Genomic DNA, 56027 nt, shown 5'->3' on the forward strand with positions numbered 1-56027 from the left:
GCGGCACCCCCCGCCCCACCCCCGGTGGGGGGGCCCAGTCCTTCCCGCATCCCCCCCCCGGTATTTTGGGCCGCGGGCCCCGGGCGGGCGCCCCGGACCTGCCGGGCCCGGCCGGACAGCCCCGGCCGGGCACGGCAGGCATTCCTGGTGGTGCGCCGTACGGTCAGACGGCCTGCAGATAGAACAGGTCCGGTCGGCTGTCCTGGACGATCTGGTAGCCCAGGCCGTCGCTGTGGTTCTGGGCGGCGACCCATTTGCCGGAGTTCAGGTTCTGGAGGGCGAAGCGGTTGCCGCCCGGAACCTTCGCCATCCAGAACGCCTGGTTCTCGGGGACGATGTCGCCGCAGCCGACCGTGATGATCCAGTTGCCGTCGTCCTTTCCCCAGCGGTCGACGACCATGCACCAGCCGCGCCAGCTGTCGCGGAAGTACACCAGCTCGCGGCCGTCGGAGGCGTGCTTGCGGCAGACCTGCCACTTCTGGTTCGACTCGTCACCCCAGAAGTACTGGATGACCGAGCCGTGGTTCCCGGGGGAGAGCGCGACGGTCAGCGGCCGGTCGGCCCCGGCGGTGTTGATGCGGTAGAGGCCGGGGTCGCAGGGGTAGTCGCTCTCCGGGTCCGCAGCGAGTGCGGTGGCCGACGCGGGGGCGGCCAGGGCGGCGGGGGAGGCGGTGAACAGCAGGGCGCCGACGGCGGCCGCCGTGCCGAGGACGTTCAGCGGGCGGCGGGCGCGGTAGCGCGGACGGTGCGGGTGGGGCATCGTGGACTCGCTTTCGCAGCAGGTGGGTCGGGCCGTTTCCGTGATCCTGGGCATCAGCAGACGAGTCGCGCCCGGGCGGCCGCGCGCAGGGTGCCGGCCGGCTCCGGGTAGGCACAGGAGACGGTCCCCTGCTCCGGGACGTCGAAGGTGGTGAAGGTGCCGGGGCCGTTCGGGCTGGTGTTGATCCAGTAGCCCGTGTTCCCGCTGCGGGCGCAGATGTAGCGGACCCACTCGCCGGTGACCTTCCGGGTGCCGCGGTAGAGGCCGTAGTAGCCGGGGCTGTTGAAGTTCACGGTGTCGGTGACGGTGGTGGTGCGGGTGGTCGCCTTGGTGCTGGCCACGGAGAATCCGACCTTGACGCTCACCTTGGCGAAGATCGCCTTGAATTCGGCGCTCACCTCGGTGCTGGTGTTGATCGTGGTGCTCACCGAGTCGACCTCGCTGAGGGTCTTGGTGTAACTGCCGGTGGTGCCGGGGGTGATGGCGACCGCGAGGAAGTCGGTGACGGTCGGTTCGACCCGGGCCGAGGCGATGTCCTCCCACAGGTAGTCGCGGGCGGGGTCGCAGGTGGCGGTCGGCGGTGTGGTGTCGGCGTGTGCGGGCGCGGCGCCGAGGCCGAGTCCGGTCACCGCGACCAGTGCGGCGACTCCTGAGGTGAAGGCGGTGCGCCTGGTGCGCGAGCTCATGAGGGTGCTCCTCCGCTGGACGATGAAGGCACTGCGATGCACGTCACGTCATGTGCATGACGTGAATCCCCCGTGGGGAAATCTTCACGTTCGCGGCGGGGCCCCGGCCATCCCAGATTCCTGGGGGCGTGCGGCGGGCGCGCGCCAGGGGCGCGGGGCCACGGGTCAGCAGCGCCCCCCGCCGAGCATGATCCGCGCGATCAGTTCCTGTCGGCTGCCCACCCCGGTCTTGGTGAACACCGACTTCAGGTGGTCCTGCACCGTGTACGGCGTCATCGCGAGCAGCCGGGCCACGTCCCGGGTGTCGCTGCCGCGCACCAGCAGCAGCGCCACCTCCTGTTCGCGGGCGGTCAGCCCGTACGCGGCCAGGTAGAGCGGCATCACCTCGGCCGGCGAGGCGGGCGTGGCCACCACCGTCACCTCGTCCGCCGCCGCGTCGCCGCGCAGCGCCGATCCGTGCAGCAGGTACCAGCGATCGTCCCGGGAGCGGACCCGTACCGGCGTCTGCGGCGCGGCCAGCCCGTGCGCCGCCCGGCGGGCGTGCTCGGCGGCCATCGCCACGGAGGTCGGGATGCTGAGCGAGGTGGGGGTGGGGTCGGCCAGCCGGTCGAGCAGGTCCTCGGCCGGGCCGGACATCGCCCGCAGCCGGTTGCGCCGGTCGAGCAGCAGGACCGCAGGCCCCGCGTCCTCCTGGTCCGGTGCGCCGGCCGGAACGTGGCACGCCCGCAGCGCGTTGCCCAGGTGGCGGGCGGCGGCGCCGGCGAGCTCGCGCTGGCGCCCCAGGTAGGGGCCGCGGTCCGGGGCCCGCATGAACGCCGCGCACCCCCACATCCCGCCCGTCGCGTCGAACACCGCCCGCAGTTCGTCCCCGAACCCGGCCGGTGCTATCTGCTCCCGGAACCGCACGCTCTCCTGCGGGCGCCCCTTGGTCGCCCGGCTCAGCGTCTCCGCCTGCGCCCCGCTGTGCCGGATCTTCGGGAAGGTCGCCAGGTCGTCCTCCCAGACCTCCAGCCTGACGGCGTGCTCGTACGCCGTCAGGCTGAGGTCCTCGCTCTGCACCGAGTTCACCAGCCCGGTCGCCGGATCCGCGGTGTGCCAGCACACCGCGTCGAACTCCAGGACCGGGCGCAGCAGTTCGTCCGCCCGCCGGAACACGTCCGGCGCCGTCAACCCCTCCCCGGCGAGCTCCCGCATCCCCTCGATCGCCGACCGCGCCGCCACCCCACGAGCCCCACGTAATCCCATGGCGGGAAGCTAACACGCTGTTCGTACCCCCACCCACGCGCCGATCGGCGGGGTCCGCCTCCTCCTCGCGGTGGGCCGACGGCCCCCGGCGTCATCCTGACGTCCCGTCATGCCGACCGGGGGCGGCGTGCGTCGGGGGCTCAGCCGGGCAGCGAGTCCATGAAGGAGCTGACCGAGAAGACGGCCTTGCCGGGGCCGGCCGGGCCGTAGCCGGGCGGGGAGGAGAGGCCGAACTCCTCGAGGGTGGCGCGGTAGGCCCGGAGCAGGCGGATGTGGTACTCCAGCGGGGCGCCCTGGGGGTTGGCCTTGCCGAGCGGAGTGGTGGGTTCGGGGCACCAGGTGGTGAAGCGGGGCACCACGCCGTGGGACATGAAGAAGCGCAGGCCCTCCCGGGTGGAGGCGATGGCCTCGTCGACGGTGGTGAAGCCGAAGGGCTGCGCCATCTCGACCCCGGCGACGAAGTTGGGGATCACGTTCTCCGGGCCGAACACCTCGGTGGAGTCGAGGATGCGCCGGTGCCACTCGTCGCGGCCGACGTAGCGCTCCTTGCCGGGGCAGTACAGCTCGAACAGGCGCTTGTCCCAGACCTCGAAGTTGGGGTGGTAGATCCGCACGCCGTAGTCGTGGAAGCGCTGGACGTCCTCGCGCGGCAGGGCCTGGGCGACGACCTTGCCGATCCAGCGCCCGGGGAAGCGCTCCTCGATGGCCTTGGCGTACTGGCCGTAGAAGTCGGCCTCGTCCCGGCCGCCGACCTGCGAGGTGATGGCGCCGCCGGTGAGGGTGTACGCCTGGGAGGCGCGGGCGGTGTCGTGGCGGTCGATGAGCTCCAGTGCCTCCAGCACCTCCTCGACCGGCTTGACCCCGGTGTAGGGGCGGCCGGCGGCCTTGTGCTGGCGCCAGTTGTGGTTGATGTCGCAGTACTGGCACTCCTCCTTGGCGCCGAAGTACTGGCAGACCCGGAAGACCGTCAGGTAGATCAGGTAGCCCCACTGGATGGTCGGGGCGACCTCCATCACCGACTTCCCGTTGGCCAGGGTGTGTCGGTAGTAGTCGGGCATCGGAGGCAGGCCCACGTCGGCGATCCGCGCGCCGTCGAGGTACAGGCCGAGCGTGCCGTCCTCCCCGGCGCCGACCCGGTACGGCGAGTCCGGGTTGACCCGCACCGACACCACGGTGCGGCGCAGCCCGTACGGGCCGCCGGTGAGCACGACCTCCTCCGGCGGGCGGTTGAGCGCGGCCGCGCCGAGTTCGGGCAGGGTGCGGTGGTCGAAGGAGAAGATGAAGTACGACTTCGGCTTGACCTCGCCGCTCCCGTCGGCGCCGGTGCTGCCGCTGAGGGCGGACTCGTCGAAGGCCATGCCGCCGCGCAGCAGGTCCTCCTTGATCACGGCCTCCCGGGGCACGTCGGGGAAACGCTCCATGAGGTCCTCGACCAGTGCGGTGCGGCTGCGGCCCTGGGTCTCCATGTGCTGGTACGTCCTTCCTGGCCCCGTTCCGTCACGGGGTCGTGGCCATTCTTCTCCCCCTTACGCCGGCGGGCGCGGCGGACCGATGCATGAGGAGGTGGCGTTTCAAACGCCATACGGGCCCACGTTCACCTGATCGGGTGTAGAAGATCGTTCGGAGCGTTTCCGAACCGGTCCCCGCGCCTACGGTTGTGAACCGAGCGAGACGGGGGGCGCGTTCGAAGACCGCCCGCGCCGTCGGCCAGGTGACGAAGCGTCATGTCTCGCGATCCTTCATCAGAGTCAGAGGAGGCTCCATGCCCCTGTGCACCAGAGCGGGGACACCCTTCGAGCGCACTGCCGCCGCGGCGGTGGGGTCGTGAGCTCCTCGGCGATGGAGCGGATCCTGCGCGGGCCGAGCGGCCTGGGCACCGCGGGCCTGAACCTGGCGCAGAGTCCCCCCGCCCCGAGCGCGCCCGCACCCAACACCTCCGTGCCCGGCGTCCCCACGTCCGACAGCCCCTCGCCGGGCGGTTCCAAGCCGGGTGGTTCCAAGCCGCAGCCCGGCGACGCCATCCCGGGCCTCTACCACCACCCGGTGGCCGAGCCCGACCCGGTGCGGGTGGAGGAGCTGAGCCTCAGGATCAAGGCCTGGGCGCTGGACGAGGTCGAGCTGTACCCGCCGGACTGGGAGAAGCAGTTCGACGGCTTCTCGACCGGCCGCTACATGGTGGCCTGCCACCCGGACGCGCCCGGCGTCGACCACCTGATGCTCGCCGCCCGCCTGATGGTCGCCGAGAACGCGGTCGACGACTACTACTGCGAGGAGCACGGCGGCTCGCCGGTCGGCCTCGGCGGGCGCCTGCTGCTGGCGCACACCGCGCTCGACCCGCTGCACACCACCCCGGAGTACCACCCGGAGTGGGAGGCCTCGCTGCACGAGGACGCGCCCCGCCGGGCGTACCGCTCCGCGATGGAGTACTTCACCCGGGCCTCCACGCCCTCCCAGGCGGACCGGTTCCGGCACGACATGGCCCGGCTGCACCTCGGGTACCTCGCCGAGGCGTCGTGGGCCGAGACCGAGCACGTCCCGCAGGTGTGGGAGTACCTGGCGATGCGCCAGTTCAACAACTTCCGCCCCTGCCCGACGATCACGGACACCGTCGGCGGCTACGAGCTGCCGGCCGAACTGCACGCGCTACCCGCCATGCAGCGCGTGATCGCTCTGGCCGGCAACGCGACCACCATCGTCAACGACCTGTACTCGTACACCAAGGAGCTGTCCATCCCCGGACTGCACCTGAACCTGCCCGTGGTGATCGCCGAACGCGAGGACTGCTCGCACCGGGACGGCTACCTCAAGGCGGTCGAGGTCCACAACGACCTGATGCACGCCTTCGAGGCCGAGGCGGCCGCGCTGGCCGCGGCCTGCCCCGTCCCGACCCTCGTACGGTTCCTGCGCGGTGTGTCCGCGTGGGTCGACGGCAACCACTTCTGGCACCAGACCAACTCCTTCCGCTACACCCTGCCCGACTTCTGGTAACCACCGTTTCCGGCAGCCGTCCCCCTTCCGTTGATCACCCGCTAGGAGCTGACGCATGTCCCTGACCGACGACATCACCACCCCCGCCGACAACGCCGCCATCCCCGGGCCGGCGACCCCCTACCAGGGCGACATCGCACGTTACTGGGACCACGAGGCACGGCCGGTCAACCTTCGCCTCGGCGACGTGGACGGCCTCTACCACCACCACTACGGCATCGGCGACGTCGACCAGGCCGCCATCGGCGACCCGGCCGACAGCGAGCGCGAGAAGAAGGTGATCACCGAGCTGCACCGCCTGGAGTCCGCGCAGGCCGAGCTGCTCCTCGACCACCTGGGCGCGGTTCCGGCCGACGCCACCCTGGTGGACGCCGGCTGCGGCCGCGGCGGCTCGATGGTGATGGCCCACCAGCGCTTCGGCTGCCGGGTCCAGGGCGTCACGCTCTCCGCCAAGCAGGCCGAGTTCGGCAACAACCGGGCCCACGAGCTGGGCATCGGCGACTTCGTCCGCTCGCAGGTCTGCAACATGCTCGACATGCCGTTCGAGACCGGCCAGGTGGCGGGCTCGTGGAACAACGAGTCCAGCATGTACGTCGACCTGCACGACCTGTTCGCCGAGCACTCCCGGATCCTCGCCGTCGGCGGCCGGTACGTGACCGTCACCGGCTGCTGGAACCCCGCCTACGGGCAGCCGTCCAAGTGGGTCTCGCAGATCAACGCGCACTTCGAGTGCAACATCCACTCCCGCCGGGAGTACCTGCGGGCCATGGTTGACAACCGGCTGGTGCCGCAGGCCGTCATCGACCTGACCCCCGCCACCCTGCCCTACTGGGAGCTGCGCGCCACCTCCTTGCTGGTCACCGGCATCGAGGAGGCGTTCATCAACTCCTACAAGGACGGCTCCTTCCAGTACGTCCTGATCGCGGCCGACCGGGTCTGACCGGGTCCGACAGGTCCGACGGTCCGAGTGTGACGGTGGCCTCCCCGCGGGTGCGGGGAGGCCACCGTCTTTTCGGCTACCGGCCGGTCACCGCCGGGTGAAGGTGAGGTGGGTGACGCCGCTCGGGCTGGTCACCGCCTCGGTGCGGAAGCGCTGTTCCAGGCCTTCGAGCCCGTCCCAGAGCCGCTCGCCGCGGCCGAGGACGATCGGCACCACCACCACGTGCAGGTGGTCGATCAGGTCCGCCTCCAGGAAGGCCCGGACGGTGCTCGGGCCGCCGCCGATCCGGACGTCCTTCCCGTCGGCCGCCGCCTTGGCTTGGCGCAGTGCCTCCTCGGGCGTGGCGTCGAGGAAGTGGAAGGTCGTCCCGCCCGCCATCTCCAGCGTGGGGCGCGGGTGGTGGGTGAGGACGAAGACCGGGGTGTGGAACACCGGGTCCGGCCCCCACCAGCCCTTCCACTCGTGGTCCTGCCACGGGCCGCGCTGCGGGCCGAACTTGTTGCGCCCCATGATCTCCGCACCGATGCCGTCGCTCCAGGTGCGGGCCATCGCGTCGTCGACGCCGGTGTCGCCGCCGGTGTCGCCCTCCCGGCCGTGCATCCGCCGGAAGGTCCGGGTCTGGAAGAACCAGCCGTGCAGCCGGTCGCCGGCGTGGCCGAACGGCGAGTCGAGGCTCTGCCCCTCGCCCGTTCCGTAGCCGTCGAGCGAGATCGAGAAGTTGTGGACGCGGACCAGGGACACGGGAGTTCCTCCGGTGCTCGGTGCTCAGGCGCGGACCGGGCCGCGCCTGCTGGACGGCCCACGCTAACCCGGGCGGGAGCGGTACAGCCGTCACGCTATTGTCGTGTCTTCTTCACCCGGAGCTCGCCCTGGTGGGCGATGCTTCGTCCGACCGTCCGGGAGGGGCGGCCGGAGGCACATCCGCACTTGGGGGGACAGTACCTGTGACCGTACGCCGCACCGCCGCCGCCATCCTGGCGGCCGGCCTGCTCGCCGCCGCCGCGGCCCTGATTCCGACGACCGCCGACGCGGCGCAGGACGCGGCCGCGAGCGGCCCGGCGGACCTGCCGTTCGGCTCGGCCACCACCGTCGGCCTGCACAACACCTACGACCCGGCCGCCTACCCGTACCTCGCCCAGGGGCTCGACACCGGCACCGGGATGATCGAGCTGGACATCTGGACGGACATCGTCACCAAGGAGTGGAAGGTCAGCCACTCCAACCCGCTCGGCAACTCCAACAACTGCACCGCCGCCAGCACCCCGGCGCAGCTCTACAGCGGCGGCGCCAACAAGAACCTGGAGAACTGCCTCGACGACGTCCGGGTCTGGCTCGGCGCCCACCCGGGCGCCGGCCCGCTGGTGGTCAAGCTGGAGCTCAAGGCGGGCTTCTCGGCCAACCTCGGCATGGGGCCGACGGAACTGGACGCGCTGATCGCCGCCCACCTGGGCCCGGCCGTGCTGCGCCCGGCCGACCTGCTCGCCAAGCCGGGCGGCGGCTCGTACGCCAGTGTCGACGAGGCGGTGCGGGCCGGCAACTGGCCGAGCCGCGCGGCGCTGGCCGGAAAGGTCCTGCTGTACGCGATCCCGGGGACGGTCGAGGAGAGCAACCCCTTCGACACCCTGCACACCGACGTCGAGTACGGCCGCCACCTGCGCGACCTCGCCGCCGCCGGCCGGATCGGCGACGCCCAGCTGTTCCCCGCCGTGCACGGCGCCAAGACCGGCGACCCGCGCGCCGCGTACACGGGCGCGGACGCCGGGATCCGGCCCTGGTTCGTGGTCTTCGACGGCGACGCCGCCAGCTACCTCAACGGCGTCGACACCGCGTGGTACGACCGCTCGCACTACCTGCTGGTCATGACGGACGCGCACAACGTGGCGCCCGCCATCAGCGCCACCGACCCGACGCCGGACCAGGCCCGCGCCCGCACCGAGCAGCTGGCCCGGGCGCACGCCAGCATCGTCTCCAGCGACTGGCGCAAGCTGCCGGCCGTCCAGTCCCTGGCCCTGCCCCGGGGCTGACGCCGAGACGCCGGACGCGCCACCGGGGCGGTGAACGCCCCGGTGGCGCAGGCGTGTCCGGCCTCGGCTCGGCTCGGCTTCGCGCAGGGCGGGCCCGGAGCGGCTGCTGTCCATGCCAAGTCCGCTGTGGGTACGTCGAGTTGACCCGAGATGAAGAGTTGGATCAGGGCTTTCGGCGGGCCGGGGCGGTCGCCATGCTGGTTGTCATGACCCGAACTCTACGCGCGTGGAAGTCCCGCGCCGCCGCCGTCACCGCCGTTGCCCTGATGACCCTCGCGCCCGTCGCGGTCGCCACCGAGGCACACGCCGCGGTGAGCGGCTCGGTGTGCCTGTCCGCCCTGCCGTCGCAGGCGCGCACCACGCTCAACCTGATCGCCTCCGGCGGGCCGTTCCCGTACAGCCAGGACGGCGTGGTGTTCCAGAACAAGGAGCGCGTGCTGCCGAGCCAGTCCTCCGGCTACTACCACGAGTACACCGTGGTGACGCCCGGCTCGCCGACCCGCGGCACCCGCCGGATCGTCACCGGCCAGCGCACCCGCGAGGACTACTACACCGGCGACCACTACGTGACCTTCCGCCTGATCAACTTCGGCTGCTGACCCGCTGTTCACGTTCTCGGGCTCCCGGGTCACCGCCGCAACCGGGGGCCCGGGAGTGCCGCGCCACCGCCGCGCCGCACCCCGGTGAGCGCCCTGCCCGAGGGCCGCGCGGCCGCGCGCGGTAGCGTCGCCGAACTGTCCGAGGAGCCCTGCGCGGGCTCCGTCTCCTGGGAGGTTTCCGTGCCGCAGATCCTGGTCGACCACTCCGCCGGCCTCGACCTCGACCAGGCGGGCTTCGCCGAGGAGGTCCACCGGCTGATCGCCGAGGTGATCGACACCACCGTGGCGGACTGCAAGACGCTGTTCCGCCCGGCCGGGCGCCATGTGGTCGGCGACGGGAGGGGCGGGCGCGCGGTGGTGCTGGTGGAGGTCAAGATCCTGGCCGGCCGCAGCACCGCGCAGCGTGCCGAGCTGACGGCCCGGGTGCTCGCCGCGCTGGAGGCCCGCCTCGACGTGCCCGCCGCGATCGGCGTGGAGGTCACCGAACTGGACCGCGAGACCTACCGCTTCGTCCGCCACCCCGGCCGGTAACACCACCCCGGCCGGTAGCGCCGGGCCGCCGGGGGCGGCGGACCTCGCCGCGTCCGATACCGCGCCACCTCGATCGGTGCCATGCTGAGGCCATGACAGATCGGACCGGAACCACCCCGCCGCGCGAGGAGCCGCAAGCCGGCCGGCGGCGACGGGAGTTGGCCGCCGCCACGGTGGGCTCGGTGGTCGAGTCCTTCGACTGGAACATCTACGCCGTCCTCGCCCCGTACTTCGCGGCGGACCTCTTCGGGCACGGCAAGGGCGGGGTCAGTGGCCTGCTCGGGGCGTACGCGACCTTCGCGGTCGGGTTCGTCGCCCGGCCGGTCGGCTCGTACCTGATCGGGCGGCTCAGCGACACCCGGGGGCGGCGCTTCGCCCTGACCCTCGGCATGTCCGTGATCGCCGCCGCCAGCCTCGGCATCGCCGTGCTGCCGGACCAGCGGACGATCGGCGCCTGGGCGGCGGTCCTGGCCGTCGCCGCGCGGGTGGTGCAGGGGCTGGCCTTCGGCGGGGAGGCGCCCAGCGTCGCCGCGTACGTGACCGAGACGGCCCCGCCCCGGCACCGCTTCGCGTTCAGCTCGGTCTCCTACGGCGGGATCATCGTCGGCTCGCTGCTCTCCTACGGGGTGCTCGCGCTGCTGCTGCACACCCTCGGCAAGTCCGGTGTGACCGATGGCGGTTGGCGCTGGGCCTTCGTGGTCGCGGCGCTGCTCGGGCTGGCCGCCGTCTGGGTGCGCCGGGCGGCCCCGGAGAGCGCGGAGTTCCGCCGAGCCCGGGCGGAGTCGACGGGCGCCCGCCCGCCGTTCCTGCGGGTGCTGCGCGAGCACCGCTGGGCCGTGCTCACCGTCTTCCTCAACACCCTGGGCGGGACGGTCGGTTACTACTTCGCCCTGGTCTACCTGCCGCAGTACGCCGCCGCCTACGGGGTGGTCGACCGGGAGGAGGCGACCTCCTTCATGACCGTGGTGCTCGCGGTGGTGCTGGCCACCATGCTGCTCAGCGGCGCCGCCGCCGACCGCTTCGGCCTGCTGCCGGTGGCTCGGGCCGGGTTCGCGCTGCCGGTGCTGCTGGTCCCGGTGCTGCTGATCGGGCTGCGGCAGGGCTGGCTGCCGTTCCAGGTCGTCGCCGTGCTGCTGGGGATGCTGGTGGCGACGGTGCTCGGGACGCTCAACGTCTTTACCGGCCTGCTGTTCCCGACGGAGGTCCGCGCCCTCGGCCTGGGCGTGGTCAACGCGGCCACCATCGCCGTGTTCGGCGGCTCCTTCCCGCTGCTCGCCGAGTGGCTGCACGACCACCACCGCCTCGGCCTGATCCCCGGCTACGTCACCCTCTGCACGCTGGGCCCGGCGCTCGGCCTCGTCACCGCCCTGCGGGTGCCGTCCTTCGCCGCCGCCGTGGGGGCTCCGGCCATCAAGGCGCGCGGCGGTCGGGTGCCGTCCCGAAGTGGCTGACGTTCGATCATGTCCTGTGGTTGAGTGGGACGGGAACGAACGTGCGGAAGGGCAAGACATGGAGAACAGCGGTCCGGACGGCTGGCTGACCGGGGTCCGGTTCGAGGAGGCGCCGCAGGTGGACCTGCGCACCGACCGCGCGCACCCGGCCCGGGTCTACGACTACCTGCTCGGCGGCAAGACCAACTTCCCGGTGGACCGCGAGGTCGGCGACCGCATCCTCGGGGAGTGGCCCGGCTCGCGCACCGCCACCGTCGCGGCCCGCGCGGTGATGCACCGGATGGTCCGTCGGCTGGTCGAGGTGCACGGCGTCCGCCAGTTCCTGGACGTCGGCACCGGCATCCCCACCACGCCCAACCTGCACGAGGTTGTCCAGGCCGTCGACCCGTCCTGCCGGGTGGTGTACGTCGACAACGACCCGATCGTGCTCGCCCACTCGCGCGCGCTGCTCACCAGCACCCCCGAGGGCCGCACCGCCTACGTCGAGGGCGACCTGCGCGAGCCGGGGAGGTTCCTGGCCGATCCCGCGGTGGCCGCCACCCTGGACCTCGACCGGCCGATCGCGCTGACGCTGATCAACATCGTGCACTTCCTCTCCGACGAGGCCGCGCACCCGCCGGTCCGCAAGCTGGTCGACGCCCTGCCCTCCGGCAGCTTCCTCGCGCTGACCGCCGGCACCGCCGACTCGATTCCCGACCTGGTCGCGATCGGCTCCCGCCGCTACTCGGAGGCCGGCATCGAGAACCACCTGCGCCCCCGCGCGGGCGTCGAGCGCTTCTTCACCGGGCTGGAACTGGACGACCCGGGCGTGGTGCTGATCAACCGCTGGCACCCGGAGCTGGGCGAGGGCCCGGTGCTCGGCGACCACGAGGTGGCGGCCTACGCGGGGCTGGGCCGCAGGCCGTAACGGTTTCTCCGCTCTACGGCGCCAGGGCGAGTTCCGCCGCGCCCGCGTCCCGGCTGAGCACCACCGAGCGGATGTGCTCCAGGGCGCGGGCGTAGTCGGCGCGGCCGGGGTCGCGGCGGACGGCCTCGCGCAGGTCGAGCACCCGGTAGGGCGGCCCGAGGTCGGTGATCTGCGGGACGAACTCGGCCCGGCCCACCGTCCAGCGCAGCCTCGGCCCGGCGGGCGGGGTGACGGTGAAGCGGGTGAGGGAGCTCCAGTTGCCGCGCGGGTCCTCGGCGCCGTCGTAGGTGACCATGTGCCCGGCGAGCTGGTCGCCGAGGCCGTAGACCGTCCAGGTGTCGCCGATCTTCTCGTAGGCCTGCGGGATGTGGGCGCGGGTGCCGAGGATCAGGTCGATGTCGGGCTGTCCGGGAGCCGGTTCGACGGCCGGCTCGCGGGCGAGGGTGAGCCGCTGCTCGTCGCCCGCAGGTCACCCGGGAGGCGCGTCACCCCCTGTACGCGGACACCCCGGGTGTGGTGACATAGCCATGTCAATTTCGGGGCCGCGCTCGAAGTGCCAAGGCGCTCGGAACGTCACCGCGCTCGAAGTGCCAAGGCGCTCGGAACGTCACCGCGCTCGGAACGTCACCGCGCTCGGAGCGCCAACGCGCCGGCCCCGGCTCCGTGGACGATCGAAGGGGAAGCCCATGCTGCTCCGTGTACTGGCCACGACCGGAATCGCCGCAACCCTGTTCGCCTCGCCGACCCTCGGTTCCGGCGTGCTCCCGACGCCGCCGGATCGGATCGTCATCGACGTCGCGACCGTCAACGGCTCCGGCTGCCCGGCGGGGACGGCCGCCGTGGCCGTCTCCCCGGACAACACCGCCTTCACCGTGACCTACAGCAGCTACCTCGCCCAGGTGGGGGTCGGCTCGAAGCCGACCGACTTCCGGAAGAACTGTCAGCTCAACCTGCGGGTGCACGTCCCCCAGGGCTTCACCTACGCGATCGCCTCCGCCGACTACCGCGGCTTCGCCCACCTGGAGAAGGGTGCGACCGGCACCCAGCAGGCCGGCTACTACTTCCAGGGCGACCCCGCGACCGTCCAGCTGAGCCACCACTTCAGCGGCCCCAAGGACGACAACTGGCAGGCGACCGACACCGTCGACGTCGCCGCCCTGGTCTTCGCCCCCTGCGGCGAGGAGCGCAACTTCAACATCAACACCGAACTGCGGGTCGGCGCCGGCAGCTCGGACCCGAACAGCACCACCAGCTTCATGACCATGGACTCGACGGACGGCAGCATCAACACCGTCTACCACCTCGCCTGGAAGCAGTGCCCCTGATCTCCGGCGCTTGACCCCCGGGCCCTGTGCCCGACTCCCTGTGCCCGACTCCCTGCGCCCGGCCCCGGCGGAGCCCCCGACCCCTGCCGGGGCCGACGCATGCCCTCCGTCGTACCGGTGGTGACCGTCCGTCATATCGATCGTTTCCGCATGCACATGTCTGTACAGTGCTCCGGGTCGACACCCCCACTCGGCAGGCGGAGCTCCATGACGATCGCACGCAGGTCCATCCTCAAGGGCACATCCGCGGCCGGCGCCGCGCTGGTCGCGGGCGGTGCGGCCGCCCAGCCGGCCGCGGCGGCGGACCCGGAGGCAAGCCCGGACGCGGGCCGGGAGGCGGGGCCCGCCGCGAGCCCGCTGCTGCGGTCCACCCCGCACCGGACCGGGGCGCCCAGCGTGAGCGGGCTGCACCTGCAGTTCGGCACGGACCCGTCCGCCGACATGACGGTCTCCTGGATCACCCCGCAGTCCGTGCGCCGCCCGCAGGTCCGGCTCGGCTCACCGGACGGCGGCCTCGGCCGTGTCGTCGAGGCGCAGACCCGCACCTACCGGGACGCCCTCGGCAAGGAGGAGGTGTACGTCCACCACGCCCGCCTCACCGGCCTGCGCCCCGCCACCACCTACCTCTACACCGCCGGCCACGACGGCGCGAGCCCCGAGCCGGGCTCCTTCACCACCGCCCCGCGCGGCCGCGCGCCCTTCACCTTCACCAGCTTCGGGGACCAGGCCACCCCCAACCTCCGCCGCCAGGTGGTCTTCCCCGACGGCATGCCGTCACCGCTCGGCAAGTACCCGGTGTTCACCAGCAGCCAGGTCGGCACCCCGCACTCCGCCGACATCGTCGCCGCCGTCGAACGCGTCGGCCCGCTGTTCAACCTGGTCAACGGCGACCTCTGCTACGCCTCCTACAGCGGCCGGCACGGCCAGAGCCGCACGCTGACCTGGGCCGACTGGTTCATCAACAACAGCCGCTCGGCCCGGCTGCGCCCCTGGATGCCCTGCGCCGGCAACGGCGAGAACGAGGCCGGCAACGGCCCGATCGGCGCCCTCGGCTACCAGACCTACTTCGAACTGCCCGACTCCGCGGCCGCCGACGACGCGGAGACCCGGGGCATGTGGTACGCCTTCACGGTCGGCTCGGTGCGCTTCATCAGCCTGGCCAACGACGACGTGGCCATCCAGGACAGCGGCGACCACTATCTGCGCGGCTACTCCGGCGGGGCCCAGCAGCGCTGGCTGGAGCGCGAGTTGCGGTCGGCGCGGAGCAGCCGGGCGATCGACTGGATCGTGGTCTGCATGCACCACCCGATGATCTCCAGCTCGCAGCACGGCGCCGGCAGCGACCTCGGTATCCGCGAGGCCTGGGGCCCGCTGTTCGACGCCTACGGGGTCGACCTGGTGGTCAGCGGCCACGAGCACTACTACGAGCGCTCCCACCCCGTCCGCGGGACCCTCCCCAACGACACCCGCACCCCGGTGCCGTCCGACACCGACCTCCACACGGTCGACACCGGCCGCGGCACCGTCCACATGGTCATCGGCGCTGGCGGCAACGCCGCCACCACCCAGGACGACCTGTTCGGGGAGCCCAAGGGCCGGGTGGTCGTCGCCCTGGAGGACGCGCCGCGCCCGCCGGCCCCGTACCGGCAGTCCGTGTGGCTGACCGAGGACGCCCCGTGGGCCGCCGTCCAGGACCGGCAGCACACCCACGGCTTCGCGGCCTTCGACGTCGACCCCGGCGACCGGCGCGGCGGTCTGACCAGGATGCGGGTGACGTACTACACCTTCGACGGCCCGCACGGGGACCTCACCCCGGTCGACACCTTCACCCTGCAGCGGCCCCGCAGCGACCGTCGTTAGGGACGGGCCGTCAGCGCCGGAACAGGCCGGTCAACGCCCGCCACCAGCCGCGCCGCTGCGCCGGGATCCGTACGGCGGCCGGTGCCTCCGCCTCCTCCACCGCCGGCGACTCCGCCGGCGCGGGTTCGGGTGCGGCGACGGCCGCCGGCTCCGGGGCGTCGACCGGCTTGGAGTCGGGGTGCGGCTCGATCTCGCGCGGGGTGAACTCCACCGGCAGCTCCACCAGGTGCCGGGAGATCCAGGCGGAGGTCCAGGTCAGCTCCTCCTCCGGCACGGCGAGCCGAAGGTCCGGCAGGAGGGTCAGCAGGATGTCGATCCCGGCCTCGGCGACGGAGCGCCCGATGTCCTGGCCGGGGCACTCGTGCGGGCCGGCGCCGAAGGAGAGGTGGGAGCGGTTGCCGTACAGCGGGGTGGCCAGGTCGGGCCGGACGACCGGGTCGACGTTGCCGGCCGCGAGTCCGAGCAGCAGCAGGTCACCGGCCCTGATCTGCTGCCCGCCCAGCTCGGTGTCGACGGTCGCCCAGCGGCCGGCCACCAGCGACATCGGCGGGGAGTCCCACAGCACCTGGTCCAGCGCCTCGCCCAGGGTCATCTGACCGCCGGACAGGTGGGCGCGGAACCGGGGGTCGGTGAGCACCATCTTCAGGGTGTCCGCGATCAGGTTGACGGTGGTCTCGTTCGCGGCGAGCAGCACCACCCGCAGGTGCTCCATCACCTCGTCGTCGGTCAGCCCGGCCGGGTGCTCCATCAGCCAGGTGACCAGGTCACCGCCCGGGTCCTCGCGCTTGGCGGCCATCGTCCGGCGCAGGCTCGCCACCACGTACTCGTTGCTGGCGATGGCCGTCTCGGTGCCCTTCATGAGGTCCCGGGCGGCGTTCACCAGCTGTGGTCCGTACTCGTCGGGCATGCCGAGCAGCTGGGTCATGACGAGCATCGGCAGGTGCTCGGCGAACTGGGTGACGAGCTCGGCCCGGCCGGTCTGCCCGACCACCTGGACCAGCTCGGTGGTGAACCGCCGGACGTGGCGGCGCACGCCGCGCCGGTCGAAGCGGTTCAGGCCGTCCAGCACGGCGCCCCGCAGCCGCCGGTGCTCCTCGCCGTCCGCGAACACGCACAGCGGCTGCCAGGCGATCACCGGCATCAGCGGCGAGTCCATCGGGACGTCGCCGTCGCGGAACGCCGACCAGAGGCGGGAGTCGCGGGAGAACAGGGACGGCGAGCGCATCGCGGTGATGTTCGCGCCGTGGCCGAGGATCAGCCAGGCCGGGAGGTCCCCGTGCAGCAGGACCGGGGCCACCTCGCCGTGTTCGGCGCGCAGCTTCTCGTACAGGCCCGCCGGGTCGGCCTCGGCCTCCGGCCCGTACAGGCGCCGGACGCCGCCGGGGCCGAACGGTTCGAGGGCGCGCCCGTGGGCCGGGCAGCCGGGCGGCGGGGTGGGGGCGGCGTCATCGGGGAACGGGGTGCTCACGGGCTCTCCGGGGTCGGGTGGGGTCGGTGGGGCGGACGGGGGGTTCGGCTGGCGGGGCACGCGGGCGGGCCCGGGCGGGCGGTCGTCAGCGGGTGGGCGGGGCCGCGAGCTCGTACAGGTACCGCATCAGGGTCATCAGGGTGTCCCGGCTGGACTCGCGGCTGCGCGCGTCGCAGGCCACGATCGGCACCTCGGGCGGCAGGTCGAGGGCGGCCCGCAGCTCGTCGACCGGGTGCGCCGGTGCCTCCGGGAAGTCGTTGACGGCCACCACGAAGGGCACGCCGCGGTCCTCCAGCCGCCCGATCACCTCGAAGCTGACCTCCAGCCGGCGGGTGTCCACCAGCACCACCGCGCCCAGGGCACCCTCGAACAGGCCGTTCCAGAGGAACCAGAACCGCTCCTGCCCGGGGGTGCCGAACACGTACAGCACGAGCTGGTCGCTGATGCTGATCCGGCCGAAGTCCATCGCCACCGTGGTGGAGGTCTTGCGTTCGACCCCGGTGGGGTCGTCCACGCCGACCCCGGCCTGGGTCATGGTCTCCTCGGTGGTCAGCGGGCGGATCTCGCTGACCGAGCCGACCAGCGTCGTCTTGCCGACGCCGAAGCCGCCCACGATCACCACCTTGACCGCCATCGCGACGGAGTCCGGCAGCAGGTCCGAGGCGGCCGGCCCGACCACCGTGTCAGAGCCTTTGAAGTCCATGGATCACCGCCTCCAACAGGGCACGGTCGGGAAGTTCCGCCTTGGGGACGGCGGCGCGGGCCTCGATCCGCCCGTCGTCGAGCAGGTCCGCCAGCAGCACGGTGACGACGCTGGTGGGCAGTTCGAGGTAGGCGGAGACCTCCGCCACCGAGAGCGGCGAGCGGCACAGCCGCAGGATGGCCGCGTGCTCGGGCTGCATGGTGGGCGTCGGCTCCGCGCGGGAGACGATCAGGGTGACCAGGTCGAAGACGCCCGGTCCGGCCGGGCCGCTGCGGCCGCGGGTGATCACGTACAGGCGGGCGGGGTCGGGACCGTCCCACCCGTCCTGGTCGGCCGTCGTCATGTGCCCGCCTCGCTGTGCTCGTTCATGTGCGCACTCCGCGGTGCCGGGTCAGGCGGTCGCGGTCCCGGTCCCTGTCGCGGTCGGGACCGGGACGGCGCACCGGCCGCCGCTGCGTCCGACGCTGCGGCCGGTTCACGCGACCACCTCGGGGTTGCGCGGGGGAGTGGCCAGGTGCTCGCCGATCCGGGCGACCAGGTCGCGCATCTGCTGGCCCACCAGCCCGGCGTCGACTCCCTCGTCGGCGAGCACCGCGAGGTACGCGCGGGAGGCAGCCGCCATCAGGTAGAAGAAGCCGCCGTCCACCTCGATCACCACCAGCCGCATCGAGCCGTCGCCGTGCGGGAACTCCTGCCCCACCGCCGCGGCCAGGCTCTGCAGCCCGGCACAGGCGGCGGCGAGCCGGTCGGCGGTGTCCGGATCGGTGCCGTGCTGGGCGATCCGGAGGCCGTCGCCGGAGAGCACGACGATGTGGCGGATGTACGGCACGCTGTCTGCGAGGTCCTTGAGGATCCAGTCCATGTTGCTGCGGTGCGGAATCACTGCTCGCCTTTCCCTGCCGTCTCTTCATTGGTCTGACCGGCCGAACTCGCGGCCGGTCCATGGCCGTTGATCCCCTCGGTGAACGCCTCCAGCCAGAGGCCGGGCTGTACCGGCTCCTTGGCGTGACGCCCTCCCGTCCCCGGGGCGGGGCCCGCGGCGGGCCCCGAGGCCGGGTTGCCGTACTGTCCGGCGGTCCGGGCCGATCCGGGGTAGCCCGCCCGGGGGGTGGGCGGGCGGCGCCGCCGTTGCGGCAGGCCGTTCGCGGTGCGCTCGGTCACCACCACCTCGTCGTCCCCCGGGCCCGGCCCGCTCGGCGCCCACGGGCCAGGCGCCCCGAAGGACGGCCCGATGGACGGTCCGACGGACGGCCCCGTCACGCCGGTCGCCGCCGCCCGAGCCCCCCACGGGGCCGCCGACTTGGGCGGGTTCGCCGGGAGCGGCCGGGGGCCGGAGAACGCGCCGATCCCGTGCGCCCGCCCGGTCGGGGGCGCGGTGGTGACCAACTCCTGCGGGACCACCAGCACGACCCGGACGCCGCCGTAGGCGGAGCGGCGCAGCGAGATCTGGAAGCCGTACGCCTGGCACAGTCGGCCGACCACCGCGAAGCCCAGCCGGGGCGACTCGGTGAGGTCGTCCAGGTCCTTGGAGACCTGGGCCTCGCGCAGGCTGCGCTCGGCGCGGATCCGGGCCTCGTCGGTCAGGCCGAGGCCGCCGTCCTCGATCTCGATCGCTATGCCGCTCTGCACCTCGGCGGCGCTCAGGTGCACGTGGGTGTGCGGCGGCGAGTAGCGGGTGGCGTTGTCGAGCAGTTCGGAGACGGCGTGGATCAGCGGCTCGACGGCCGGTCCGATCACCGACACCTGGGCCACCGGGTGCAGGTCCACCCGCTGGTACTCCAGGATGCGCGACATGCCGCCGCGCAGCACGCTGTAGAGCGCCACCGGCCTGGTCCACTGACGGCCGGGGCGGGCGCCGGACAGGACGGCGATGCTGTCGGCGAGGCGGCCGGTCAGCGCGTTGCCGTGGTCCAGGCGCAGCAGGTCGTCGAAGACCGCCGGATCGTTGCCGTGCCGGTCCTCCATCTCGCGCAGGTCCTTGGCCTGCCGGTGGATGATCGCCTGCACCCGGCGGGCGATGTTGACGAAGGCCCGCTCGGCGGAGTCGCGCCGGTTCACCTCGTCGTCGACGGCGACGATGATCCCGCGCACCACCGACTCCAGCGCGCCCCGGAACTTCGGCGCGGCCAGCGGATCGCGCACCTGGTACGACCGGGCCAGGCTGTCCATCGACGCGCCGTACCGGGCCCGGGCCACCAGCCTCGGCAGCTCCTCCTTCGCGAGCCGCACGGCCTCGGCCTCCTGGCCGGCCAGCCGCCGCTGCAACTCGCCCACCTGCCGGGCGTGCTGCTCCCGCAACGCGGCCAGCGCACGCCCCCGGCGGGCCGACTCGGCGGCCACCACGGCCACCAGCACCGTGCCCGTCGCCCCGCACCAGAGCACCTCCGCACGGACCCCGGCGGACACCACCGCCGCGGCGGCCGCCACGGCCGCCGCCATCACGGCGGTGGGCAGCAGCCACCCGAGCAGGGGCGCGGACGGCCGTCTGGCGGGTGATGATCCAGCTCGAAGCATTCTCGGCATCCTCAAACGATCGGAACAGTACGGGGACGGGCGACGGCCGGCGCCGGAGGCATGGTGATGCAGCATAGCCAAGTTCAGGACAATCCTGACGGAAGTTCAAGAATCCAGCTGTACAGCCGACTTGTCCTGCCGTGCCGGACATGCCGGACATCTCGCACACCAGTCTCAGCCCCGGCCGGCCGCCGTCCCGCCACCAGGCTTCTCGCCCCGCCCCGCCCGCACCGCCAACCCGCCCCGGATTCGCTCATGCGAAGGGTTTCTTCGCCAATTCCCCACCCCGAAAGACGAGTTCGTGCTACAGCGGCGCCTCCTGCGCCGGCCCCGACCGGACCACCCCCCTCCCGGGGACCGCCACCACCGGGGCGCCCAAGGGAAATTCCGGCGGGAGACCGCATCCGTCTGCGCACCCGCCGTGGCGCCTCCTAAGGTCAGCGCATGAACGATCACGGCCGAACGGCGGACCCCCTGGGTCAGACCCTGCGCCGACTCATGGGCGAAGCGAGCTGGAACAGCATGCTGGCGGAGGCCTTCGAGCGCCGGCATCCGATCGGCGCCACCCTGCTGCGCCAGGCGGAGCCCGGAACGCACGTGCTCGCCCTGCTGAGCGGGGTGGCGAAGGTGACCCGGCGGGAGCGCACCGGAGACGTCAGACTGCTGGCGTTCCGCGGCCCCGGTGAACTGCTCGGCGAGGTGGCCGTGCTGGACGACGGGGTCCGTTCGGCGAGCGTCCAGGCGATCTCGGACTGTACGGTCGCGGTCCTCGCCAAGGCCGCGTTCCTGCGGTTCGTCACGGACCGGGACCTGTTCCCGGTGATGGTCCGCTACGCCATCGGCAGGCTGCGGGAGTCGGACCTCGCCCGCAGCGGCGGCGACATCGTGGCCCGGCTGGCGGGCGCCCTGGCCACCCTGGCCGATGTCTCCGCGGACCCGGCGGGGCTGCCGGGGCGGCGCACGGAACTCGCCCTGACCCGCGACGAACTGGCCCAGCACCTCGGGGTGTCCCGGAACACCGTCACCGCGGGCCTGGCCGAACTCGGCTCCCACCAGGTCCACGCCGGACGGAAGTCCATCGTCATCGGCGACCTGTCCGCGCTCCGGCGGGTGGCCCACGGGGCGCGTGACTGACGCGGCGCCGGTCCGTTCGGAAGGTCCGCCGCACGACTGATGCCACGTCAGTTCGTGTGACGGGCGTCACCAGGTTTCCGCACTGAGCGAGCACACCGCACGGCGCGCGCTCGCGAAGCTTGGGGCACACGGTCCGCACCGGAACCACAAGGAGCACAGATGTCGCAGTCCGACCAGCCGATGCCCGAGGCCAGCGCCCTGCCCTACAGCCGGAGCCGCCAGCTGCCGCCGTACCGGGGCATCGTGGCCGTCGACGCCAAGGACTTCACCGGCTACCCGGCCATCGAGCACGGCATGATCAGCCAGGCCGTCCCGCAGGTCCTCCAGTGGTCCTTCGAGCGCGCCGGGCTCGCCGAGGTCTGGCACGGTCGCCGGTTCCCCGCCTCCACCGGCGACGGCTACGTCTTCGGCTTCGACCCGGCATGGATGCCGTTCCTGATCCACCCGTGGCTGCACACCCTCCAGGAGGTGCTCACCGAGTTCAACGTGAACTCGGTCGGGACGGTGCGGATCCGGCTGCGGGTCAGCCTCCACATCGGGCCGCTGCCCGACTCCGGCGGCGAGTTCGACGGCAACGGCACGCCCCGCAACGACACCCACCGCCTGCTCGACTCCCGCCCGGTGAAGGCCATGCTGGCCGCCTCCAACGAGAGCATCACCCAGGTCGCCGCCATCCTGTCCGACCGCTGCTACGACGACGCGGTGGCGGGCGGATTCACCGGCCGCCACCCCGACCACTTCATCGAGGTGCCGGCCACCGTCGAGGGCAAGCGGTTCGAGCAGCGGGCCTGGCTGTACGTACCCGCGCCCTCGGGCAACCTCTACGACCGCCGCATCCTGGGCGACACCGTGGTCGGGGAGCACGAGCGGGCGCAGGCCGCGGCGGCGGAGCCGGCGGCCGGGCAGGCGGACGGTGGTCGCGTGGGGAGCGGGCCGGTGAGCTACCGGGCCGACCGCGGAAACGTCAACGGCGGCGGCACGGTGCACGGCGGCCAGCACGTCACCAACGTGGAGGGCGGCCAGCAGGTCACCAAGGTGCGCGGCGACTACGCCGGGCGCGACTTCGTGCGTGGCGACTCCTTCGGGGGCGACTACGTGGCGGGCCACAAAGCCGGTACGGTCCACGGCAACCAGGGCGACACCTTCCACGGTGACAAGAAGGAGCGCCGCCGGTGAGCGCCGAGGACCGGGCCTCCGCCGACGGCGCGTCCGGCGGCGGCCCGTCCGGCGACCGCCCCGGCGACCCGACGCCCGACCGGGACGAGACCGCGTCCGGATATCCGGACCCGGACGACGCCGACGACTTGGCCGACCTCGACCGGGACTTCCCCGACCGGCGCTATGTCATCTACGCCCCGAACGGCAACATCAACACCGGCGCGGTGCACGGGGACCAGCGCGTCGAGAACGCCGGCGCGACGTCCGCCCCGGGGGGCCCACACGTGGAGGCGCACGAAGGTCCGATCTCCGCACTGGAGATCCTGGACGCGCGGGCCGGCTTCGCCCGGCCCGAGTGGTTCCCGTCGGCACTGCGGCAGTTGGACACCGGCCTGCTGTTCCTGGCGGGCGAGCCCGGTACCGGGCGCCGCACCGCGGCCCTCAACCTGCTGTTCCAGCACAGCGGGCACAGCACGAAGCTGCGCGCGCTCGACAGCGACGAGGACCTGTCCACCTGGCGCCCCCGCGACGCCGAGGCCCGCGGGTACCTGGTGCACGGCCTGCTGCCCACCCTCCAGCTCGGCCCTGCGGTGGTCGCCAACCTCCGCCGCCTGCTGGCGGACGCGAACGCGCGCATGGTGGTCATGCTGCCGCACGACCCGGACCTGCTCCGCAGCCTCGCCCGCGACCTGGACCTCACCCCGGTGCGCTGCGTGCCCCCGCCGCCCGGCGCGGTCTTCGAGGCCCGTCTGGAGGCTGCCGTCCCCGACCCCGACCGGCGCCGACACCTGCTGGAGCGGCTGCGGCCGGGGCTGGACGACCTCCTGGCGTCGGAACTGGTCCCCGCCCAGGTCGCCGAACTGGTCGCCGAGGTGGCCAGGGCCGGCGACGAGGGCCCCGACCTCGCCGATCTCCGCAGGCGGCTCAGCTTCCTCGCCGAGAAGGAAGTCCCCGACCTGCTGAAGAAGCTGCGCGACGACCCGGACGGACTCGCCTTTCTGCTGGCGACCAGCGTCTTCGAAGGACTCGACCACCGGATCGTCCGGGACGAGGCCGACCGCCTGCTCAAGCTGGCCGACGGCCGTCTCGACGCCGTCCTGCCGGCGGGCGGTGACGACGGCCAGACCGGTGGGGTGAGCCGGGAGGTCCCCCGCCCGAACCCGCGGTTCGTCTTCCGGCGGTCGCTGGACGAACTCCTGGCGACCGTCCGCGCCGAGTGCGCGCCCGGCGAGATCCGGGCGACCTCCCGCTACACCTACACGGTGGAACCGGTGCGCTTCACCCGGCACCGCCAGGCCGAGACGGTGCTGCGGCACGTCTGGCGGCAGTACGGCGAGCTGTCCGGGCTGCTGACCGAGTGGATGGACGCCGTCCCGGGTACGGACCCCGAACTGGCCGCGCCCCTGGGCCGGGTGATGGGACTGGCCGCCGGCTGGGGCGGCGGCCGGCGCGCCCTGCGCGACATCGTCAAGCTGGCCCGGTCCGACCGTCAACGCAGCCGCCGCACCGCCGCGTTCGCGCTGGGCATCGCGGCGCAGGACCCGGTGCTGGCCGGAGAGGTCAAGTACCGCCTGAGGAACTGGAGCCACGAGGTCGGCTGGCAGGTGCGGTCCACGGTCGCCTACGCCTGCGGCGAGGAATTCGGGACGTCCCGCCCGGAGCTCGCGCTGTCGCTGCTGCGGGGGTGCTACCGGGGGCGGGAGGGGGACGAGAGGGCGGTCGCCACAGCCGTCGACGCGGCGTTGTGGGAGCTCTTCGCCTCAGGTAACCAGCCGGTCGTCCTGCGCGAATTGATGGACTGGACGGACCGCCCGGGGCGCGGGGCCGAACTCGCGCTCCGGACCTTCCCCCGACTGCTGTGGGACCGCGCCTGGTTCCAGGCCCAGTTGATCACCGTCGGCGAGTTCACCGACACCGTGATCACCTTCATCCGGCTCTCGCTCAACGACGACGACCTCTTCGGCGAGACGCGCAGCGCACTGCTCTCCTGGTGTGCCTCGGCGGTCTGGAACGAACCGCTGCGCGCCGCCGTGGAAACGCTGCTGACCGCGCTCGCCCAGGAGATGAGCCTCGGTGAAATGCGCCTGTTCGTCGAGATCGACGGCGACGACAACCCCGACCTGGCCGGACGGCACATCGTCCAGCACGCCCTGGACGCTTGGCGCCGGGGCGAACCGCAGCCGTACCGGCCCGCCCCTGCCGATGGAGGAGCCCGATGACCGCCGACAGCGACCCGCCCGTCTACGCCCGCGCGACCCAGGCGCCGTGGCGGGAGATCCTGCGCCACCGCTGGTCCGGGCGGCGCGACCGCGCGCTCGTCCTGCTGGACCGGGACGGGCTCTACCACCAGGTGGGCCACCGCCGCCGCGCCCGCGCCGACGAGGACCCGGACCTGGAGGGCCCGGTGGCCGTCCGGGCGGGCCTGCGCGGATTCGACGAGGCGTACCTGGTCGAGCTGGACGAGCGGTCCGGGACCCGGGCGGTCGGCCTGTCGACCCCGTACGGCACGAAGTCGGTGGACGTCCACGTCCTGTGGTGGGTGCACGACGCCGTGAACGTCGTGCGGGCGCGGACCGTGCGGGGCTGGCTGCCGGTCCGCAAGGATCTCGAACAGCGTCTGCGCCAGCTCAAGGAGCAGTTCGCCACCGCCGGGCACGGGCTGACCGAGGCCGAGCTGATGCACTACCTCGCGACGCCCCACCTCCTGCCGCACTGCGGCCTCGGCTACCGCGTCACGGACGTGTCCGCCCGGGAGCACGACGCCGAACTGCGGCTCGGGGAACCGGACGGGGCCGACGTGCCCTACAACTGGATGGACAAGAGCGAGGACGAGTACGCGTTCTGCCGCCGGGCCGTTCAGGAGGGCCCGGTGTCGCTCGCGGCACTCTGGCTGGCCAGACACCCGGACCAGGTCCGGGAGGTCCTGGACTGGGCGGTCGGCCATGCCGAACTGCTCCGGGGTGAGACCACCTGGCAGGACCAACTGGCTCTCATGCTCGGCAAGTTGAGCGAGCAGGAGAGGCAGGAGCTGTCCCGGATGCTGCGCGACCGCCTCATCGCGCTCGGACGGCGGGTGCCGGGCCCCGGGCCGCAGGGCGCCGGGCCGGAGTTCGTCAAGATCCGCTCGCAGGCCAACGGCTGGGCGGGCGGCGTGGCGAACGGGAGCCCGGTGTGACCGCCGCCGGCATACCCGGCGGCCGGGCGCCGACCGCACCGACCGCCGCCTCTACCGCCGCCTCGGACGCCGCCCCGAGCCCGTCGGCGGTGGCGGCGATCGAGCGCCTGGTGGCCGCCAACAGCATGGAGCTCACCCGGGCCGACGCCAAGGCCGCCGTGTTCCTGGCGTTCACCGGTGCGGTCCTCGGGGTGTTCATCCCGCTGGGCGGGGGCGGGAGCGGCGGCGGATCCGGGCCCCGGGACTGGGCGGTGCCGTTCCTGTGGTGGAGCGCGGTGGCGAGCGCGCTGCTGGCCGTCGCCTGCTTCGTGGCCGCCCTCGTTCCCCGGTACCGGAAGGGCGAGCGGCAGGCCCCGGCCAGCCCGGCCTACTTCGGGCACATCGCGCCGGGTGCCGGGGTGGACCGGCTGCGCCGTGTCTTCGAGCTCGGGGGCCGTGATCCGGTGGGGGCGCTGTTGTCCTCGCTGGCCGGGACCAGCGCGATCATCCGGGCGAAGTACCGCTGGATCGAGGCCGGTACCGCCGTGCTGCTCCTCGCGCTGCCCCAGTTCGCGCTGACCCTCCGGCCGGTCTGAGGCCGGTCTGAGGCGCGGTCTGAGGCGCGGTCCCGTCCACGGTCCGCCCCAGGGCTCCTGGGGCGGGCGGCCGTCAGGATTCGACGAGGGCTGCGCGGTAGGCGGTGATCACCAGGTGCACGCGGTCCCGGGCGGCGAGCTTGGCCAGCAGGTGGCCGACGTGCGTCTTGACCGTCCTGGTGCTGACGGACAGCTGCTCGGCGATCTCGGCGTTGGTCAACCCGCGACCGATCAGCGTCAGCACCTCCAACTCCCGCCCGGTGACGGCGCGCAGGACTCGATCCCGCTCGCCGCCGCCGGGCGCGGCGCTCGCCGGCTCGGCGGCGGCCACGATCCCGGCCAGACCCGCCCGCACCAGGGTCTGGTCGTCGGCCACCACGACCCGGATCGGCGGGCCGACGGGCGCCCCGGTCACGACGTCTCCCGTCATGAGGCCTCCCGCCCGCCCGGGTCGGCCAGCGGCAGCACGGCACGCCCCCGGAACCCGCCGCCCGGCAGCGGCCCGACCTCCAACCGGCCCTCGTACAGCCCGACCCGCTCGGCCATCCCCGCCAGTCCGTGCCCGCCGACCCCGACCGGCCCGCCGCGCCCGGCGTCGCTCACCTCCAGCACCAGCGCCTCCTCCTCGAACTCCACGGCGACCCGCGCCTCGGCCGTGTGCGCGTGCTTCACCACGTTGGTCAGCGCCTCCTGGACGATCCGGAACGCGGACAGCTCGACCCCGTCGGACAGCTCCCGGACCACGCCGCCGACCCGCAGCTCCACCCGCACCCCGGCCTCGGCGCTGCTCGCCACCAGCCGGTCCAGATCGGCCAGCCGGGGCGCGGGCGCGAGCCCGGCCCCGTCGGCGCCGCGCAGGACGGTCAGCAGGCCGCGCATCTCGACCATCGCGTCCCGGCTCACCGCCTGGATCGCGGCCAGCGCCTGCTCGGCCTGCGCCGGATCCCGCCCGATCACGAAACGACCGTACCCGGCCTGGACGTTGACCACGCTCATGCTGTGCGCGATCACGTCGTGCAGCTCCCGGGCCAGCCGGATCCGCTCCTCGGCCAGCTCCGCCGTGGCCAGGTCGACCTGGTGTCGGCGCAACTCGGCGCCGTACGCCCGGTAGCGGGCCACCGCGCAGCCGAGCGCCCACGCGGTGACGACCCCCAGCGCGGACAGCACGAGGTTGTTCCACAGCTCCCGCGACCCGAACCGGCTCAGCCCGGCCCCGACCAGGCCGAACGCCAGGACGGTGAGACCCAGCCGCATCGGCCCGGCGGCCGCGACCAGGTAGACGACCATCGCCGCCGCGACCACCACCAGGAACCCGGCCAGGTTGGCGATCGTCAGCTGCCCGGCCACCGCGACCACCACTGCCCAGGCGGCGAACACCACCCCGGCCGCAGCCGTCGGCGCGAGCCGGCGCAGCCCGGCGGTCGCGCCCACCGCCACCACACACACCAGCACCGTCACCAGCTCCGCCGACGTCGGCTTCGGGTAGCCGCGGTGGTGCGGGTCGAACACCCGGTAGGCGTCCAGCACCCGGAACCAGGTGAGCACGGTCAGGGCCAGCGAGACCGTCAGGTCGACCGCGACCCAGTGGCCCGGGCGCAGCCTCCTGGTCACCGGCGGATGCGGAGCACAGGGCATTTCCCCAGGTTAGCGGCGGCCCCCGCGCCCGGCATCGCCCTGTGGGCCTACGACCACGGGCAGAGGCCGGCCCCCGCCGAACGTCGTGATTTCCGCCCACGGCGGGACGCCCCGCCCCGGGCCCGGGCGGGAGCGTGGAGCCCGCGTCGGCCCCCTCGGCCGACCAGGAGACCCGGAAAGGCACCACGATGATCGAGGTACGCGACCTCACCAAGCGCTACGGCGGCGCCGTCGCCGTGGACGGGCTGACCTTCACGGTCCGGCCGGGACAGGTCACCGGCTTCCTCGGGCCGAACGGCTCGGGCAAGTCCACCACGCTGCGGATGATCCTCGGCCTGGACGCCCCGACCAGCGGGCGAGCGACCGTCAACGGCCGGCCGTACGCGGCCCTGCGCCACCCGCTGCGGGAAGTCGGGGCGTTGCTCGACGCCGGCGCCGTCCACCCTGCCCGCTCCGCCTACCACCACCTGCTCGGCATCGCCGTCACCAACGGCATCGGGCCGGCCCGGGTCCGCGAGGTGTTGGCCCGCACCGGCCTGGAACAGGCGGCCCGCCGCAAGGCCGGGCGGTTCTCCCTCGGAATGAAGCAGCGTCTCGGCATCGCCGCCGCTCTGCTCGGCGACCCGCCCGTCCTGCTGCTCGACGAACCGGTCAACGGGCTCGACCCGGAGGGCGTGCACTGGATCCGCACCCTGCTGCGCGGCCTGGCCGCCGAGGGCCGGACCGTCCTGCTCTCCTCGCACCTGATGAGCGAGACGGCCGCCACCGCCGACCACCTGGTGATCATCGGGCGCGGCCGGTTCGTCGCGGACCGCCCCACCGCCGACTTCCTCGCCGAGAACGCGCGCACCGACGTCCTGGTCCGCTGCGCCCGGCCGGCCGAACTGGCCCGACTGCTGCGCGCCCCCGGAGCCGCCCCGGTCACCGAGGAGTCCGGCGGGGCACTGGCCGTCGGCGGCCTGGAACCGGCGGCGATCGGCGAGCTGGCCGCCGCGCACGGCCTCGGCGTCCACGAACTCACCGTCTGGCAGGCCTCGTTGGAGCAGGCGTTCCTGGACGCCACCGGGGAGGCCGTCGACTACCGCGCCACCACCGGTACGTCCGGAAGGCGGGCCGCATGACGGCCACCACCACTACGTCCGGAAAGAGGACCACATGACCGCCCCCGCCAGTACGTCCGGAAAGAGGACCGCATGACCGCCCCCACCACCCGAGGCGCGCTGGCCGGAGAGTGGGTCAAGCTGCGCAGCGTCCGCGCGACCCCGCTCACCGCCGTCGTCGCGCTCGCCGCCGCCCTGTTCATCGGCCTGATCGACTACGGCAGCGCCGCCGACAACTGGGACGTCTGGACGGCCGTCCAGCGCGAGCGCTTCGACCCCGTCCGCTACGGCTTCTCCGGCGGCTTCTACGTCGCCGTCCTGGCGATCGGCACGCTGGGCACCCTGGCCGCCTCCAGCGAGTACACCACCGGCCAGATCCGCAGCACCCTGGCCGCCGTGCCCCGGCGGGGCCAGGTGCTCGCGGCCAAGGCGCTGGTGGTCGGCGGGGCGTCGGCGCTGCTCGGGCAGTTGCTGGCGTTCCTGACCTTCCTGCTCGGCCGACGGGCCCTGGCCGGGAAGCACCTGGCGGTGTCGCTCGGCGACCCGGGCGTGGCGCGCGCGGTCGTCGGCTGCGGCGTGTTCCTGTCCGTCTTCGCCCTGCTCGGCCTGGCGCTCGGCTTCCTGGTGCGCCACACCGCGGGCGCCGTCGCCGTGCTGTTCGGCCTGTTCTTCCTCTCGCCGATGCTGCTGGCGCCGCTCGGTGACGGCGCCACCCGGTTCGGCCTGCAGAGCGTCTTCGAGGGCCTGGGCAGCACCGTCGCCTCCGTGGGCGGCACCGACCGGCTCGGCGCGGCCGGCTGCCTGGCCACCCTCGCCGGCTACCTCGCCGTCGCCCTCACCCTGGCCGCCCTCAGCCTGACCCGCCGGGACGCCTGACCCTCCCGCCGGGACGCCTGACCCTCCCGCCGGGACGCCTGACCCGCCGGGAGGCCTGAGCACTGCGGGACGCCCGAGCGCTGTCGGTGGCGGCTGCGATGATCCGCCCATGGACATTGCCCGCGCCCTCGACGGACTCGACGCCCACCCCTGGGCGTCCGTCTCGCACGCCTACGGACCCGCCGAAGACCTGCCCGGCCTGCTGCGCGCGCTCGTCGCCGGCGGCGAGCAGGCCGACGAGGCGCTCGCCGAGCTCTACTCGTGCATCCTCCACCAGGGCTCGGTGTACACCGCCAGCGCGGACGCCGTCCCCTATCTGGCCCGGATCGCGGCGGCCGGCTGCGGGACGGTCGAAGTCCTGGGCCTGCTCGGCGGGTTGGCCGAGAGCGAGGGCGAGTGGGGCGGAGCGCGGGACGGGGAGCGGGAGGGCGGCGGGGAGGGCCCGCCCGCTCCCGTCCGGGCCGCCGTCGTCGGCCAGCTCCCGCTGCTGCTGCCGCTGCTGGCGGACGGGAGCGCCGCCGTCCGGCAGGCCACAGCCTGGGCCGTCGGCCAGACCAGGGCCGTCGAGCCCGCCCTGCCCGCGCTGCGCCGCCGCTGGGCGAGCGAGACCGACCCCGTCGTCCGCGGTGAACTGCTCACCGCCCTCGGCCGGTTGGACCGGTCCGCAGCCGCCGCCGAGGCCGGGCCGCTGCTGGGCGAGGACACGCCGGCGCCGCTGCGCCTGGCCGCCGTCCTCGCCGGGTTGGACGCGGGCGAGCCGTGGACCGGCGCCCACCACGCCGCCGTCCTCGCCCTGCTGCCCGCCGACCCGGTCGCCGCCGACCGGTACGACCTGGACCGCCGGGAGCCGTTGCGCGCGATCACCGAGGAACTGCTGCTGCGCGAGACGCCCGCCGACCGCGACGCCGCCTACGCCCTGCTCGACCGGGCCCTGCGCGACGAGCGCCCGGAGGTGCGGGCCGAGGCCGTCTGGGCGGCCGACCACGCCTGCCAGCTGTCCGGCAGCGCGCCCCGGCGGCTGCTCCCGGCGCTCGCCCGGCTCGTCGCCGTCCCCGACGTGGTGCACCTGCTCGGCAACCTCGGCCCGGCCGCCGCCGAGGCCGCCCCGGCGCTGGCCGCCCGGGCCGCGCAGGCCGAGGACGGGCCCGCCGACCAGGCCCTGGCCGCGCTCGTCCTGATCGCGCCCCGGACGGCGGCCCCGCTGCTCGCCCGTGCGCTGGGCCGGCGCCCGCGCGCGCTGGAGGCCGCCGCCGGCCAACGGGCCCCTGCCGACGCGCCGTTCCCCTTCGACCCCGAGCTGCTCGCCGCCGTCCGCGTCCGGCTGACGGCCGAGCAGCTCGGCGGAAACGAGCACCACCAGCTGTTCCGCCTGGTGCGCCAGTGGGGTCGCGCGGCTGCCCCGGCCCTGCCCGAGCTGTGCGCGGCGCTGCCGCACCGCCCGGAGGCGGCGGACGCCGTCGCGGCCGTCGCGGTGGACGGCCCGGCGGCGGAGCGTGACCGCGCTGCCGCCGCGCTGCGGGAGGTGCCCGGTTCCGTCGCGGCGGCCCGGGCGCTGTACGACCTCACCGGTGATCCCGAGACGCTGCTCGGGGCACTCGCCGACCGGCTCGCGGCCGGCCCGTACGCGGTCGCCGAGGCCGCCCGGGCCGCCGCAGGCCTGGGCGCCGAGGCCCTCTCGCTGGCCCCCGCCCTGCGCGCCGCGCTCAGCGCCGGAGGCGCGCCCGACACTTCCCCGGTGCCCGACACTTCCCCGGTGCCCGACACTTCCCCGGTGCCCGACACCTCTCCGGTGCCCGACACTTCCCCGGTGCTGGAGGCCGACCTGGCGGTGGCCGACGCGCTGTGGCGGATCACCGGGGACGCGGCCGAGGTCCTCCCGATCCTGGACGGCGTCCTGCGGCGCGCCGATGACGGGGCGTGGTTCGATCGGACGGCCGTCCGCGCGGCCCGCGTCGCCGCCCTCCTCGGGCCGGCCGCCCGCCCGCTCACCGCCAGGCTCGACGGGCTGCTCGCCGACCGGGTGAAGGCCCCGGCCGCCGTGCTGGCCCTCCTCGCGGTGGCCGACGGCGCCGCCCTCGACCGCGGCCGTCTGGCCGAGGCCGCCCTGTGTGCGGCCGAGACCGAGTCGGACCTCCGGGGCGCGGGCGAGGCCCTGGCGGCCCTGGGCACCACCGCCCTGGACGACGGTCAGCGCCGCCGCCTCGCGGGCCTCGCCGGGCGCGACCGCCGGATCGTCGGGGGCTGCTTCGCGGGCGCCGGCATCCGTGACGACGAGGCCCTGCGCGCCCTGCTGGCCGCCGTGGCCGGAGGCTGAACGGCGAACGCGGTGCCGGCCTCCCCGTCCGGCGGGAGGCCGGCACCGCGCCGGTGTCGTGCGTCAGGGCAGCGGGATCCGCACGACCTGCGGGTCGTGGTCGCTCAGCTGGGTGCTGAACTCGCTGTTGATGTGCACGATGTCGTAGCTGTACGGCTTCGCCGCCAGCGCGCCGGAGATGAGGATGTGGTCCAGCACCTGGGAGTTGCCCTCGTACACGTAGGTGTAGCGCTCGGGCAGCGGCAGGGTGCGCGGCAGGTCGGTCAGCGAGCCGCCGGCGGTGAGGATGTCGGCGGTCTGCGAGAACTCGAAGTCGTTGAGGTCGCCGAGCACGATGACCGCCGCGTTCGGGTCCACCGCCAGGATCTGGTCGGTGAAGTTCTTCACCGCCGTCGCCTGGTTGTGGCGCTGGGTCTCGGACGGGTGCGCGGGCGGCTGGTAGCGGCCGAACAGGGGCTGGTCGCCGCCCTTGGAGTTGAAGTGGTTGGCGATCACGAAGACCGGCTTGCCGTTCCAGCGGAACTCGCCGGCGAGCGGCTTGCGGCTGGAGTTGAACGCCGTGTTGGTCGGGTCGATCCGGCCGGGGGAGTAGGCGAGTTGGGGCGTGCCGCCGTTGTTGACCACCGAGTCGGCGGTGGTGGAGCCGGCGCCGGGGCGGTCGGTGAAGCTCAGGCCGCGGTCGGTGCGGAACAGGAACACCTGGCGGATGTTGCCGCCGGGCTGGCCGCCGTCCTGGCCGTCCACCGGGTCGATCTGGCGGTAGGAGTAGGCCGGGCCGCCGGCCGCCGAGATGGCGGCGGTGAGCTTGGCGAGGGTCTGGTCGGGGGCGGTGGTGCCGTCGTCGGTGGGGCCGCTGTTGTCCTGGATCTCCTCCAGGGCGACGAGGTCGGGCGAGCGCAGGTTGGTGACGATGCCCGCCGCGAGGCCGTCGAACTTGCTCTGCGGGTCGGCGGGGGAGAGGTTCTCCACGTTGAAGGTGGCGGCGGCGAGCTGGCCGGCCGTCGGGGCGGCGGTGACCTCGGGGGCGAGGTTGCCGGAGGTGACCGCCGGGGTCGTGGTGACCTGGAGCTTGAAGGTGCCGAAGGAGTAGTCGAGCACGCCGACGGTCGCGCCGGTCAGGGTGTCGCCGACGTTGGCGGCGGGGGTGGGCGCGAGCGCGTTCGCCAGGGTCACCCGCTCCGGGTTGCCGTCGCCCGCCTGGAGCAGGATGCCGCCCCGGTTGGTGCGGGTGGTGCTGCCCTGGGGCACGACGGGGAGTTCGCCGTACTTGTTGCTGGGACCGACCACGGCCGCGTTGTCGATCTCGACCCGCATGCCCTCCAGCGAGGCCCAGAAGTCGATGCCGTCGGTGGCGGGTTGGTAGTTCCCGGCGGTCTCGACGTCCCCGCCGGTGACGCTGGAGATCACCGCTGCCGGGGGCACCCGCCCGCCGGGGCCGACCAGGGTGGGCGCGGGCAGCGGCGCGTTGTGGGCGAGCACCGTGACGCTGGGCGCGGTGAGTTCGGTGATCGACAGGTTGGTGGTGCCGCCGCTGCCGCCGGGGCGGTACTGGCTGACGGTGGCGCTCACGGTGACGGAGTCGCCGACCGCGACGGTGGGCGCGCCGGCGGTGTAGACGTAGACGCCCTCGCTGGTGCCGGGGTCGTTGTCGGGCTGCGGGTCCTGGTACCAGAAGCCGTTGGGCCCGACGGCGGTGACCACGCCGGGCACCGCGCTCACGGCGCTGCCGGCGAGCGGGGAGGTGCGGGCCGCGCCCTGGATGTCGTGTATTCGGGCGCCGGTGGTGGTGCCGCCGCCGGTGGACGCGGAGTTGCGCGGCGTCGGGGCGCCGATGGTGAAGTCCGCCGCGTTGTTGTCGGTGTCGGTGGCGCCGCCGCCGACGCGCAGGGCGGCGGTGGCGTTGGACAGGTTGCCGGTCGGCGAGCCCTCGGCGGAGCTGGCGCCCGACCCGTAGCCGACCAGGTCCTTCACCCCGGGCTGCGTCGCGCAGCCCGAACCGCAGGTCAGCGCCGTGCCGTTGGTGACCAGCGCGACCTTGCCGGAGGTCGCGGCCAGGTTGAGGGTCCCGGTCGCGTCCGGCGTCGGCAGCGCGGCTCCCGTCCCGGCCCCGGCGGCCTCCTGCACCAGGAGGAAACGCCCCGGCGCGATCGTGCCGGACAGCGTGGTCCGCCCCCAGGACGTGCCGCCCGCCGAGGCGTACTGCACCGTCCAGCCGGTCACGGACACCGGCGCGGTGCCGCGGTTGTACAGCTCGATGAAGTCGTTGGCGTACGGGGCGCCGGAGTTGCCACCCCCGCCGTACACCTGGCTGATCACCACGTCGGGTGACGCCGCCTGGGCGACGCCGCCGGGCAGCGCCAGCAGCGCCCCCACCACGGCTGCGGCGGACGCCCCCGCCATCGCTCTGCGCCGGACTCGCTGGGTACTCCGCATGAGCTTCCTCCTGACGGCCGCTCGGGCTGGTGGGCCCGGCGGTCTGAGCACGGACAAGAAAGTTCGGGCGCTGCGGTTCTAGCAACGCCACCCGATCCCTACCGTGCGCGGCGGGCGACGGCCAGATGTACGGCGGAAGAATGGTTCGTGAGGCGACAAGTGGGAGGCGGGGTTCCGGGCAGCCCGGCGGGACGCGTTGTCAGTGCCGGGCCTTAGGTTGGGGGTTGTCGGCGAGCGGGGCCGCGAACAGGCCCCGCCCCGCCTCCCGTCTCCGTTGCCCGAGAACCCGAAAGGGGACTTCGTCGTGTCCGTCGCCGTGGAAGAGCAGGTCACCTACCTCGAACTGTCCGAGGAGGAGGGGAGCGCGCACAAGTTCTACGAGGTGCGGCTCGCCGGCAGTACGGTGACGGTCCGCTACGGGCGGATCGGCGAGGAGGGGCAGGCCAAGTCCACCAGCTTCCCGAGCGCCGAGAAGGCCGCCGCGTCGGCGGCCAAGAAGATCGGCGAGAAGGTCCGCAAGGGCTACGCGCCGGCCGTCCAGGGCGTGCGCCAGCACCGGGCGGTGACCAGGCGGCAGCTCGTCAGCACCCGTTCGACGGCGAACCAGGCGCCGCTGCTGTGGCGGTTCCGCTCCGGCTCGCCGGCCTTCGGCGTCTTCGTCGGCGAGGAGCACGCCTGGGTCGGCAACGAGCGCGGCGACGTCTACACCCTCACCCACGACGGCGAGGTCACCGCCCGGTTCGGCCTGCCGGACGGCGTCAAGTGCATCGTCGCCGACGACTGGTGGATCTACGCGGGCTGCGACGACGGCAAGGTGTACGACCTGGGCGGCAAGGTCCCCCGGGTGGCGTACGAGATAGCCGAGGACGTGGACATCTTCTGGCTCGACATCCACGACGGCGTCCTGGGCGTCGCCGACGAACGCGGCGGGCTGACCACCGTCGACCACGAGGACGAGTTCCAGTGGCGCCGCAAGGCCGAGGGCCGCTCCGGCTGGATGGTGCGCTGCGACGCGGACGGCGTCTACCACGGCCACTCGCGCGGCGTCGCCCGCTACGCGGCGCGCGGCGGCGACCAGGTGTGGCACACCGCGACGAAGGGCGAGGTGCTGTTCGGCTGGCAGGAGGCCGACGAGGTGTTCGCCGGCACCGGGCGCGGCTGGGTGCACCGGCTGCGCAAGTCGGACGGCTCCGAGGTCGCCGCCTACCGCTGCGACGCCGCCGTGTTCTCCTGCGCGGCCTCCCCGGACGGCGAGTACGTCTTCGCCGGGGACAACCACTCCTCGGTGTACTGCTTCGCCGCCGACGGCACCCGGCTGTGGAAGCTCGCCACCGGCTGCGGCTCCGCGTACAGCATGCAGTACCGGGACGGCCGGCTCTACCTGGTGACCACCGACGGCTCGCTCGCCTGCCTGGACGCGAGCGAGCAGGCCGTCCGGGCGGCCGAGGCCGGGACGCTGCCGGCCACCGCCGAGGTGCTCGACGCGGGCTGGGAGGCGGTGCGGCCGGGCACGGCCCTGGAGACGGTGGTCGTCGGCACCGGCGGCCTGCCCGGCGGCGGGATCGAGGTCGAGTGCGTGCAGGACGGGGCCCGGCTGCGGGTGCGGGTGGTGTCGGCGGGCTTCGACCCGGGCCGGCGGGTGCAGTTCCCGAAGGACATCCGGGTCGCCGGGGCGCGGTACCTGGTCGCCGAGGTGCGGGAGTCCGCCTCGGGCGGCTTCTACCGGGCGCGCGGCGAGATCAAGCGCCTGCTCTGATCGCCCCCGGTGCGGCGGCGGCGGACGTCCCGTCGCCGCCGCACCGGGCCCGGCTCAGGCCGGAGTTCAGCTCAGCCGCAGCACCAGCTTGCCGGTGTTCTCCCCGCGGAAGAGCATTCCGAGGACCGCCGGGAAGTCGTCCACCGTCCCCTCCACCACGTGCTCCTTGACCTTGATCCGGCCGTCCCCGATCCAGCCCGCGAGCTCCCGGGCCGCCTCCGGGTAGCGGGGCGCGTAGTCGAACACCACGAAGCCCTCCATCCGGGCCCGCCGCACCAGCAGTGACAGGTAGTTGGACGGGCCCTGCACGGCGGTCTCGTTGTTGTACTGGCTGATCGCTCCGCAGAGCACCACCCGGGCGTGCATCGCGAGCCGGGTGAGCGCGGTGTCCAGGACGTCCCCGCCGACGTTGTCGAAGTACACGTCGATGCCGTCGGGCGCGTGGTCGCGCAGCGCCTTGCGGACGTCCTCGGAGTGGTAGTCGATCGCCGCGTCGAAGCCCAGTTCCCCGGTGAGCAGCGCGCACTTCTCGGGGCCGCCCGCGATGCCGACCACCCGGCAGCCCTTGATCCTGGCGATCTGCCCGACCAGGCTGCCGACGGCCCCGGCGGCGCCGGAGACCACCACGGTCTCGCCCTCCTTGAGCGCCCCGACGTCCAGCAGCCCGAAGTAGGCGGTCATCCCGGGCATGCCGAGCGCGCCGAGGTACGTCGACAGCGGCGCGAGCGCGGGGTCGACCTTCAGCGCGCCCTTGCCGTCCGAGACCACGTACTCCTGGACGCCGAAGCTGCCGACCACGTGGTCGCCGACGCGGAACTTCGGGTGGTCGGACTCGACGACCTCGACCACGGACCCGGCCCGCATCACCTCGCCCAGCCCGACCGGCGGCAGGTAGGACGGCCGGTCGTCCAGCCACCCGCGCATCGCCGGGTCCAGCGACACGTACCGCGTCCGCCCCACGAACTGCCCGGGCCCGGCCGCCGGCACCGGCTCCGACCCGTGTGCCCAGTCCTCCGCCCGCACCTCCCCGACCGGACGGCGGGCGAGGCGGATCTGACGGTTGGTCGCGGTCATGGCGTCTCCTGGGGGCGCGCGGGCCTGCACTGGACGCCCGAGTCTAAGCAAGCGCTTAGTCATCTGACCAGTGCCCGCCCGGCGCGTCGACGTCAGCGGCCTGGCCGGTAGTAGGCGTCGAGGGGTGCGCGCGCCTCGTCGAACAGGGCCGGGCCGTCCTGGGCCACCGTCGGCCAGGCGCCCGACTGCGGGTTGAGCTCGACGAGTTGCTCGGTGGAGAGCGCGAAGACCACCCGGCCGAGGCCGGAGCGGACGATGCCGCCGGCGCACATGCCGCAGGGCTGGCAGCTGGTGTAGAGGGTGGTGCGGGCGGCCAGGTCCGGGTCGAGTTCGCGGGCCGCCCAGCGGGCGAGCTTCAGCTCCGGGTGGGCCGTGATGTCGTCGTCGCGCCGCACCGTGTTGTGTGCCTCGGCGAGGATCGCGCCGTCCGGGCCGGCCAGCAGGGAGCCGTACGGTGCGTCGCCCAGGGCGACCGCCCGGGCCGCGAGGGCGACGGCGCGCCGCAGGAGGGTTTCGTCGGCCAGGGTGATCACGGGCGGGCCTTCCATTGGGTGGCCACGGTGGTGAGCGCCCGCCAGGCCGCGCGGGGCCGACGGGTCTCCTCCGGATCGCCGTGGTAGGGGTCGAGGACGACGGTGTCCGCGCCGAGCAGCCGCAGCTGGTCGAGGTCGTCGAGGACCTGCTCGACGGTGCCGACCCCGGCGGGCCGCTCGGGATCGTCGACCGGCGCCTCGGTGATCCGCAGGGCGATGCGGGGGGAGAACCCCGGTAGCGAGTGCTCCGCCAGGATCGAGCGCATCAGGGGCAGGGGCAGCCGCAGCGGGTGCCAGGCGTCGCCGAACCTGACCGCGCGTCGGATCGCCGCCCCGCTGTGGCCGCCGACCCAGACGGGCGTCGGGGCGGCGTGGCTCCCGGTCCCCGTCCCCGTCCCCGTCCCCGTCCCCGGAGTCTCCGGACGCCAGGCGTCCCGCAGCACGCCCAGGTACTCGTCGGTCAGCCGGCCGCGCGCGGCGAACGGCACGCCGAGCGCGTCGAACTCCTGCCGCGCCCAGCCGACGCCCACCCCGAGGACGAACCGGCCGCCGCTGAGCCGGCTGAGGTTGGCGGCCAGCCGGGCCGTCAGCAGCGGGTGCCGGTAGGGCAGGATCAGCACGCTCGTGCCCAGCCGCAGGTCCGTGGTGAGGCCGGCCAGCCAGGACAGCGTGGTGAACGGCTCGTAGAACGGCTCCGGGTACCGCACGGACACGTCCGGGGTGATGGTCACGTGGTCCGACAGCATGAGGAGGTCGAAGCCGAGCCCCTCCGCGGTCCGCGCCCATTCACGCAGCACGCCGGGGTCCGTCCCGGGCCCGAAGTTCGGTACGTTGACGCCAAGTTGCATGGACCGAGGCTATCCCGGTGATCATGGCTGACGGAACCGAACCATCCCGGTGATCACTGCCCTGTGCCGTGGTTCTGCCGGTAGAATCGCGGAATGGCCGTGAATCTCGACGACGTCGACTGGCAGATCATCGGACAGCTGCAACGGGAGGCCCGGATCTCCCTCAGCGAGCTGGGGCGGCGGGTGAACCTCAGCTCGTCCGCCACCACGGAACGGGTGCGGAACCTGGAGGCGCTGGGCGTCATCACCGGCTACCACGCCGCGGTCGACCTGGCCAAGGTCGGCTATCCCGTGCTCGCCGTCATCCGGCTGAAGTACCCGGGCAACCGGCACGAGCCGCTGCGCCGGCTGCTCGCCGAGCGCCGGGAGCTCCTGGAGTGCCTGCGCACCACCGGCGACGACTGCTACACCCTCAAGGTCGCCGCGACCTCCATGGAGCATCTGGAGACGCTCGTGGACGAGCTGGCCGGCTTCGGCAGCACGACCACGAGCGTCGTCTACAGCCAGACGCTGCCCACCCGCGGCCCCGCCCGGCCCTGAGTCGCCGTGCCCTGAGTCTCCGTGCCCCGCTGCGCGCGAGGCCGCCGGGTCAGCCGCGCCCGGTCGAGGGCTGCCAGCCGAGGGCGGGGCCGAGGCGGGTGGCGAGGTCGGTGAGGATCTGCACGTAGTCCTGGTGGTCGAAGGTGAAGGGCAGGGCGAAGGCGACCTCGTCGACCTCCTGGTAGCCGGCGTGGGCGTGCAGCCGCTCGGCGATCTCCTCGGACGGGCCGACCAGGTCGGGCGCGAACACCATCCGGGCCGGGCCCTGCGGGGCGAGGGTGCGCGGGGTGCGGGCGAGGGCGTACGCCTGGTACTTGGCGCGCTGTTCGGGGGTGGCGCCGTCGGTGGGGATGACGACGAGGCCCTGGGAGACGCGGGCGCGCTCGCCGTCGGGGTGCTGGGCGCGGAAGGCGCGGATCTGGGTGCGCTGGATCTCGGCGAAGTCCTCGGACTCCCCGGGCTCCCCGGCCTTGACGATGCTGCTGGTGAGCAGGTTGAGCCCGTGCTCGCCGGCCCAGCGGGCGGAGCGCAGGCTGCCGGCGCCGTACCAGAGCCGGGAGGCGAGGCCGGGGGAGTGCGGCTGGACCCGGCGGGAGTACACCTCGATGCCCTCGGTGCCGGCGAAGTCGGAGGCGGGTTCGCCGCGGACGAGGCCGAGGAGGCGCTCGGCGCGGCCGGTCCCGAAGTCCTCGTGCTCGCCGGTGTCGGGGTAGAGCGTGCCGCGGACCCGGTCGTAGTGGGTGGGCGGGCCGACGCTGAAGCCGGGGTTGAGGCGGCCACCGGAGAGGATGTCGACGGTGGCGAGGTCCTCGGCGAGGCGCAGCGGGTTCTCCCAGCCGAGCGGGGTGACGGCGGTGCCGAGGTGGATGCGGCTGGTGCGCTGGGAGGCGGCGGCGAGCACGGCGACGGGGGAGGAGATCCCGTACTGGAGGTGGCGGTGGCGCAGCCAGGCGCTGTCGAAGCCGAGCTGCTCGCCGAGGGTGATGAGGTCGAGGGTGGACTCGTGGCCCCGGCGCGGGTCGGCCTCGTCGAACAGTCCGATGGTCAGGAAGCCGAGTTTCCGCAGCGGTCGTGGGGTCGGCGGCATGGTGGGTGGCTCCGGGTGGTGTGAGGCGGCCCCGGGAGGGCCGGGCGGGTGGTGCCCGTCGAACGTACGCAGGCGGCTCGCGTCCCCACAAGATCGGCGCGGGATCGGACATCGGCGCGCAACACGGCGCAATCCCGTCTCCACATCGACCCGGTACGGGGCGCGGCGGGCCCCCTCCCCCGACGGGGCCCGCCGCGCGTCCGGGAGGGTCAGCAGCTGCGCAGCTCCGGGCTCTGGTTGCGGATCTGGTTGTGCAGCGAGGTGAACTCGCGGTAGGCGTCGCCGTCCTCGGTGCCGGGGCGGAAGGCGCCGACGCGGTGGCAGTTGACGAAGGCGAGCTTGACGCCGAAGTGGTCCTCCAGGCTGCCGCGGATGGCGTTGCTGGCGAGCGCGCGCAGCAGCTGGGCGCGCTCCTCGTCGGTGGGCGTGGTGTTGTCGGTGGTGAACTCGTCCTCGGTGGCGCTGAGTTCGGTGCTGAGCCCGGCGACGACCTGGTAGGCGTAGGGGAGGGAGGCGCGGACGGTGTCGAGGAAGTCGGCCTGGTTGACCCGGCCGTGCTCGGCCTGGGCGAGGAGGGCGGGGGAGACGTCGAGCGACATGGGTGTCCTCTTTCGCGGAGTCTGGTTATCGAAGATGAAAACCATTGCAAGATGGACTGTCGGCGATGTCCGGAGGCCCTGTCAAGTGCCGTCCCCCGAAGGGCTGACGGGTGGCGCCTCCCGGTCGGTCCTGATGACGAACAGGGCGATCAGCGCCGCGAGCACGGCGAAGGCCAGGCCCATGTCGAACGCCCTGGAGATGCCGTGCGCCAGCACCTCGGAGGAGTACGGCGCCGGCAGCTTTCCGGTGGCCCGGAACTGGGCCGCCTGCTGCGGGGTGGCCTGCCGCAGGAACGTGCCGACCTGTCGGCCGGCCTCGTTGCGGCCGGCCGCGCCGTAGACCGTGACCAGGATCGACAGCCCCAGCGAGCCGCCCACCTGCTGGGTGGTGTTGAGCATGCCGGTGGCCGCGCCGGTCTCGTGCGGGGCGACCCGGGAGACCACCGTCAGCGTGGCCGGGACGAAGATCGAGCCCATCCCGAGGCCGAACAGCAGGGTCGGGCCGAGGACCCCGGTCAGGTAGCCGCTGTGGGCGTCGAGCCGGGTGGACCAGAACGTCCCGCCCGCCACCAGCAGCGAGCCCACCACCAGGAACGGTCGGCGCCCGTACCGCAGCTGGGTGCGGGCGGCGAACTGGGCGGCGGCGACGCTCGCGGCGCTGATCGGCAGGAAGGCGAGGCCGGCCCGCAGCGGGCTGAACCCGAGGACGTCCTGCACGAACAGGGTCATGAAGAAGAAGATGCTGAACATGGTCGCGGCCACGCAGAGCAGCAGCCCGTAGGCGCCGGAGCGGTTGCGGTCGCGGAACAGGTGCAGCGGGGTGATCGGCTGCGGCGCCCGCCGTTCGTGGAACAGGAAGGCCGCCAGCAGCAGCGCGGCGAGGCCGAACGAGGTGAGCGTCACGGGGTCGGTCCAGCCGTGGTCGGAGGCCCGGATGAAGCCGAAGACCAGCGAGACCATGCCCGCGGTGGCGGCGAACGCGCCGGTCAGGTCGAAGCGTCCGGGGTGCCGTTCGGACTCGTTGATGTAGAGCGGCGCCAGCAGCGCGATCGCGATGCCGATCGGCACGTTGACGAACAGCACCCACCGCCAGGACAGCCAGGAGGTCAGGATCCCGCCGGCGAGCAGGCCGACGGCGCCACCCGCCCCGGCGACGGCCGAGTACACGCCGAAGGCGCGGTTGCGGGCCGGGCCCTCCGGGAAGTTGGTCGCGATCAGGGCGAGCGCGGTCGGCGAGGCGATCGCCGCGCCCAGGCCCTGGAGTGCGCGCGCGGCCAGCAGCCAGCCGGAGGACTGTGCGACGCCGCCGAGCAGTGAGGCGAGGCTGAAGATCAGGACCCCGGCGACGAACACGCGCCGGCGTCCGAGGATGTCGCCCATCCGCCCGCCCAGCAGCAGGAGCCCGCCGAAGGCGAGGGTGTAGGCGTTGACGACCCAGGACAGGTCGGTGGTGTTGAACCTCAGCGCCTGCTGGATGTGCGGCAGGGCGATGTTCACGATCGTGACGTCGAGGACCACCATGAGCTGGGTGGCCGCGATGACGGTGAGGGCTGTCCCCGGGTGCTGGCCGCGTCGCGCGGGTGCGGGCGGCGCCGGGGCCAGGGCGCGCGAGGTGACCATGGCAGGTCCCCCAATGACTCGGGAGCGAATGACGGTGAGGGGGCGGGTCCGTCGAATGACACCGGCAGTATCCCCGGGGTATAGGGAACACAATCGTTCATTACCGACAACCGGCTGATTCCGGACCCGCACCACTCCGTCGGGCGTGGTGCGGCGGCGGAAAACCCGGGGCACGGCCCGCCGCGGTCGTGTCAGGATGCTCGGCATGTCTGCTCGTGCACTGAGCTTCGGCGCGGTCGCCGAAGCCTACGAACGTTTCCGGCCGGGGTATCCCGACGAACTCTTCGACACGGTGACGGCGTACGCGGGCCGGCCGGTGCGGACCGCCCTGGAGATCGGTGCGGGCACCGGAAAGGCGACCAGGCTGTTCGCCGGGCACGGGGTCGACGTCACGGCGACGGAGCCCGACGCGGCCATGCTCGCCGAACTGCGCAGGACGGCGCCCCCCAACGTGCGGACCGTCCGGGCCGCGTTCGAGGACCTGCGGCCGGGCGGGACGTACGGGCTGGTCTACGCGGCGGCGGCCCTGCACTGGACGCGCCCGGAGGGCCGGTGGTCGCGGGTGGCCGAACTGCTGGAGCCGGACGGCGTGTTCGCCAACTTCGGCGGTCCGTTCCAGCCGGCCGACCCGGCCGTCGAGGAGGCCGTGCGGGCGGCCCGGGCGCCGTTCCTGGAGAGCGACGACGTCCCGTCCCCGGACGGGACCGCCCCCGAGGAGGAACTACAGTGGCCAGGAACGGAGTTGGAGCGGTCCCGGCTGTTCCGTGACGTCCGGCAGTCCGTCATCCGGCGGCGCCTGCTCGTGAGCGCCCCGTACTACCTCGGCCACCTGTCGACCATCTCGGCGTACCTCCAACTGCCGCCGCCGAGGCGGCGGCAGGCCTTCGACGCGATCGCGCGAGTGCTGCCCGAGACGGTCGAGGTCGCGGCCGACCTCACCGTCCATCTCGCGCGCCGGTGATCCGGGCGGCCGGGGCACCGGCTGTGACGTCGAACAGCGGCGCCCGGCCCGCCGCTGTCGCGGCCGGCCGGGCGCCGTGGGGGAGAAGCGGGGATCAGCCCTCCTGGGCGAGGCTCTTCATGTCCTCGTAGCCCATACCGAGCTTGCTGAACACCTGCTGCTGCTCCAGGGGCAGGCCGAGGCCCTTCAGCTCCTCGGCCTGGGCCGGGGTCAGGGGCTTGCCGGGGGTGAGCGCCGGGGTGGTCGGGGCGGTGCCGCCCTTGCCCCCGCTGGTGGCGCCGGAGGTGAGGAGGCTGAGCATCGCGCTCTGGATGTCGTCGCTGGTCAGCGCGACGGCGTCGGCGGGGGCCTCGACGGTCGGGGCGTTCTGGTTGAAGGCGAGCTTCACCGGGAAGTTGACGCCCGGTCCGGCCTTCGCCTCCAGCTGGGCGAGGTCGAAGGTGGCGGCGGAGAGCTTGCCGTCCTTCAGGTAGAGGTCGGCGCCGACCTTGTCCTCGCGCACGGTGCTCGGGACGGAGGTGGGGAGCTTCCCGAACTGCTGGGGGAGCTTGGTGGCCAGCGGCTTGAGGGCCTTCAGCAGTTCGTCGGCCAGCTGGCGGCCCGGGGCGCTCATCCAGATGTGCTCGGCGCCGTCCTTCTTGCCCTTGTCCTCGAAGGTGACGGTGCGGGACAGCACGTCCTTGAGGGAGTTGGTCAGCTGCTTGGCGGACTCCGGGTCCAGCGAGGGCTGTGCGCTCGGGGTGGCCTTGGCGCCGTCGAACTTCTTGGCGTCGTCGGCGAGCTTCTGGAGGTCGAAGGAGACCCACTTGCCGGCCAGCACGTCCTTGACCGGCTTCAGTTCTGCGGGCAGGCCGCTGCTGATGGCGTCGACCTGCGACGGGTCCTCGCCGACCAGCTTCACCAGGCCCTTGGCGTCGGCCCGCAGGAACGCCTTGGCGTCGACCTGGCGGTACTCCAGCAGCGCGGTGCCCTTCCGGTCGGAGAGCACGTAGGACAGGCGCACCGACTTGTCGAGCGTCAGGTCCTTGTCGGCACCGCTGCTTTGCGCGTTCTTGAAGGTGTCGAGGTCCTTCAGCGGCTTGTCGGCGGATATCGCGACGGAGAAGTTCAGCCCGGACACGGCGTCGGCGCTCTTCGGATCGACCTTGTCGCCGGTGGCCGCGCCGAAGGCGGTGATCTGCTCGGGGGTGGCGTCCACGGAGAACGTGAGGCCGGCGGCCTTGCCCTCGCCGACCTTGGTGAAGGCCTTGGACACCTTCTGCGCGGCGGACAGCTGCTCGACGGTGCCGCAGGCGGCCAGGCCGGCGGCGAGCACGGATGCGGTGACGGCGACGGGAACGGTTCCGCGCGCGGCCCGGCGAATGGCGGTGTTGATGGTACGTCTCCTGTGTAACGGGGCCTGACCACATGGTCAGACCAGTCCCTCCCCGGTGGCGTCGAGCGCCACAGTGCTTACACATTTGATCACATCATCGGCAAGGGGGTGGCCGATTAATTTCGGACCGGCTCAGCCCCGGCCGAGGCGCAGCGCGGTGTCGATCAATGGCACATGGCTGAAGGCCTGCGGGAAGTTGCCGACCTGGCGCTTGAGCCGCGGGTCCCACTCCTCCGCCAGGAGCCCGAGGTCGTTGCGGATGGACAGCAGCTTGTCGAACAGCTGGTGCGCCTCGTCCGTCCGGCCGATCATCGCCAGGGCGTCGGCCAGCCAGAACGAGCAGGCCAGGAAGGCGCCTTCGTCGCCCGGCAGGCCGTCCACCCCGCCGCTGGTGGGGTAGCGCAGCACGAAGCCGTCCTCGGTGGACAGTTCGCGCTGGATCGCCTCGACGGTGCCGATGACGCGCTTGTCGTCCGGCGGCAGGAAGCCGACCTGGGGGATGAGCAGCAGGGAGGCGTCGAGTTCCTGAGAGCCGTAGGACTGGGTGAAGGTGTTGCGCTCCGGGTCGTAGCCGTGGGTGCAGACGTCCTCGTGGATGGTGTCGCGCAGGGCGCGCCAGCGCTCCAGCGGCCCCTCGCAGTCGGTCTGCTCCAGCAGTTGGACCGTCCGGTCGACGGCGACCCAGGCCATCACCTTGGAGTGGACGAAGTGCCGGCGCGGGCCGCGGACCTCCCAGATGCCCTCGTCCGGCTCCTGCCAGTGCTCCTCCAGCCAGGAGATCAGCCGCAGTTGCAGCAGGTGGGCGTGGTCGTTGCGGGCCAGGCCGGTGTGCTGGGCGAGGTGCAGGGCCTCGACGACCTCGCCGTAGACGTCGAGTTGGAGCTGCCCGGCGGCGCCGTTGCCGATCCGGACGGGGCGGGAGCCCTCGTAGCCGGGCAGCCAATCGAGTTCGGTCTCCACCAGCTCCCGTTCACCGGCGATGCCGTACATGATCTGGAGGTTCTCCGGGTCGCCGGCGACGGCGCGCAGCAGCCACTCGCGCCAGGCCTTGGCCTCGTCGCGGTAGCCGGTGCGCAGCAGCGAGGAGAGCGTGATGGTGGCGTCGCGCAGCCAGGTGTAGCGGTAGTCCCAGTTGCGGACGCCGCCGATGTCCTCGGGCAGCGAGGTGGTGGGGGCGGCGACGATGCCGCCGGTGGGGGCGTAGGTGAGGCCCTTGAGGGTGATCAGGGAGCGGATCACGGCCTCGCGGTAGGGGCCCTGGTAGGTGCACTGGGCGGCCCAGTCGCGCCAGAACTCCTCGGTGGCGGCGAGTGCCTGCTCGGCGTCCGGCCGGTCGGGCGCGCCGAGGTGGGAGGCCTGCCAGGTGAGGGCGAAGGCGATCCGCTCGCCTGCGGTGACGGTGAAGTCGGCGTAGGTGGTCAGGTCGCGGCCGTAGGTCTCGGACTCGCCGTCCAGCCACACCGAGTCGGGCCCGGCCACGGCGACGGTGCGGGTCCCCGTGCCGTCCGTGACCTTGTGCACCCAGGGCACGACGCGCCCGTACGAGAAGCGCATCCGCAGGGCCGAGCGCATCCGGACGGTGCCGGACACGCCCTCGACGATCCGGATCAGCTGCGGGGCCGCCGTGCCGCGCGGCGGCATGAAGTCGACGACCCGGACAGTGCCCCCGGCGGTGTCCCATTCCTGTTCCAGGATCAGGGAATCGCCCCGGTAGCGCCGCCGGTGGGCGGGCGGGGCGTCACCGGGGGCGATCCGCCAGAAGCCGTGCTCGTCCGTGCCCAGCAGGCCGGCGAAGACGGCCGGGGAGTCGAAGCGGGGCAGGCACAGCCAGTCGACGGCGCCGTCCCTGCCGACCAGGGCGGCGGTCTGCATGTCGCCGATCAGCGCGTAGTCCTCGATACGGGCGGGCACGTGGTTCTCCAAGAAGGGTTCACAGGAAGGTTCGGCAGAGGGGGTGTACCGGCCGGGCCGGGCCGGGCCGGGCTCACTCCTTGAGCGAGCCCGAGTTGGCGCCGCGCACGAAGTGGCGCTGGAAGCAGAAGAACAGGATCGCCACCGGGAGGGTGGAGACCAGCGCCGCCGCCAGCTTGAGCGGGTACTGCGTCCCGGAGCCGAGGCCGCCGGAGACGAAGTGCGCCAGGCCGGTGGTGAGGGTGTCGTGCTCGCTGGACTGGGTGGAGACCAGGAAGTGCGTGAACTCGTTCCAGGAGCCCTGGAAGGAGAGCACGGTGAGCGTGATCAGCGAGGGCCGGGACATCGGCAGGACGACGGACCAGAAGATCCGGAACGTCCCGGCGCCGTCGATCCGTGCCGCCTCCTCGATCTCGCGCGGCACCGACTCGAAGAACTGCTTCATGATGAAGATCCCCGCGGCGTCGACCAGCAGCGGCAGGATCATGCCGCTGTAGCTGTCGAACATGCCGAAGCTCTTCAGCACCAGGAACTTCGGGATCAGCAGCACCACGCCCGGCACCGCCATCACGGCCAGCACGAAGGCGAACAGCAGCCGGCGGCCCGGGAACCTGATCCGGGCCAGCGCGTAGCCCGCCATCGAGTCGAACAGCACCCGGCCGGCCGTCACCAGGACGGTCACCACCACGCTGTTGCCCAGCCAGCGCAGGAACGGGATGTTCTCGACGCCCTCCGCCAGGCCGAACAGCCGCCGGTAGGAGGCCAGGGTGCCGCCGTCGGGCAGCACCGACATCGGGTGGGCGGCCGCGTCCGGGTCGGTCTTGAAGCTGTTCACCAGTTGCAGCAGGAACGGCAGCAGGTAGAGCAGCGCGAAGCCGAGCAGGACGGTGTACCCGAGGAGCCGCAGCGGCCGGGGGAAGCGGCCGAGGATCGGCTTGTCCACGGCGGGCTTGCGGTCAGCGTGCGGCACGGCGGGCTCCCTTCGGGCTGCGGCGGGGCTTGCCGTCCCGCTCCCGCAGGACCCACCGCTGGACGGCGGTGAGCAGCAGGATCAGGCCGAGCAGGACGAACGCGATGGCGGCGCCCTGCCCGAAGTCGGCGTTGTCGAAGCCGGCCGAGTAGGACAGGTAGGCGGGCGTCAGGGTGGTGTTGCCGGGCGCGCCCTTGCCCATCACGTACACCTGGTCGAAGACCTGCCAGGTGGAGATCAGGCCGAGGGTCAGCACCAGGAACAGGACGGGCCGCAGGGCGGGCAGGGTGACGTGGCGCAGCAGCTGGCGGCGGTTGACGCCGTCGAGCGCGGCGGCCTCCTCCAGTTCGCGCGGGATGTCCTGGAGGGCGGCGAGGAAGATCAGCATGAAGGTGCCGGAGGTGGTCCACACCGCCATCAGGATCAACGTGCACATCGCGACCGAGGGCCCGGCGAACCACTCCGACCAGGACAGCCCGAGCGGGCCGCCCGTGCCCGGAGCGGGCTGGTCCAGGCCGAACCAGCCGAGCACCAGCCAGATCACCCCGCGCGGGTCGGCGAACCAGTTCGGCCCCTTGACCCCGAGCCAGCCCAGCATCCGGTTGACGGCGCCGCTGCCCTGGAAGAGGAACAGGAAGACCGTCGAGATCGCGATCGAGCTGGTGACGGACGGGAAGTAGAACACCGTGCGCAGGGCGCCCCGGCCGCGCAGCATCCGCTGGTTGACCAGGATGGCGAGCAGCAGCGCCAGCACCGTCTGCAGCGGCACCGTCAGCAGGACGTAGTACAGCGTGTTGCGCATCGAGGTGGCGAACAGCGTGCGGTCCAGGCCGTCCTCGGCGAACAGCCGGCGGTAGTTGTCCAGGCCGATGAAGTCCGCGCTGCCGCTGAACGGGTTGGACTGGCCGTCCCAGTGCAGCAGGCTGACCCACAGGGCCATCCCGATCGGCAGGACCATGAAGAGGCCGAGGACCAGGACCATGGGGCCGGCGAACAGCCAGCCCCATGCTCCCTCGCGCAGGCTGCGCCGGCGTGTCGTGCCGGTGGAGCTGTTACTTGGCATTCTTGATGGCCTGCTCGCCGTTGCGCTGGAGGGTGGCCAGGATGGCCGCCGGGTCGCCGGTCTTCAGCGACTGGAGGTCGGTGTTGAACTGGGTGAGCACCTTGGTGAACCCGGCGATGGTGACCGGCGCCTGGGCGTTGGCGACGCCGTCGACCCAGGCCTTGGACTCGGGGTACTTCTGGGCGTAGGCGCTCAGCGCGCTGGTGCGCGAGGGCATCACGCCGAAGGCCTGGGCGAACTCCAGCTGCTGGTCGGCGGAGGCGAGGTGCTTGACCAGGTCGACCCCGGCCGCCTGGTGCTGGCTCTTGGCGGCGATGCCCCAGCAGTTGCTGAAGGCGAGGGTGCCGGGGCCGGCCGGGCCGGCGGGCAGCGGGAGCACCTTGTACTGGACGTTCGGGTAGTCCTTGGCCATCGCGCCCTTGAGCCAGTTGCCCTCGATGGTCATCGCGGCCTTGCCCTTGCCGAGCGCCTCGCCGCCCCAGCCGGCGTCCACCTCGGCGACGTACTTGGCCGAGCCGGCCTTCATCATCGACTGCACGTACTCCAGCGCCTGCTTGTTGGCCGGGCTGTCGGCGGTCATCGCGGTCTGCTCGGGGTTGGTGATCCAGCCGCCGGCCTCCTTCAGCAGGGCGCCGAGCCGCTGGTAGTCGGGGGCGGTCACCAGGCCGGTCACGCCGTCCTTGGTGAGCTTGGCGGCGTCGTCGGAGAGCTGCTGCCAGCTGGTCGGGTAGTCGGCCTCGGTCAGGCCGGCCTGCTGCCACAGCGTGGTGTTGATCGCCAGGCCCAGGGTGGAGGTGTCCTTGGGCAGGCAGGTGAGCTTGCCGTCGTAGCTGAAGGCCTTGCGCAGCGGCTCGGAGAAGTCCGCGGCGTCCGGGATCTGGTCGCCGTAGGCGTACAGCGAGCCGCCCTTGGCGTAGTTCGCGAACTGGTCGGAGTTGACGTAGAAGAGGTCCGGCGGGTTGCCGCCGGCGAAGGCCTGGCCGAGCTGCTGGTTGATGTCGCTGGCGATCTGCACGGTGACGGTGTTGCCGGTCTTCTTGGCCCAGTCGGCCGTGGCGGCCTTGACCGCGGCCGTCTCGGACTCGCCGGAGGTGGCGATCAGCACCGTCAGGCTCTGGTTGCCGCCGGAGGACTGCTTGGCCGGTGAGTCGCCGAAGCCGCCGGAGGAGGAGCAGCCGGTGACGGCGCCGAGGGCGACGGCCGTGCAGACGGCTGCCGCGGCGAGGGTGCGGGAGGTGGCCATGCGGGATCTCCTTGCGAGGGTGGGTGGGGGGAGTGGGCGGAGATGGTTCGGGGGAGTGGCGGTCAGACGCTTTCGCGCAGGACCAGCTCCGGTTCCAGGAGCACGTGTTCGGTCGGCCGGTGGCGGTCGCCGAGGCGTTCCAGCAGCAGTCGCATGCACTCGCGGCCGACCGCGTCGAGCGGTTGGGCGAGGCTGGACAGCGACGGGAACAGCAGGGGGGCGACCGGCGAGTCGTCGAAGCCGATGACGGCCGCGTCCGGGCCGGGGGCGCGGCCGTCGCGGCGCAGCGCCTGGTACCAGCCGAGCGCCAGGGTGTCGCTGGCGGTCACGACCGCGGTCGCGCCGGTCGCGAGCAGCCGTTCGGCGGCCTCGGTGGCGCTCGCCTGGTCGTCCGGGCTCTCGGCCCGGCGGCCCCGGGCGGGCAGGCCCAGTTCGCGCATCGCGCTCTGCCAGCCGCGGGCGCGGTCGTCGCCGACGCCGGAGCCCTTCGGCCAGCCGAGGAAGCCGATCTTGCGGTGGCCGAGCCCGGCCAGGTGCCGGACGGCGGCCGAAGTCCCGGCGGAGCCGTCGACGTCGACCCAGTCGCCGACGTCCCGGCCGGACCAGGTGCGGCCGAAGGCGACGTAGGGGACGCCGCGTTCGTGCAGCCAGCCCTGGCGGCGGTCGCCGCGGTCGGTGCCGCTGAGTACGAAGCCGTCCGCGCCGTGCTCGTCGAGCAGCTGCTGGTAGCTGGTGAGTTCGTCGTCCCCGGGGGCGACGGCGAACAGCACCACCCGGTAGCCGGCCTGGTCGGCGGCCTCGGAGAGCGAGTGCAGGAACTGGTCCAGGACCGGGGTCGGGACGCCGGTGCTGCTGGAGCGGATGCCGTAGCCGATCAGCCGGCTGGCCCTGGTCTTGAGGGCCTGCGCGGCCCGGTGCGGGCGGTAGCCGAGCTCGTCGATCGCGCGCTGGACCCGCTCCAGCGTCTGCGGGCGCAGCAGCTCGGGCGAGTTGATCGCGTTGGACACCGTCTGACGGCCCACGCCGGCCCGGGCGGCGACCATTTCCAGGGTCGCGGCGGACCCTGTCCTGGGCCGGGGCGATGAGTGTGCATGCATGACGGCGATCCTAGGTTCTGTCTTCATTGACAAGATCTTGGAGCGTTCCAATACGGGGTTCCATCTTCCCCACCAGGGGGGTTAATGTCTTGGAACGCTCCAATGGCAGAAAGGTTGCGCCCGAGTGGAAGCAACTGTCAAGCCCCAAAACGAGGATGAAGAGACCATGTCAGCGATCGCCCTGCAGCCGTTCCTGCACGACGCCCAGCTCTCCGTGGCCGCCCCGAGCTTCTGTGCCTCGCGCCCGGACGGGCGGATCGGCGAAGGCGCGGACGGCTTCTACCACGGGGACCGCCGGATCCTCTCCCGCCTGGAGGCCGGTGTCGCCGGGATCCCCAACGCCCCCGTCGCCACCGCGCACGGCGAGGACGGGCGCACCACCTTCGTCACCGTGCTGCGCGGCATCGCCGAACTCACCCCCGACCCGGCCGTCACCCTGGAACGCCGCCGGGAGCTGCACCCCGGCCGCCTCGTCGAGCGGTACACCGTCCGCAACGCGGGCGACCTCACCGCCCGCCTGCGCCTGGACCTGCGCGCGGAGAGCGACTTCGCCGCGATGGACTCCGTCAAGGCCGGCCGCACCACCCAGGCCCTCACGCCCACCGCCGACCCGAACGGCCTGCGCTGGAGCGAGGGCCCGCTCAGCGCCGCCCTCACCGTCGAGCCGGCGCCCGACCACCTCGCCGCCGACACCGGCACCCTGGGCTTCGACCTCGAACTCGCCCCCGGCCAGACCTGGCAGGCCGTCCTGGAGTGCACCGCCGAGCACCGCGACGGCGACCTCTTCCCCGCCCCGGCCGCCGACGCCGCCCCGTGGCGCACCCCCGGGATCACCGGCCGCGACCACCACCTCGCGCACTGGATCGCCCGCTCCCACCACGACCTGCGCGGCCTCCTGCTCACCGACCCGCTGGAGCCCGCCGACCACTTCCTCGGCGCCGGGGCCCCCTGGTTCCTCACCCTGTTCGGCCGCGACTCGCTCTGGGCGGCCCGGATGATGCTCCCGCTCGGCACCGATCTCGCCGCCGGCACGCTGCGTACCCTGGCCCGCCGCCAGGGCCGCGCCCTCGACCCGGCCACCGAGGAGCAGCCCGGCAAGATCCTCCACGAGGTCCGCCGCGACGAGCAGCACCTCGACAACGGCTCCCACCTGCCGCCCTGCTACTTCGGCACGGCCGACGCCACCCCGCTGTGGCTCACTCTGCTGCACGACGCCTGGCGCTGGGGCATGCCCGAGGACCAGGTCGAGGCCCTGCTGCCGCACGCCGAGGCCGCCCTCGCCTGGCTGGCCGACCACGCCGACGCGGACGGCGACGGCTTCCTGGAGTACGTCGACAGCTCCGGCAAGGGGCTCTCCAACCAGGGCTGGAAGGACTCCTCCGACAGCATCCGCTTCCGCGACGGCCGGATCGCCGACGCCCCCATCGCGCTCAGCGAGGTCCAGGCCTACGCCTACGAGGCCGCCGTCGCCTCCGCCGCCCTGCTGGAGGCCTTCGGCCGGCCCGGCGCCGACCGCTGGCGGCAGTGGGCGGAGGAGCTGCGGCTGCGCTTCCGCGACCGGTTCTGGACCGAGGACGCGCACGGCCCGTACCCGGTGGTCGCCCTCGACGGCGGCAAGCACAAGGTCGACTCGATCGCCTCCAACATGGGCCACCTGCTCGGCACCGGCCTGCTCGACCCGCAGGAGAGCGCCCTGGTCGCCGGCCGGCTCACCGCCCCCGGCATGGACAGCGGCTTCGGGCTGCGCACCCTGGACGCCGCTGCGACCGGCTTCAACCCGCTCGGCTACCACACCGGTTCGGTCTGGCCGCACGACAGCGCCATCGCCGTCCACGGCCTCGCCCGCGCCGGGCTGCACGACGCCGCCGCGCCGCTGGCCGCGGGCCTGGTCCGCGCGGCGGCGGCCTTCGACCACCGCCTGCCCGAACTCTTCGGCGGCCACCCGCGCGCCGAGGTCGCCCGCCCCGTCCCCTACCCGGCCTCCTGCCGCCCGCAGGCCTGGGCCGCCGCCGCCTCCGTCCAGGTGGTGCAGGCACTGCTCGGCCTGGAGGCCGACGCCCCCAACCGGCGGCTCCGGGTGCGGGCCCAGCTCCCGGCCGGCTACGAGTCGCTGACGTTCACCGGCCTGACGGTGGCCGGCCTGCCGATCGAGGTGTCCACCGACCACACCGGAGCCGTCGACCTGCGCGCCCCGCAGGGCTTCACCGTCACCACGGACCGCTGACGCGCACCCCGCCGGCCCGCCGCCGCGCCCGGCCCGGCCGGCGGGGAGCAGACCGTCCGGGCGCGGGCCGGCTCAGCCGCGTTGCACGGTGAACTGGTCCACAGCGGTGCCGTCCTCGGTGATCGAGCGCACCGCCATGCGGGCCGGCTTGCCGGCGGCGGCGGGCGTCACGTCGACCGCCACCAGGCAGTAACCGGTGTAACGGACCCTGGACCAGGTGACCTTGACGGTCTGGTTGTGGCCGGTCGGATCGGCGACCACCATCGGGACGGGGGAGTCGTTCTTCGTCTCGTGCCCGAGGTAGGTGTCGGCGACGGGGAAGGAGTAGACCCCGCCGCCACCGCCGCCCGCGACGACGTACGTGGTGCCGTCCTTCAGGGGATTGACGGTGTCTCCGGAGGCGACCTTGCGGGTGGGCTTGCCGGAGCGGATGGGGTCGGTCCGCTCGTAGACGTGGTTGTGGCCGCTGAGCACCAGGTCCACCTGGTACTTGTCGAACAGCGGGGCCCAGTCCTGCTGCGCGCCGAGTTCGGCTCCGTTGTCGTGGCAGGTGGAGTACGTGCACTGGTGCAGGTAGACGACGACGAAGTCGATGGTGGTGTCGGCGCGGAGCGCGGCGAGCCGGCTCTCCAGCCACTTCTTCTGCTTGCCCTTGGTGTAGTTCAGGTTGGCCGCGGTGTTGTAGCAGATGTCGTTGCCGTCGAGGCTGATCAGGCCGACGTTCTGGCAGCGCCAGGAGTAGATCCCGGTGGACTGGGCCCAGGCGTTGTCGGGCATCGTGAACCGGGCGCGGACGCCCCCGTAGCCGTCGGCCCCGTACCAGGCCTCCATCTCGTGGTTGCCGATCGCCATCATCCACGGGGTCCGGGAGGCGACGGGGTCGTTCTGCACGAAGAAGGAGTCCCACAGGCGGGCGTCGTAGGGGTCGCTGGTCTTGCCGCTGCCGCCGCTGTTGGCGTACGAGAGGTCGCCCATGTGGAGGTGGAAGGCGGGGTCGAGGCCGGCGATCAGGTTGGCGGTGGCGGCCGCGTTGTACCCGACGCCCTGGTCGCCGAAGGCCGTGAAGGTGAACCCGGTGCCGCGGCCGGGGGCGGGCGCGGTGCGGAAGCTCGCCACGTCGCCGAGCTGGGCGCGCTGCCCCGCGGGGTCGTAGCCCTGGTGGCCGACGACGTAGTAGTACGTGGTGTCCGGGATCAGCTGGTCCACCTGCGCGTGCAGGTAGTACTGGGTGACGGTGGTGGGCTTGACCAGGGGCTGGTCCTCGACCGGGTGCTGCCAGGACAGCTTGCTGACCAGGGTGCGGACCTCGGCGGCGATCGGGGAGCCGAAGTCGCCGGGCTGGAGGCCGATCCGGACGAAGGGGGCGGTCACCGCGCCCGGCACCTGCCAGGAGACGACGACCTGTTGGGAGGGATCGGCCCCGAAGGCCAGGTGCCGGCCGAAGGGGCGCAGCGCGGACCCGGAGGTCCGGTCGCTGCGGGGTGCGGGGAGGGTCGGGGTGTCGAGGGCGGTCGGGCGGGGGGCGGCCTGGGCGGCGCCGGGCAGCAGGAGGCTGCCCGCGGCGAAGGCGGCACCGCCCGCCGCGCTCACTCGCAGGAGGTCGCGCCGGGAGTGCCGTGTGGTCTCGGACATGACATTAAGTTAGGAAACATCCCTAACCTTTGACAAGAGGGCGAACGCGAACGGATTCGGCCGCACCGCACGCCAGTTGGGGGTGCTCGGACATCGAGGCGACGGTGCCCGGGCATCGAGCCGAGGGCGCTCCCCGCCTCGGGAGCGCCGCCACTGCTCGGTTGCGGCCCGGCGGGAGGGACGTGAACGCGCGGGCCGATGTCCGGATAACCCACCGGGCCGTCCGTATCGCCCCTCGGTCCGGCCCGGCCCCCACGCCTACGGTCGAGGCCATGAACGAACCCCTCAGCCCCGACGACCTCGCCGCCTACCACGAGAACGGCTTCCTCCTCGTCAAGAACCTGATCAGCCGACAGGAGGCGGCGGCGATGCGGGAGGAGTGCCACGCCCTGGCCGCCCGCCTCGACTCCGACGCCGACCCGACCTGGGCCAGCGCGCGCACCGTCGCGGGAGCGTCCGCCGGACGCACGGCCCTCAAGCACGCCCACGACGCGCAGTTCCACTCGGCGGCCTTCGCCCGGCTGCTGGTCGACCCCAGGTTCACGGACGTCGCGGCCGCACTGCTCGGTGGGCCCAACCTCCAGTTGCACCACACGAAGATGTTCATCAAGCCTCCGGAGACCGGCTCCCCCTTCCCCCTGCACCAGGACCACCCGTTCTTCCCGCACGCCCGGCACACCGTCGCGGCCGCGGTCTTCCACTTCGACGACGCCCCGGAGGAGAAGGGCTGCATCAGGGCCGTCCCCGGCAGCCACCGGAAGGGCCCGCTGCCGCACGTCGAGGACGGCAGCTGGCACCTGCCGCCCGACACCTGGCCGCTCCAGGACGCCCGGCCGTGCCCGGCGGAGGCCGGCGACGTCCTGTTCTTCGGCTACCTCACCGTGCACGGTTCGGGGCTGAACACCTCCGACCAGGCCCGCACCACCTGGCTGGTACAGTTCCGGGACCCTGCGGACCGGCCCACCACGGACGATCACACCTGGTCCCTTGGTCAGGGCATGATGCTGCGGGGCGTCGACCCCACCGCGCGCAGGACGGACGGGGCGGGCGAGCCGAGATGACCGAACTGGCCCGGGCGGGCGCCGCCCTGCCC

Annotated in this window: 50 protein-coding genes (1 of these 50 cut by a window edge); 23 read left to right on the forward strand and 27 right to left on the reverse strand. The window is 73.2% G+C overall.

Features of this window, described 5'->3' with window-relative positions; genetic code table 11:
* Window positions 1-163: 163 nt before the first annotated feature.
* From ACIOGZ_RS31975 to ACIOGZ_RS31990, 4 genes are all read right to left on the reverse strand, one after another.
* Window positions 164-760 (reverse strand): hypothetical protein, encoded by a 597-nt coding sequence (locus tag ACIOGZ_RS31975; RefSeq protein ID WP_363622785.1) that lies wholly within the window; start codon window positions 758-760, stop codon window positions 164-166.
* A 53-nt stretch (window positions 761-813) separates the two neighbouring features.
* Window positions 814-1446 carry a hypothetical protein gene (locus ACIOGZ_RS31980; RefSeq protein WP_363587143.1) on the reverse strand — a complete coding sequence of 211 codons (633 nt, stop codon included), beginning with the start codon at window positions 1444-1446 and terminating at the stop codon, window positions 814-816.
* 165 nt (window positions 1447-1611) lie between these two features.
* On the reverse strand, window positions 1612-2691 hold the full coding sequence (locus ACIOGZ_RS31985) for a helix-turn-helix transcriptional regulator (RefSeq protein ID WP_363587144.1): 1080 nt from the start codon (window positions 2689-2691) through the stop codon (window positions 1612-1614).
* 140 nt (window positions 2692-2831) lie between these two features.
* On the reverse strand, window positions 2832-4157 hold the full coding sequence (locus ACIOGZ_RS31990; RefSeq protein WP_363622791.1) for a radical SAM protein: 1326 nt from the start codon (window positions 4155-4157) through the stop codon (window positions 2832-2834).
* A 268-nt stretch (window positions 4158-4425) separates the two neighbouring features.
* On the opposite strand from ACIOGZ_RS31990, the gene ACIOGZ_RS31995 reads away from it, so the two are divergent.
* Both ACIOGZ_RS31995 and ACIOGZ_RS32000 read left to right on the forward strand, forming a co-directional pair.
* Window positions 4426-5679, forward strand: coding sequence for a family 2 encapsulin nanocompartment cargo protein terpene cyclase (locus ACIOGZ_RS31995; RefSeq protein WP_400988666.1), 1254 nt, complete (start codon window positions 4426-4428; stop codon window positions 5677-5679).
* A 55-nt stretch (window positions 5680-5734) separates the two neighbouring features.
* Window positions 5735-6619 (forward strand): geranyl diphosphate 2-C-methyltransferase, encoded by an 885-nt coding sequence (locus tag ACIOGZ_RS32000; RefSeq protein WP_400988616.1) that lies wholly within the window; start codon window positions 5735-5737, stop codon window positions 6617-6619.
* A gap of 87 nt (window positions 6620-6706) precedes the next feature.
* On the opposite strand, the gene ACIOGZ_RS32005 is transcribed toward ACIOGZ_RS32000, so the two are convergent.
* On the reverse strand, window positions 6707-7360 hold the full coding sequence (locus ACIOGZ_RS32005) for a dihydrofolate reductase family protein (RefSeq protein WP_363632503.1): 654 nt from the start codon (window positions 7358-7360) through the stop codon (window positions 6707-6709).
* Between the two features lie 203 nt (window positions 7361-7563).
* Here ACIOGZ_RS32005 and ACIOGZ_RS32010 point away from each other — a divergent pair, with 203 nt between their 5' ends.
* The 5 genes from ACIOGZ_RS32010 (at window position 7564) to ACIOGZ_RS32030 (ending at window position 12131) form a co-directional block, all read left to right on the forward strand.
* A complete protein-coding gene (locus ACIOGZ_RS32010; RefSeq protein WP_400845090.1) occupies window positions 7564-8643 on the forward strand; it encodes a phosphatidylinositol-specific phospholipase C domain-containing protein in 1080 nt (359 codons plus the stop codon).
* 266 nt (window positions 8644-8909) lie between these two features.
* Window positions 8910-9242 (forward strand): ribonuclease domain-containing protein, encoded by a 333-nt coding sequence (locus tag ACIOGZ_RS32015; protein WP_363587179.1) that lies wholly within the window; start codon window positions 8910-8912, stop codon window positions 9240-9242.
* 84 nt (window positions 9243-9326) lie between these two features.
* The gene (locus ACIOGZ_RS32020) at window positions 9327-9773 is read left to right on the forward strand and encodes a 5-carboxymethyl-2-hydroxymuconate Delta-isomerase (protein WP_400808033.1); all 447 of its coding nucleotides are present in this window, start codon (window positions 9327-9329) and stop codon (window positions 9771-9773) included.
* A 92-nt stretch (window positions 9774-9865) separates the two neighbouring features.
* Complete coding sequence (locus ACIOGZ_RS32025) at window positions 9866-11224, forward strand: MFS transporter (RefSeq protein WP_363587150.1); 1359 nt, start codon at window positions 9866-9868, stop codon at window positions 11222-11224.
* A gap of 58 nt (window positions 11225-11282) precedes the next feature.
* Window positions 11283-12131, forward strand: coding sequence for an SAM-dependent methyltransferase (locus ACIOGZ_RS32030; protein WP_363587151.1), 849 nt, complete (start codon window positions 11283-11285; stop codon window positions 12129-12131).
* 13 nt (window positions 12132-12144) lie between these two features.
* On the opposite strand, the gene ACIOGZ_RS32035 is transcribed toward ACIOGZ_RS32030, so the two are convergent.
* A complete protein-coding gene (locus tag ACIOGZ_RS32035; protein ID WP_400808029.1) occupies window positions 12145-12426 on the reverse strand; it encodes a hypothetical protein in 282 nt (93 codons plus the stop codon).
* 391 nt (window positions 12427-12817) lie between these two features.
* On the opposite strand from ACIOGZ_RS32035, the gene ACIOGZ_RS32040 reads away from it, so the two are divergent.
* On the forward strand, window positions 12818-13456 hold the full coding sequence (locus ACIOGZ_RS32040; protein WP_363632496.1) for a DUF4360 domain-containing protein: 639 nt from the start codon (window positions 12818-12820) through the stop codon (window positions 13454-13456).
* A gap of 207 nt (window positions 13457-13663) precedes the next feature.
* Window positions 13664-15316 (forward strand): metallophosphoesterase family protein, encoded by a 1653-nt coding sequence (locus ACIOGZ_RS32045; protein WP_363587154.1) that lies wholly within the window; start codon window positions 13664-13666, stop codon window positions 15314-15316.
* Window positions 15317-15326: 10 nt separating this feature from the next.
* On the opposite strand, the gene ACIOGZ_RS32050 is transcribed toward ACIOGZ_RS32045, so the two are convergent.
* From ACIOGZ_RS32050 to ACIOGZ_RS32070, 5 genes are all read right to left on the reverse strand, one after another.
* Complete coding sequence (locus ACIOGZ_RS32050) at window positions 15327-16784, reverse strand: cytochrome P450 (protein WP_363632493.1); 1458 nt, start codon at window positions 16782-16784, stop codon at window positions 15327-15329.
* Between the two features lie 85 nt (window positions 16785-16869).
* Window positions 16870-17487, reverse strand: a complete 618-nt coding sequence (locus tag ACIOGZ_RS32055) for a GTP-binding protein (protein ID WP_400988618.1) — start codon at window positions 17485-17487, stop codon at window positions 16870-16872.
* Window positions 17468-17830 carry a DUF742 domain-containing protein gene (locus tag ACIOGZ_RS32060; protein WP_063345928.1) on the reverse strand — a complete coding sequence of 121 codons (363 nt, stop codon included), beginning with the start codon at window positions 17828-17830 and terminating at the stop codon, window positions 17468-17470. Before ACIOGZ_RS32060 ends, ACIOGZ_RS32055 begins: the two co-directional genes overlap by 20 nt.
* 132 nt (window positions 17831-17962) lie before the next feature.
* Complete coding sequence (locus ACIOGZ_RS32065) at window positions 17963-18349, reverse strand: roadblock/LC7 domain-containing protein (RefSeq protein ID WP_208869028.1); 387 nt, start codon at window positions 18347-18349, stop codon at window positions 17963-17965.
* 17 nt (window positions 18350-18366) lie between these two features.
* Complete coding sequence (locus ACIOGZ_RS32070) at window positions 18367-20001, reverse strand: ATP-binding protein (RefSeq protein WP_363587157.1); 1635 nt, start codon at window positions 19999-20001, stop codon at window positions 18367-18369.
* A gap of 444 nt (window positions 20002-20445) precedes the next feature.
* Here ACIOGZ_RS32070 and ACIOGZ_RS32075 point away from each other — a divergent pair, with 444 nt between their 5' ends.
* From ACIOGZ_RS32075 to ACIOGZ_RS32095, 5 genes are all read left to right on the forward strand, one after another.
* Window positions 20446-21135, forward strand: coding sequence for a Crp/Fnr family transcriptional regulator (locus ACIOGZ_RS32075; RefSeq protein WP_400808018.1), 690 nt, complete (start codon window positions 20446-20448; stop codon window positions 21133-21135).
* 159 nt (window positions 21136-21294) lie between these two features.
* Window positions 21295-22311, forward strand: a complete 1017-nt coding sequence (locus ACIOGZ_RS32080; RefSeq protein ID WP_400808016.1) for a hypothetical protein — start codon at window positions 21295-21297, stop codon at window positions 22309-22311.
* On the forward strand, window positions 22308-24512 hold the full coding sequence (locus tag ACIOGZ_RS32085; RefSeq protein ID WP_400808013.1) for a hypothetical protein: 2205 nt from the start codon (window positions 22308-22310) through the stop codon (window positions 24510-24512). The genes ACIOGZ_RS32080 and ACIOGZ_RS32085 overlap by 4 nt, the downstream gene beginning before the upstream one ends.
* Window positions 24509-25468 carry a hypothetical protein gene (locus ACIOGZ_RS32090; protein WP_400808010.1) on the forward strand — a complete coding sequence of 320 codons (960 nt, stop codon included), beginning with the start codon at window positions 24509-24511 and terminating at the stop codon, window positions 25466-25468. Before ACIOGZ_RS32085 ends, ACIOGZ_RS32090 begins: the two co-directional genes overlap by 4 nt.
* On the forward strand, window positions 25465-26043 hold the full coding sequence (locus ACIOGZ_RS32095) for a Pycsar system effector family protein (protein ID WP_363587162.1): 579 nt from the start codon (window positions 25465-25467) through the stop codon (window positions 26041-26043). The genes ACIOGZ_RS32090 and ACIOGZ_RS32095 overlap by 4 nt, the downstream gene beginning before the upstream one ends.
* A gap of 73 nt (window positions 26044-26116) precedes the next feature.
* Here ACIOGZ_RS32095 and ACIOGZ_RS32100 read toward each other — a convergent pair whose 3' ends face one another.
* On the reverse strand, window positions 26117-26473 hold the full coding sequence (locus ACIOGZ_RS32100) for a response regulator transcription factor (protein ID WP_400988620.1): 357 nt from the start codon (window positions 26471-26473) through the stop codon (window positions 26117-26119).
* Window positions 26470-27654, reverse strand: coding sequence for a sensor histidine kinase (locus tag ACIOGZ_RS32105; RefSeq protein ID WP_400988622.1), 1185 nt, complete (start codon window positions 27652-27654; stop codon window positions 26470-26472). The genes ACIOGZ_RS32100 and ACIOGZ_RS32105 overlap by 4 nt, the downstream gene beginning before the upstream one ends.
* A 212-nt stretch (window positions 27655-27866) precedes the next feature.
* On the opposite strand from ACIOGZ_RS32105, the gene ACIOGZ_RS32110 reads away from it, so the two are divergent.
* From ACIOGZ_RS32110 to ACIOGZ_RS32120, 3 genes are all read left to right on the forward strand, one after another.
* Window positions 27867-28799: an ABC transporter ATP-binding protein gene (locus ACIOGZ_RS32110; RefSeq protein ID WP_400988623.1), complete on the forward strand. Its 933-nt coding sequence runs from the start codon at window positions 27867-27869 to the stop codon at window positions 28797-28799.
* A 72-nt stretch (window positions 28800-28871) separates the two neighbouring features.
* Window positions 28872-29654 carry a hypothetical protein gene (locus ACIOGZ_RS32115; RefSeq protein ID WP_363632482.1) on the forward strand — a complete coding sequence of 261 codons (783 nt, stop codon included), beginning with the start codon at window positions 28872-28874 and terminating at the stop codon, window positions 29652-29654.
* A 109-nt stretch (window positions 29655-29763) separates the two neighbouring features.
* Window positions 29764-31968 (forward strand): HEAT repeat domain-containing protein, encoded by a 2205-nt coding sequence (locus ACIOGZ_RS32120; RefSeq protein ID WP_400808002.1) that lies wholly within the window; start codon window positions 29764-29766, stop codon window positions 31966-31968.
* 63 nt (window positions 31969-32031) lie between these two features.
* Here ACIOGZ_RS32120 and ACIOGZ_RS32125 read toward each other — a convergent pair whose 3' ends face one another.
* Complete coding sequence (locus ACIOGZ_RS32125) at window positions 32032-34401, reverse strand: lamin tail domain-containing protein (RefSeq protein ID WP_400845038.1); 2370 nt, start codon at window positions 34399-34401, stop codon at window positions 32032-32034.
* A 304-nt stretch (window positions 34402-34705) separates the two neighbouring features.
* Here ACIOGZ_RS32125 and ACIOGZ_RS32130 point away from each other — a divergent pair, with 304 nt between their 5' ends.
* On the forward strand, window positions 34706-36157 hold the full coding sequence (locus tag ACIOGZ_RS32130; RefSeq protein WP_363587169.1) for a WGR domain-containing protein: 1452 nt from the start codon (window positions 34706-34708) through the stop codon (window positions 36155-36157).
* A gap of 66 nt (window positions 36158-36223) precedes the next feature.
* Here ACIOGZ_RS32130 and ACIOGZ_RS32135 read toward each other — a convergent pair whose 3' ends face one another.
* The 3 genes from ACIOGZ_RS32135 to ACIOGZ_RS32145 form a co-directional block, all read right to left on the reverse strand.
* Window positions 36224-37231 carry an NADP-dependent oxidoreductase gene (locus tag ACIOGZ_RS32135; RefSeq protein ID WP_400988625.1) on the reverse strand — a complete coding sequence of 336 codons (1008 nt, stop codon included), beginning with the start codon at window positions 37229-37231 and terminating at the stop codon, window positions 36224-36226.
* A 92-nt stretch (window positions 37232-37323) separates the two neighbouring features.
* Window positions 37324-37764 carry a nucleoside deaminase gene (locus ACIOGZ_RS32140; RefSeq protein WP_363632473.1) on the reverse strand — a complete coding sequence of 147 codons (441 nt, stop codon included), beginning with the start codon at window positions 37762-37764 and terminating at the stop codon, window positions 37324-37326.
* On the reverse strand, window positions 37761-38612 hold the full coding sequence (locus ACIOGZ_RS32145; protein ID WP_400988626.1) for a TIGR03619 family F420-dependent LLM class oxidoreductase: 852 nt from the start codon (window positions 38610-38612) through the stop codon (window positions 37761-37763). Before ACIOGZ_RS32145 ends, ACIOGZ_RS32140 begins: the two co-directional genes overlap by 4 nt.
* Window positions 38613-38705: 93 nt before the next feature.
* Between ACIOGZ_RS32145 and ACIOGZ_RS32150 the strand changes: the two genes are divergently transcribed.
* The gene (locus ACIOGZ_RS32150) at window positions 38706-39152 is read left to right on the forward strand and encodes an Lrp/AsnC family transcriptional regulator (RefSeq protein WP_400807993.1); all 447 of its coding nucleotides are present in this window, start codon (window positions 38706-38708) and stop codon (window positions 39150-39152) included.
* A gap of 49 nt (window positions 39153-39201) precedes the next feature.
* Here the strand turns inward: ACIOGZ_RS32150 and ACIOGZ_RS32155 are convergent, their stop codons facing one another.
* The 3 genes from ACIOGZ_RS32155 to ACIOGZ_RS32165 form a co-directional block, all read right to left on the reverse strand.
* The gene (locus tag ACIOGZ_RS32155; protein ID WP_363587174.1) at window positions 39202-40239 is read right to left on the reverse strand and encodes an LLM class flavin-dependent oxidoreductase; all 1038 of its coding nucleotides are present in this window, start codon (window positions 40237-40239) and stop codon (window positions 39202-39204) included.
* 209 nt (window positions 40240-40448) lie between these two features.
* The gene (locus tag ACIOGZ_RS32160) at window positions 40449-40838 is read right to left on the reverse strand and encodes an SCO5389 family protein (protein WP_063345914.1); all 390 of its coding nucleotides are present in this window, start codon (window positions 40836-40838) and stop codon (window positions 40449-40451) included.
* Between the two features lie 81 nt (window positions 40839-40919).
* Complete coding sequence (locus ACIOGZ_RS32165) at window positions 40920-42458, reverse strand: MFS transporter (protein WP_363587175.1); 1539 nt, start codon at window positions 42456-42458, stop codon at window positions 40920-40922.
* A 205-nt stretch (window positions 42459-42663) separates the two neighbouring features.
* Here ACIOGZ_RS32165 and ACIOGZ_RS32170 point away from each other — a divergent pair, with 205 nt between their 5' ends.
* The gene (locus tag ACIOGZ_RS32170) at window positions 42664-43419 is read left to right on the forward strand and encodes a class I SAM-dependent methyltransferase (protein ID WP_363632471.1); all 756 of its coding nucleotides are present in this window, start codon (window positions 42664-42666) and stop codon (window positions 43417-43419) included.
* Between the two features lie 94 nt (window positions 43420-43513).
* On the opposite strand, the gene ACIOGZ_RS32175 is transcribed toward ACIOGZ_RS32170, so the two are convergent.
* The 6 genes from ACIOGZ_RS32175 to ACIOGZ_RS32200 form a co-directional block, all read right to left on the reverse strand.
* A complete protein-coding gene (locus ACIOGZ_RS32175) occupies window positions 43514-44734 on the reverse strand; it encodes a hypothetical protein (RefSeq protein WP_363587177.1) in 1221 nt (406 codons plus the stop codon).
* Window positions 44735-44926: 192 nt separating this feature from the next.
* The gene (locus ACIOGZ_RS32180; protein ID WP_400988627.1) at window positions 44927-46705 is read right to left on the reverse strand and encodes a glycoside hydrolase family 15 protein; all 1779 of its coding nucleotides are present in this window, start codon (window positions 46703-46705) and stop codon (window positions 44927-44929) included.
* Between the two features lie 73 nt (window positions 46706-46778).
* A complete protein-coding gene (locus ACIOGZ_RS32185; RefSeq protein ID WP_363589227.1) occupies window positions 46779-47675 on the reverse strand; it encodes a carbohydrate ABC transporter permease in 897 nt (298 codons plus the stop codon).
* The gene (locus ACIOGZ_RS32190; protein ID WP_350884138.1) at window positions 47662-48738 is read right to left on the reverse strand and encodes a sugar ABC transporter permease; all 1077 of its coding nucleotides are present in this window, start codon (window positions 48736-48738) and stop codon (window positions 47662-47664) included. Before ACIOGZ_RS32190 ends, ACIOGZ_RS32185 begins: the two co-directional genes overlap by 14 nt.
* Entirely contained in the window at window positions 48728-49981 is a 1254-nt protein-coding gene (locus tag ACIOGZ_RS32195) for an extracellular solute-binding protein (protein WP_363589225.1), read from the reverse strand. Before ACIOGZ_RS32195 ends, ACIOGZ_RS32190 begins: the two co-directional genes overlap by 11 nt.
* A 62-nt stretch (window positions 49982-50043) precedes the next feature.
* Complete coding sequence (locus tag ACIOGZ_RS32200) at window positions 50044-51078, reverse strand: LacI family DNA-binding transcriptional regulator (protein WP_363589223.1); 1035 nt, start codon at window positions 51076-51078, stop codon at window positions 50044-50046.
* A gap of 166 nt (window positions 51079-51244) precedes the next feature.
* Between ACIOGZ_RS32200 and ACIOGZ_RS32205 the strand changes: the two genes are divergently transcribed.
* The gene (locus ACIOGZ_RS32205; RefSeq protein ID WP_400988628.1) at window positions 51245-53302 is read left to right on the forward strand and encodes a glycogen debranching N-terminal domain-containing protein; all 2058 of its coding nucleotides are present in this window, start codon (window positions 51245-51247) and stop codon (window positions 53300-53302) included.
* Between the two features lie 72 nt (window positions 53303-53374).
* Here ACIOGZ_RS32205 and ACIOGZ_RS32210 read toward each other — a convergent pair whose 3' ends face one another.
* On the reverse strand, window positions 53375-54934 hold the full coding sequence (locus ACIOGZ_RS32210) for a purple acid phosphatase family protein (RefSeq protein WP_400988630.1): 1560 nt from the start codon (window positions 54932-54934) through the stop codon (window positions 53375-53377).
* A gap of 272 nt (window positions 54935-55206) precedes the next feature.
* On the opposite strand from ACIOGZ_RS32210, the gene ACIOGZ_RS32215 reads away from it, so the two are divergent.
* On the forward strand, window positions 55207-55995 hold the full coding sequence (locus ACIOGZ_RS32215; protein ID WP_363589217.1) for a phytanoyl-CoA dioxygenase family protein: 789 nt from the start codon (window positions 55207-55209) through the stop codon (window positions 55993-55995).
* On the forward strand, window positions 55992-56027 hold the 5' end (the start) of the coding sequence (locus ACIOGZ_RS32220; protein ID WP_400988632.1) for an AraC family transcriptional regulator. 924 nt of this gene lie beyond the right edge of the window; only the first 36 of its 960 coding nucleotides appear in the window; the start codon lies at window positions 55992-55994; its stop codon lies beyond the right edge, outside the window. The genes ACIOGZ_RS32215 and ACIOGZ_RS32220 overlap by 4 nt, the downstream gene beginning before the upstream one ends.

The sequence above is a fragment of the Kitasatospora sp. NPDC088160 genome, from assembly GCF_044741445.1.
Classification (GTDB): Bacteria; Actinomycetota; Actinomycetes; order Streptomycetales; family Streptomycetaceae; genus Kitasatospora.

What these genes read in the sequence shown, in the direction of transcription:
- ACIOGZ_RS32190 (WP_350884138.1), bottom strand. Translation starts at nt 48,738, where the DNA reads ATGCCAAGTAACAGCTCCACCGGCACGACACGCCGGCGCAGCCTGCGC.
- ACIOGZ_RS32035 (WP_400808029.1), bottom strand. Translation starts at nt 12,426, where the DNA reads ATGGTCACCTACGACGGCGCCGAGGACCCGCGCGGCAACTGGAGCTCC.
- ACIOGZ_RS32065 (WP_208869028.1), bottom strand. Translation starts at nt 18,349, where the DNA reads ATGGACTGGATCCTCAAGGACCTCGCAGACAGCGTGCCGTACATCCGC.
- ACIOGZ_RS32195 (WP_363589225.1), bottom strand. Translation starts at nt 49,981, where the DNA reads ATGGCCACCTCCCGCACCCTCGCCGCGGCAGCCGTCTGCACGGCCGTC.
- ACIOGZ_RS32000 (WP_400988616.1), top strand. Translation starts at nt 5,735, where the DNA reads ATGTCCCTGACCGACGACATCACCACCCCCGCCGACAACGCCGCCATC.
- ACIOGZ_RS32100 (WP_400988620.1), bottom strand. Translation starts at nt 26,473, where the DNA reads ATGACGGGAGACGTCGTGACCGGGGCGCCCGTCGGCCCGCCGATCCGG.
- ACIOGZ_RS32060 (WP_063345928.1), bottom strand. Translation starts at nt 17,830, where the DNA reads ATGACGACGGCCGACCAGGACGGGTGGGACGGTCCCGACCCCGCCCGC.
- ACIOGZ_RS32080 (WP_400808016.1), top strand. Translation starts at nt 21,295, where the DNA reads ATGTCGCAGTCCGACCAGCCGATGCCCGAGGCCAGCGCCCTGCCCTAC.
- ACIOGZ_RS32070 (WP_363587157.1), bottom strand. Translation starts at nt 20,001, where the DNA reads ATGCTTCGAGCTGGATCATCACCCGCCAGACGGCCGTCCGCGCCCCTG.
- ACIOGZ_RS32165 (WP_363587175.1), bottom strand. Translation starts at nt 42,458, where the DNA reads ATGGTCACCTCGCGCGCCCTGGCCCCGGCGCCGCCCGCACCCGCGCGA.
- ACIOGZ_RS32110 (WP_400988623.1), top strand. Translation starts at nt 27,867, where the DNA reads ATGATCGAGGTACGCGACCTCACCAAGCGCTACGGCGGCGCCGTCGCC.
- ACIOGZ_RS32160 (WP_063345914.1), bottom strand. Translation starts at nt 40,838, where the DNA reads ATGTCGCTCGACGTCTCCCCCGCCCTCCTCGCCCAGGCCGAGCACGGC.
- ACIOGZ_RS32215 (WP_363589217.1), top strand. Translation starts at nt 55,207, where the DNA reads ATGAACGAACCCCTCAGCCCCGACGACCTCGCCGCCTACCACGAGAAC.
- ACIOGZ_RS32200 (WP_363589223.1), bottom strand. Translation starts at nt 51,078, where the DNA reads ATGCATGCACACTCATCGCCCCGGCCCAGGACAGGGTCCGCCGCGACC.
- ACIOGZ_RS32150 (WP_400807993.1), top strand. Translation starts at nt 38,706, where the DNA reads ATGGCCGTGAATCTCGACGACGTCGACTGGCAGATCATCGGACAGCTG.
- ACIOGZ_RS32075 (WP_400808018.1), top strand. Translation starts at nt 20,446, where the DNA reads ATGAACGATCACGGCCGAACGGCGGACCCCCTGGGTCAGACCCTGCGC.
- ACIOGZ_RS32145 (WP_400988626.1), bottom strand. Translation starts at nt 38,612, where the DNA reads ATGCAACTTGGCGTCAACGTACCGAACTTCGGGCCCGGGACGGACCCC.
- ACIOGZ_RS32045 (WP_363587154.1), top strand. Translation starts at nt 13,664, where the DNA reads ATGACGATCGCACGCAGGTCCATCCTCAAGGGCACATCCGCGGCCGGC.
- ACIOGZ_RS32015 (WP_363587179.1), top strand. Translation starts at nt 8,910, where the DNA reads ATGACCCTCGCGCCCGTCGCGGTCGCCACCGAGGCACACGCCGCGGTG.
- ACIOGZ_RS32125 (WP_400845038.1), bottom strand. Translation starts at nt 34,401, where the DNA reads ATGCGGAGTACCCAGCGAGTCCGGCGCAGAGCGATGGCGGGGGCGTCC.
- ACIOGZ_RS31985 (WP_363587144.1), bottom strand. Translation starts at nt 2,691, where the DNA reads ATGGGATTACGTGGGGCTCGTGGGGTGGCGGCGCGGTCGGCGATCGAG.
- ACIOGZ_RS32170 (WP_363632471.1), top strand. Translation starts at nt 42,664, where the DNA reads ATGTCTGCTCGTGCACTGAGCTTCGGCGCGGTCGCCGAAGCCTACGAA.
- ACIOGZ_RS32205 (WP_400988628.1), top strand. Translation starts at nt 51,245, where the DNA reads ATGTCAGCGATCGCCCTGCAGCCGTTCCTGCACGACGCCCAGCTCTCC.
- ACIOGZ_RS32025 (WP_363587150.1), top strand. Translation starts at nt 9,866, where the DNA reads ATGACAGATCGGACCGGAACCACCCCGCCGCGCGAGGAGCCGCAAGCC.
- ACIOGZ_RS32210 (WP_400988630.1), bottom strand. Translation starts at nt 54,934, where the DNA reads ATGTCCGAGACCACACGGCACTCCCGGCGCGACCTCCTGCGAGTGAGC.
- ACIOGZ_RS32040 (WP_363632496.1), top strand. Translation starts at nt 12,818, where the DNA reads ATGCTGCTCCGTGTACTGGCCACGACCGGAATCGCCGCAACCCTGTTC.
- ACIOGZ_RS32115 (WP_363632482.1), top strand. Translation starts at nt 28,872, where the DNA reads ATGACCGCCCCCACCACCCGAGGCGCGCTGGCCGGAGAGTGGGTCAAG.
- ACIOGZ_RS32055 (WP_400988618.1), bottom strand. Translation starts at nt 17,487, where the DNA reads ATGGACTTCAAAGGCTCTGACACGGTGGTCGGGCCGGCCGCCTCGGAC.
- ACIOGZ_RS32120 (WP_400808002.1), top strand. Translation starts at nt 29,764, where the DNA reads ATGGACATTGCCCGCGCCCTCGACGGACTCGACGCCCACCCCTGGGCG.
- ACIOGZ_RS32090 (WP_400808010.1), top strand. Translation starts at nt 24,509, where the DNA reads ATGACCGCCGACAGCGACCCGCCCGTCTACGCCCGCGCGACCCAGGCG.
- ACIOGZ_RS31990 (WP_363622791.1), bottom strand. Translation starts at nt 4,157, where the DNA reads ATGGAGACCCAGGGCCGCAGCCGCACCGCACTGGTCGAGGACCTCATG.
- ACIOGZ_RS32135 (WP_400988625.1), bottom strand. Translation starts at nt 37,231, where the DNA reads ATGACCGCGACCAACCGTCAGATCCGCCTCGCCCGCCGTCCGGTCGGG.
- ACIOGZ_RS32155 (WP_363587174.1), bottom strand. Translation starts at nt 40,239, where the DNA reads ATGCCGCCGACCCCACGACCGCTGCGGAAACTCGGCTTCCTGACCATC.
- ACIOGZ_RS31975 (WP_363622785.1), bottom strand. Translation starts at nt 760, where the DNA reads ATGCCCCACCCGCACCGTCCGCGCTACCGCGCCCGCCGCCCGCTGAAC.
- ACIOGZ_RS32030 (WP_363587151.1), top strand. Translation starts at nt 11,283, where the DNA reads ATGGAGAACAGCGGTCCGGACGGCTGGCTGACCGGGGTCCGGTTCGAG.
- ACIOGZ_RS31980 (WP_363587143.1), bottom strand. Translation starts at nt 1,446, where the DNA reads ATGAGCTCGCGCACCAGGCGCACCGCCTTCACCTCAGGAGTCGCCGCA.